The organism is Bacillus sp. FG16 (assembly GCF_057809515.1).
Map to the genome: position 1 here is coordinate 1 of NZ_JBMDKC010000003.1, position 57,671 is coordinate 57,671.

The 57,671-nt window shown below is 33.6% G+C and carries 60 protein-coding genes, 1 pseudogene and 2 other annotated features (1 of these 63 running past the window's edge); of the genes and pseudogenes, 15 read left to right on the plus strand and 46 right to left on the minus strand.

The annotated features are described in order from the left end of the window. Positions 1 to 406 precede the first annotated feature (406 nt). Together ACODS7_RS01990 and ACODS7_RS01995 are read left to right on the plus strand one after the other, a co-directional pair. Positions 407 to 1,309, plus strand: coding sequence for an ABC transporter permease subunit (locus ACODS7_RS01990; RefSeq protein WP_243168119.1), 903 nt, complete (start codon positions 407 to 409; stop codon positions 1,307 to 1,309). Further along, complete coding sequence (locus ACODS7_RS01995; protein ID WP_141542566.1) at positions 1,306 to 2,325, plus strand: ABC transporter permease; 1,020 nt, start codon at positions 1,306 to 1,308, stop codon at positions 2,323 to 2,325. The genes ACODS7_RS01990 and ACODS7_RS01995 overlap by 4 nt, the downstream gene beginning before the upstream one ends. Before the next feature lie 150 nt (positions 2,326 to 2,475). Here the strand turns inward: ACODS7_RS01995 and adhP are convergent, their stop codons facing one another. From adhP to ACODS7_RS02025, 6 genes are all read right to left on the minus strand, one after another. After that, positions 2,476 to 3,513, minus strand: coding sequence for an alcohol dehydrogenase AdhP (gene adhP / locus ACODS7_RS02000; RefSeq protein ID WP_226605757.1), 1,038 nt, complete (start codon positions 3,511 to 3,513; stop codon positions 2,476 to 2,478). 293 nt (positions 3,514 to 3,806) lie between these two features. Then, complete coding sequence (locus ACODS7_RS02005) at positions 3,807 to 4,670, minus strand: PhzF family phenazine biosynthesis protein (protein WP_029442223.1); 864 nt, start codon at positions 4,668 to 4,670, stop codon at positions 3,807 to 3,809. A gap of 153 nt (positions 4,671 to 4,823) precedes the next feature. After that, complete coding sequence (locus ACODS7_RS02010) at positions 4,824 to 5,678, minus strand: MurR/RpiR family transcriptional regulator (RefSeq protein WP_029442222.1); 855 nt, start codon at positions 5,676 to 5,678, stop codon at positions 4,824 to 4,826. A gap of 204 nt (positions 5,679 to 5,882) precedes the next feature. Further along, positions 5,883 to 6,524, minus strand: coding sequence for a two-component system response regulator CasR (gene casR / locus ACODS7_RS02015; RefSeq protein ID WP_029442221.1), 642 nt, complete (start codon positions 6,522 to 6,524; stop codon positions 5,883 to 5,885). 14 nt (positions 6,525 to 6,538) lie between these two features. After that, positions 6,539 to 7,657 (minus strand): two-component system sensor histidine kinase CasK, encoded by a 1,119-nt coding sequence (casK, locus tag ACODS7_RS02020; protein WP_029442220.1) that lies wholly within the window; start codon positions 7,655 to 7,657, stop codon positions 6,539 to 6,541. Positions 7,658 to 7,815: 158 nt separating this feature from the next. Next, the gene (locus ACODS7_RS02025) at positions 7,816 to 8,709 is read right to left on the minus strand and encodes a mechanosensitive ion channel family protein (RefSeq protein WP_016081774.1); all 894 of its coding nucleotides are present in this window, start codon (positions 8,707 to 8,709) and stop codon (positions 7,816 to 7,818) included. Between the two features lie 231 nt (positions 8,710 to 8,940). On the opposite strand from ACODS7_RS02025, the gene ACODS7_RS02030 reads away from it, so the two are divergent. Beyond that, positions 8,941 to 9,390, plus strand: a complete 450-nt coding sequence (locus tag ACODS7_RS02030; protein WP_243168120.1) for an NUDIX hydrolase — start codon at positions 8,941 to 8,943, stop codon at positions 9,388 to 9,390. Between the two features lie 34 nt (positions 9,391 to 9,424). Here ACODS7_RS02030 and ACODS7_RS02035 read toward each other — a convergent pair whose 3' ends face one another. The 10 genes from ACODS7_RS02035 to asnB all read right to left on the minus strand — a co-directional run bounded on the left by ACODS7_RS02035 (position 9,425) and on the right by asnB (position 18,076). Next, a complete protein-coding gene (locus ACODS7_RS02035) occupies positions 9,425 to 9,973 on the minus strand; it encodes a cysteine hydrolase family protein (RefSeq protein ID WP_000816771.1) in 549 nt (182 codons plus the stop codon). Between the two features lie 244 nt (positions 9,974 to 10,217). After that, complete coding sequence (locus tag ACODS7_RS02040; RefSeq protein ID WP_179863553.1) at positions 10,218 to 10,484, minus strand: hypothetical protein; 267 nt, start codon at positions 10,482 to 10,484, stop codon at positions 10,218 to 10,220. A 66-nt stretch (positions 10,485 to 10,550) separates the two neighbouring features. Beyond that, the gene (locus ACODS7_RS02045) at positions 10,551 to 11,039 is read right to left on the minus strand and encodes a putative periplasmic lipoprotein (protein ID WP_000713495.1); all 489 of its coding nucleotides are present in this window, start codon (positions 11,037 to 11,039) and stop codon (positions 10,551 to 10,553) included. 262 nt (positions 11,040 to 11,301) lie between these two features. After that, on the minus strand, positions 11,302 to 11,949 hold the full coding sequence (locus ACODS7_RS02050) for a nitroreductase family protein (RefSeq protein WP_016081776.1): 648 nt from the start codon (positions 11,947 to 11,949) through the stop codon (positions 11,302 to 11,304). Between the two features lie 98 nt (positions 11,950 to 12,047). Continuing rightward, positions 12,048 to 12,923, minus strand: a complete 876-nt coding sequence (gene dat / locus ACODS7_RS02055; RefSeq protein ID WP_243168121.1) for a D-amino-acid transaminase — start codon at positions 12,921 to 12,923, stop codon at positions 12,048 to 12,050. Between the two features lie 126 nt (positions 12,924 to 13,049). Next, positions 13,050 to 14,012 carry an ABC transporter substrate-binding protein gene (locus ACODS7_RS02060; protein WP_029442217.1) on the minus strand — a complete coding sequence of 321 codons (963 nt, stop codon included), beginning with the start codon at positions 14,010 to 14,012 and terminating at the stop codon, positions 13,050 to 13,052. 239 nt (positions 14,013 to 14,251) lie between these two features. Beyond that, positions 14,252 to 15,238, minus strand: a complete 987-nt coding sequence (locus tag ACODS7_RS02065) for an N-acetylmuramoyl-L-alanine amidase (RefSeq protein WP_029442216.1) — start codon at positions 15,236 to 15,238, stop codon at positions 14,252 to 14,254. 102 nt (positions 15,239 to 15,340) lie between these two features. Beyond that, on the minus strand, positions 15,341 to 15,670 hold the full coding sequence (locus ACODS7_RS02070; RefSeq protein ID WP_029442215.1) for a hypothetical protein: 330 nt from the start codon (positions 15,668 to 15,670) through the stop codon (positions 15,341 to 15,343). A 51-nt stretch (positions 15,671 to 15,721) separates the two neighbouring features. Next, positions 15,722 to 16,081: a GNAT family N-acetyltransferase gene (locus tag ACODS7_RS02075; RefSeq protein ID WP_016081781.1), complete on the minus strand. Its 360-nt coding sequence runs from the start codon at positions 16,079 to 16,081 to the stop codon at positions 15,722 to 15,724. A gap of 93 nt (positions 16,082 to 16,174) precedes the next feature. Beyond that, positions 16,175 to 18,076, minus strand: coding sequence for an asparagine synthase (glutamine-hydrolyzing) (gene asnB / locus ACODS7_RS02080; protein WP_000333826.1), 1,902 nt, complete (start codon positions 18,074 to 18,076; stop codon positions 16,175 to 16,177). Between the two features lie 217 nt (positions 18,077 to 18,293). On the opposite strand from asnB, the gene ACODS7_RS02085 reads away from it, so the two are divergent. Beyond that, the gene (locus tag ACODS7_RS02085; RefSeq protein ID WP_016081782.1) at positions 18,294 to 18,761 is read left to right on the plus strand and encodes an Hsp20/alpha crystallin family protein; all 468 of its coding nucleotides are present in this window, start codon (positions 18,294 to 18,296) and stop codon (positions 18,759 to 18,761) included. 36 nt (positions 18,762 to 18,797) lie between these two features. Here ACODS7_RS02085 and ACODS7_RS02090 read toward each other — a convergent pair whose 3' ends face one another. Continuing rightward, positions 18,798 to 19,385 carry an SCO family protein gene (locus tag ACODS7_RS02090; protein WP_000833332.1) on the minus strand — a complete coding sequence of 196 codons (588 nt, stop codon included), beginning with the start codon at positions 19,383 to 19,385 and terminating at the stop codon, positions 18,798 to 18,800. A 335-nt stretch (positions 19,386 to 19,720) separates the two neighbouring features. Here ACODS7_RS02090 and ACODS7_RS02095 point away from each other — a divergent pair, with 335 nt between their 5' ends. After that, positions 19,721 to 20,695 (plus strand): MBL fold metallo-hydrolase, encoded by a 975-nt coding sequence (locus ACODS7_RS02095; RefSeq protein WP_029442214.1) that lies wholly within the window; start codon positions 19,721 to 19,723, stop codon positions 20,693 to 20,695. Between the two features lie 330 nt (positions 20,696 to 21,025). On the opposite strand, the gene ACODS7_RS02100 is transcribed toward ACODS7_RS02095, so the two are convergent. From ACODS7_RS02100 to ACODS7_RS02115, 4 genes are all read right to left on the minus strand, one after another. Next, the gene (locus ACODS7_RS02100) at positions 21,026 to 21,868 is read right to left on the minus strand and encodes a DegV family protein (protein ID WP_069356630.1); all 843 of its coding nucleotides are present in this window, start codon (positions 21,866 to 21,868) and stop codon (positions 21,026 to 21,028) included. A gap of 152 nt (positions 21,869 to 22,020) precedes the next feature. Then, a complete protein-coding gene (locus ACODS7_RS02105; protein WP_000629012.1) occupies positions 22,021 to 22,272 on the minus strand; it encodes a DUF2535 family protein in 252 nt (83 codons plus the stop codon). 329 nt (positions 22,273 to 22,601) lie between these two features. After that, the gene (tatC, locus tag ACODS7_RS02110; protein ID WP_000390119.1) at positions 22,602 to 23,342 is read right to left on the minus strand and encodes a twin-arginine translocase subunit TatC; all 741 of its coding nucleotides are present in this window, start codon (positions 23,340 to 23,342) and stop codon (positions 22,602 to 22,604) included. 42 nt (positions 23,343 to 23,384) lie between these two features. Further along, positions 23,385 to 23,570, minus strand: coding sequence for a twin-arginine translocase TatA/TatE family subunit (locus ACODS7_RS02115; protein WP_000492442.1), 186 nt, complete (start codon positions 23,568 to 23,570; stop codon positions 23,385 to 23,387). A 213-nt stretch (positions 23,571 to 23,783) separates the two neighbouring features. On the opposite strand from ACODS7_RS02115, the gene trhA reads away from it, so the two are divergent. Continuing rightward, a complete protein-coding gene (gene trhA, locus ACODS7_RS02120; RefSeq protein WP_029442213.1) occupies positions 23,784 to 24,440 on the plus strand; it encodes a PAQR family membrane homeostasis protein TrhA in 657 nt (218 codons plus the stop codon). A 41-nt stretch (positions 24,441 to 24,481) separates the two neighbouring features. On the opposite strand, the gene ACODS7_RS02125 is transcribed toward trhA, so the two are convergent. From ACODS7_RS02125 to ACODS7_RS02145, 5 genes are all read right to left on the minus strand, one after another. Next, entirely contained in the window at positions 24,482 to 24,904 is a 423-nt protein-coding gene (locus tag ACODS7_RS02125; protein WP_289668369.1) for a lysophospholipid acyltransferase family protein, read from the minus strand. Between the two features lie 6 nt (positions 24,905 to 24,910). Further along, complete coding sequence (locus tag ACODS7_RS02130) at positions 24,911 to 25,546, minus strand: FMN-dependent NADH-azoreductase (protein ID WP_000170028.1); 636 nt, start codon at positions 25,544 to 25,546, stop codon at positions 24,911 to 24,913. Positions 25,547 to 25,785: 239 nt separating this feature from the next. Then, a complete protein-coding gene (gene pbpC, locus ACODS7_RS02135) occupies positions 25,786 to 27,771 on the minus strand; it encodes a penicillin-binding protein 3 (RefSeq protein WP_029442211.1) in 1,986 nt (661 codons plus the stop codon). Between the two features lie 156 nt (positions 27,772 to 27,927). Next, positions 27,928 to 28,416, minus strand: a complete 489-nt coding sequence (locus ACODS7_RS02140; protein WP_016081787.1) for a dihydrofolate reductase — start codon at positions 28,414 to 28,416, stop codon at positions 27,928 to 27,930. Between the two features lie 19 nt (positions 28,417 to 28,435). Further along, positions 28,436 to 29,392 (minus strand): thymidylate synthase, encoded by a 957-nt coding sequence (locus ACODS7_RS02145; RefSeq protein ID WP_029442210.1) that lies wholly within the window; start codon positions 29,390 to 29,392, stop codon positions 28,436 to 28,438. A gap of 198 nt (positions 29,393 to 29,590) precedes the next feature. Here ACODS7_RS02145 and ACODS7_RS02150 point away from each other — a divergent pair, with 198 nt between their 5' ends. Together ACODS7_RS02150 and ACODS7_RS02155 are read left to right on the plus strand one after the other, a co-directional pair. Further along, positions 29,591 to 31,048, plus strand: a complete 1,458-nt coding sequence (locus ACODS7_RS02150; RefSeq protein ID WP_029442209.1) for a serine hydrolase — start codon at positions 29,591 to 29,593, stop codon at positions 31,046 to 31,048. A 122-nt stretch (positions 31,049 to 31,170) separates the two neighbouring features. Continuing rightward, entirely contained in the window at positions 31,171 to 32,451 is a 1,281-nt protein-coding gene (locus ACODS7_RS02155; RefSeq protein WP_098629180.1) for a S41 family peptidase, read from the plus strand. A 35-nt stretch (positions 32,452 to 32,486) separates the two neighbouring features. Here the strand turns inward: ACODS7_RS02155 and ACODS7_RS02160 are convergent, their stop codons facing one another. The 6 genes from ACODS7_RS02160 to ACODS7_RS02185 form a co-directional block, all read right to left on the minus strand. Further along, positions 32,487 to 33,419 carry an aminoglycoside phosphotransferase family protein gene (locus ACODS7_RS02160; RefSeq protein WP_098629181.1) on the minus strand — a complete coding sequence of 311 codons (933 nt, stop codon included), beginning with the start codon at positions 33,417 to 33,419 and terminating at the stop codon, positions 32,487 to 32,489. Between the two features lie 11 nt (positions 33,420 to 33,430). After that, positions 33,431 to 33,817 carry a VOC family protein gene (locus tag ACODS7_RS02165; RefSeq protein WP_029442206.1) on the minus strand — a complete coding sequence of 129 codons (387 nt, stop codon included), beginning with the start codon at positions 33,815 to 33,817 and terminating at the stop codon, positions 33,431 to 33,433. A gap of 1 nt (position 33,818) precedes the next feature. Further along, complete coding sequence (locus ACODS7_RS02170) at positions 33,819 to 34,454, minus strand: HAD family hydrolase (protein ID WP_016081793.1); 636 nt, start codon at positions 34,452 to 34,454, stop codon at positions 33,819 to 33,821. Between the two features lie 105 nt (positions 34,455 to 34,559). After that, positions 34,560 to 35,147: a YpjP family protein gene (locus ACODS7_RS02175; protein ID WP_243168122.1), complete on the minus strand. Its 588-nt coding sequence runs from the start codon at positions 35,145 to 35,147 to the stop codon at positions 34,560 to 34,562. Between the two features lie 268 nt (positions 35,148 to 35,415). After that, positions 35,416 to 36,630, minus strand: a complete 1,215-nt coding sequence (locus tag ACODS7_RS02180) for an ABC transporter permease (protein ID WP_029442205.1) — start codon at positions 36,628 to 36,630, stop codon at positions 35,416 to 35,418. After that, positions 36,623 to 37,333, minus strand: coding sequence for an ABC transporter ATP-binding protein (locus ACODS7_RS02185; protein WP_000895232.1), 711 nt, complete (start codon positions 37,331 to 37,333; stop codon positions 36,623 to 36,625). The genes ACODS7_RS02180 and ACODS7_RS02185 overlap by 8 nt, the downstream gene beginning before the upstream one ends. Before the next feature lie 153 nt (positions 37,334 to 37,486). Between ACODS7_RS02185 and ACODS7_RS02190 the strand changes: the two genes are divergently transcribed. Together ACODS7_RS02190 and ACODS7_RS02195 are read left to right on the plus strand one after the other, a co-directional pair. After that, positions 37,487 to 37,918, plus strand: a complete 432-nt coding sequence (locus ACODS7_RS02190) for a GNAT family N-acetyltransferase (protein ID WP_000009776.1) — start codon at positions 37,487 to 37,489, stop codon at positions 37,916 to 37,918. Between the two features lie 28 nt (positions 37,919 to 37,946). Continuing rightward, entirely contained in the window at positions 37,947 to 38,474 is a 528-nt protein-coding gene (locus ACODS7_RS02195; protein ID WP_000181784.1) for an HAD-IIIA family hydrolase, read from the plus strand. A gap of 241 nt (positions 38,475 to 38,715) precedes the next feature. On the opposite strand, the gene ACODS7_RS02200 is transcribed toward ACODS7_RS02195, so the two are convergent. From ACODS7_RS02200 to ACODS7_RS02235, 8 genes are all read right to left on the minus strand, one after another. Then, positions 38,716 to 38,934: a helix-turn-helix domain-containing protein gene (locus ACODS7_RS02200; RefSeq protein WP_000152534.1), complete on the minus strand. Its 219-nt coding sequence runs from the start codon at positions 38,932 to 38,934 to the stop codon at positions 38,716 to 38,718. A 10-nt stretch (positions 38,935 to 38,944) separates the two neighbouring features. Then, positions 38,945 to 39,430 (minus strand): DUF2975 domain-containing protein, encoded by a 486-nt coding sequence (locus tag ACODS7_RS02205; protein ID WP_016081797.1) that lies wholly within the window; start codon positions 39,428 to 39,430, stop codon positions 38,945 to 38,947. A 167-nt stretch (positions 39,431 to 39,597) separates the two neighbouring features. Beyond that, positions 39,598 to 40,038, minus strand: a complete 441-nt coding sequence (locus ACODS7_RS02210) for a GNAT family N-acetyltransferase (protein ID WP_001223866.1) — start codon at positions 40,036 to 40,038, stop codon at positions 39,598 to 39,600. After that, positions 40,035 to 40,508, minus strand: a complete 474-nt coding sequence (locus ACODS7_RS02215; protein WP_000493252.1) for an SAM-dependent methyltransferase — start codon at positions 40,506 to 40,508, stop codon at positions 40,035 to 40,037. Before ACODS7_RS02215 ends, ACODS7_RS02210 begins: the two co-directional genes overlap by 4 nt. Positions 40,509 to 40,603: 95 nt before the next feature. Then, positions 40,604 to 41,296, minus strand: a complete 693-nt coding sequence (locus ACODS7_RS02220; RefSeq protein WP_243168123.1) for an aspartate/glutamate racemase family protein — start codon at positions 41,294 to 41,296, stop codon at positions 40,604 to 40,606. A 181-nt stretch (positions 41,297 to 41,477) separates the two neighbouring features. Then, a complete protein-coding gene (locus ACODS7_RS02225; RefSeq protein ID WP_029442201.1) occupies positions 41,478 to 42,680 on the minus strand; it encodes an iron-containing alcohol dehydrogenase in 1,203 nt (400 codons plus the stop codon). 78 nt (positions 42,681 to 42,758) lie between these two features. Then, complete coding sequence (locus ACODS7_RS02230) at positions 42,759 to 44,198, minus strand: GntP family permease (RefSeq protein ID WP_243168124.1); 1,440 nt, start codon at positions 44,196 to 44,198, stop codon at positions 42,759 to 42,761. Positions 44,199 to 44,406: 208 nt separating this feature from the next. After that, complete coding sequence (locus tag ACODS7_RS02235) at positions 44,407 to 45,069, minus strand: HAD family hydrolase (protein WP_069355516.1); 663 nt, start codon at positions 45,067 to 45,069, stop codon at positions 44,407 to 44,409. Between the two features lie 190 nt (positions 45,070 to 45,259). Between ACODS7_RS02235 and ACODS7_RS02240 the strand changes: the two genes are divergently transcribed. Both ACODS7_RS02240 and ACODS7_RS02245 read left to right on the plus strand, forming a co-directional pair. Further along, positions 45,260 to 46,057, plus strand: a complete 798-nt coding sequence (locus ACODS7_RS02240) for a lipid II flippase Amj family protein (protein WP_243168125.1) — start codon at positions 45,260 to 45,262, stop codon at positions 46,055 to 46,057. Between the two features lie 34 nt (positions 46,058 to 46,091). Beyond that, the gene (locus ACODS7_RS02245) at positions 46,092 to 46,667 is read left to right on the plus strand and encodes a nucleotidyltransferase family protein (RefSeq protein WP_098629185.1); all 576 of its coding nucleotides are present in this window, start codon (positions 46,092 to 46,094) and stop codon (positions 46,665 to 46,667) included. A gap of 36 nt (positions 46,668 to 46,703) precedes the next feature. Here the strand turns inward: ACODS7_RS02245 and ACODS7_RS02250 are convergent, their stop codons facing one another. The 4 genes and pseudogenes from ACODS7_RS02250 to ACODS7_RS02265 form a co-directional block, all read right to left on the minus strand. Further along, the gene (locus ACODS7_RS02250; protein ID WP_098629186.1) at positions 46,704 to 47,609 is read right to left on the minus strand and encodes an alpha/beta fold hydrolase; all 906 of its coding nucleotides are present in this window, start codon (positions 47,607 to 47,609) and stop codon (positions 46,704 to 46,706) included. Positions 47,610 to 47,655: 46 nt separating this feature from the next. Continuing rightward, a complete protein-coding gene (locus ACODS7_RS02255) occupies positions 47,656 to 48,996 on the minus strand; it encodes a sodium-dependent transporter (RefSeq protein ID WP_016081805.1) in 1,341 nt (446 codons plus the stop codon). Positions 48,997 to 49,112: 116 nt separating this feature from the next. Further along, positions 49,113 to 49,361, minus strand: a binding site (T-box leader). 209 nt (positions 49,362 to 49,570) lie between these two features. After that, positions 49,571 to 50,869, minus strand: coding sequence for an aspartate--tRNA(Asn) ligase (gene aspS, locus ACODS7_RS02260; RefSeq protein ID WP_088114880.1), 1,299 nt, complete (start codon positions 50,867 to 50,869; stop codon positions 49,571 to 49,573). Positions 50,870 to 50,974: 105 nt separating this feature from the next. Beyond that, positions 50,975 to 51,188, minus strand: a binding site (T-box leader). 67 nt (positions 51,189 to 51,255) lie between these two features. Next, positions 51,256 to 52,637 (minus strand): annotated as a pseudogene (locus tag ACODS7_RS02265) (UDP-N-acetylmuramoyl-tripeptide--D-alanyl-D-alanine ligase). A gap of 64 nt (positions 52,638 to 52,701) precedes the next feature. Here ACODS7_RS02265 and ACODS7_RS02270 point away from each other — a divergent pair. Further along, positions 52,702 to 53,181: a hypothetical protein gene (locus tag ACODS7_RS02270; RefSeq protein WP_043936560.1), complete on the plus strand. Its 480-nt coding sequence runs from the start codon at positions 52,702 to 52,704 to the stop codon at positions 53,179 to 53,181. A gap of 104 nt (positions 53,182 to 53,285) precedes the next feature. On the opposite strand, the gene ACODS7_RS02275 is transcribed toward ACODS7_RS02270, so the two are convergent. Next, positions 53,286 to 54,797 (minus strand): M36 family metallopeptidase, encoded by a 1,512-nt coding sequence (locus ACODS7_RS02275; RefSeq protein ID WP_000482274.1) that lies wholly within the window; start codon positions 54,795 to 54,797, stop codon positions 53,286 to 53,288. Between the two features lie 332 nt (positions 54,798 to 55,129). Between ACODS7_RS02275 and ACODS7_RS02280 the strand changes: the two genes are divergently transcribed. Both ACODS7_RS02280 and ACODS7_RS02285 read left to right on the plus strand, forming a co-directional pair. After that, a complete protein-coding gene (locus ACODS7_RS02280) occupies positions 55,130 to 55,714 on the plus strand; it encodes a TetR/AcrR family transcriptional regulator (RefSeq protein ID WP_000045218.1) in 585 nt (194 codons plus the stop codon). A gap of 1 nt (position 55,715) precedes the next feature. Then, positions 55,716 to 56,801, plus strand: a complete 1,086-nt coding sequence (locus tag ACODS7_RS02285) for a DUF418 domain-containing protein (RefSeq protein WP_029442195.1) — start codon at positions 55,716 to 55,718, stop codon at positions 56,799 to 56,801. Positions 56,802 to 56,853: 52 nt separating this feature from the next. Here the strand turns inward: ACODS7_RS02285 and ileS are convergent, their stop codons facing one another. After that, positions 56,854 to 57,671, minus strand: the 3' end of a protein-coding gene (ileS, locus tag ACODS7_RS02290) for an isoleucine--tRNA ligase (RefSeq protein WP_029442194.1). The gene runs 2,284 nt beyond the window's last position; only the last 818 of its 3,102 coding nucleotides appear in the window; the start codon falls outside the window, past its right edge; it ends in the stop codon at positions 56,854 to 56,856.

A 57,671-nucleotide genomic window follows, 5' to 3' on the forward strand; every position in this document is an offset into this window, starting at 1 on the left:
AAATTTGTACATGCTTAAACAAGTGAAAATGTACATGATCATCTTGACATTTACACTCTCATTAACAACACATACATAGTCCTCCATACGTTCTACTCATTTGCATGAAAAAGCGTTGAGAAGCAATATTCATTTTTAGGGATCACGTAACATCACCATCAAGCCAAGAAAAGTAACTATCCGCAGAATAAGAATTCTGTGCATTTTGCTCTTGTTTATTATTTTAGATTCACTAGTCCTTTTATCTTGATAAACATAGAGCGCGGCCCCCCCACTATCACTTTTTTATCTTGTAAATATATCTTGCATACTATAAAATTTAATAGTATTTTTATTTTTCAGAAAAATAAAACAATAATATAGAATTTATTGTATAATGTTGTAAAAAAGATGTCGGAGGGATTTAATGTTAAATAAAATATCTCAATTCACAATTAAGCTTTCATCAATTCTTTTATCACTCTTACTATTATTAAATTTACCTTATTTATTTATCACTCAACAAGGGTTTACCTTTCAACCAATTTATTTTTTTAATCAGATCGTTACCATGTTAAAACAGGTCTTCTCCCCTGAATCATTAGTGATTATAGGATCAGACCCGAAGTTTGGCCATTTCAAAAAAACACCATTATTTCCAACTGTTTTAGAACCTTACCTATATTCATTTACTATATTATTTTTAGCCTTTTTTCTTGCTCTCTTTCTATCATCTAGCATGGCATTTTTTTATTTTTTAGCAAAAGATTATATAAAAAAATGGATAAACCGAATTGTGTTCATATTAGAAGCTGTCCCTGATATGATGATGATAATTTGTTTGCAAATATTTTTCATATGGGTACTTCAGAAATTCGGGGAATCTCCTGTCACTATTATTTCTTTTAATGAAAATCGAGCTTATTTACTCCCTATTTTATCATTAGCTGTCTTACCTACATTACAAATGTTTCGGATGATGGTGTTATACATAAAAGAAGAAGAAGGAAAACATTACGTAGAGGTTGCATATGGAAAAGGCCTTTCATCAAGTTATATACTATGCATTCATTTATTCAAAAATATATCTATCCATTTCTTCCATCATTTAAAAACGATTTTCGTTTTCTTACTTTCTAACTTATTCATTTTAGAATTTGTTTTTAATATGGAAGGCATTATTCAATTTTTATTTAAAAAGGCGTTTGTTTCACCTCCAGCTGCATTTATCATACTTGTCATGATTATTTTACCATTTTATGCTACTTTCCAAATAATCTCTTTTATGATGAATAGATGGAAAAAGCAATTGAAAGGAGTATCATTATGAAATCTATTTGGAAATCAAAACGCTTTTTAATCGGCTTTACTTATCTATTCATACTTGTTTCAGCTAGTTTTATTTATAGTTGGTTCTTTAAAGATAACATCCCAAAACCTCCTCAGTTACTTTACAATGACAATAACGAATTACTTGGAAAGGCCCCCTTTCCACCATCGTTAATGCCGCCTTTTGGATCTGATCGTTTTGGAGAGTCTGTTTTCTTACAAATTGTAGAAGGAGCAAAATTCACCATTTTATTAGCCGTGGCAATTAGCTTCTTTCGAATTTTATTCGGAACATGTATAGGAATCCTCTTAAGTTTATATGCTCCAAAATTCAAGAAATTTTTCCAATCATGCTCAGAAGTTTTTTATTATATTCCAACTTTATTTATCGCATTTATACTCATCACGCCCGTTAATATTGTAATCGTATCAAATGCTGATAGATTAGACCCAAATATTTCATTTGCGTTTTATCAAGTACTCGTACTTATTTTCGTGGCTCTGCCTACACTTTCTTTATATATATCCTCAGAAGTCGATGAATTTATGAAACAAGATTACATTTTAAGTTCACAATTACTGGGTGCTAGCCGTTTTCATATTATCAAAAAACACTTACGAGTCTTATTACTTGATCGCTTATTTGTGGTATTTATGGAACATATCGTCCAAGCACTCATACTCGTTATCCATTTGGCGTTGCTTGACATTGTAATTGGCGGGATACAAATGCGTGAACTCTATGACGGAGTGCTCAAACCTGTTTCTCTATCTAATGATTGGGCAGGCCTTATTGGATTAAATCGTTATGAAATGAATCTTTCATGGTGGATTATTTTTTATACTCTCGTTTCATTCTTTATTACGATTCTATTTATTAAGCTTATGACAATCGGGATTCAAGATGCACTGAAAGCAAGAGATTCGCAAGTTGTAGCAATTCAAACCGTTCCAAATCATAAAAAATTTGTTAAACATAAAGATTCTTTTTCGTTTGCAAATAAAGTGAACCTTTAATCATTTTTCATTAATCAAATATTAATTGGCATTGATATTAGTAGAATATAAAGAAGATGATCCCTATTAAATACAGGGATCATCTTTTTATGCCGTCTAACTTTTTTACATGTCCTTCGCTAGACTCATGCTTTTTATATTTAAAGTGAATTATTTGCAATCGCAACTATGCTGTTTAAAATCAATTACCATACGCCCTTGAATTCTACCTTGTTCCATTTCTTCGAATACATTTTGTACTTTATCTAGAGAACAGGTTTGAACAACCGGCACTACTTTTCCTTCTGCCCCGAACATAAACGCCTCTTCTAAGTCCTTACGAGTACCAACTAGAGAACCAACTACTTCAATTCCATCTAGTACAAGTCGCGGAATGTTTAAATCCATAGTTTCTACTGGTAGCCCTACTGCAACTACTTTACCGCAAGCACGTACTGCATCAACTGCTGAGTTAAAGGCTACTTTAGAGACTGCTGTTACTACAGCAGCATAAGCGCCACCAAGCTCCTCTTGAACAATTTTATCAGCAGGACCTTGAGAAATTGGATTGATAATCATATCAGCACCAACTTCTTTTGCTAAGGCTAATTTGTCGTCATTAATGTCTACTGCGATTACCTTTGCACCAAATACATTTTTGGCATATTGGATAGCTAAGTTACCTAATCCACCGCAGCCATAGATTACAATAGGTTGACCAGGTTTAATATCTGATACTTTAATAGCTTTATATGTAGTTACACCAGCACATGTAATTGATGATGCTTGAGCAGGATCTAATCCTTCTGGTACTTTTACCGCATAATCAGCTGTAACGATACATTGTTCAGCCATACCACCATCTACTGAATAACCTGCGTTTTTAACTTCACGGCAAAATGTTTCTCTACCAGTTACGCAATATTCACAACGTCCACAAGATTGGAACATCCATGCGATACTTACACGGTCACCTATCTTTAGTGAAGTAACATCATCAGCTATTTTCGTAACAATACCTACACCCTCATGACCAAGAATACGGCCATCAGTGTTACCAAAATCATGATTCGCAACGTGTAAATCAGTGTGGCAAACTCCACAATACTCTACATCTACTAACGCTTCACCTGAGCGTAACGGACGTAATTCTTTTTCAATCACTTCGATGTTTGCTTTGCTGTTTTTATTAACCACTACTGCTTTCATATGTGATCTCCCCTTTAGTGTTTTAGCGTTTTAATGAGTTTATCTCACAACTACTTTCCCCACTACTTTGGCTAGTTACCGTACCAAATTTAAGTGTTCAATCATCATTACATGTTCATCATAACATGATACTTCATAAACAAATTGTGAAATTATGAACAATATTTGAATTATTACATAAATCGGTTTTTATTTTAGATTTTAAAAAATGAGAGTTTATCACTGCTTATAAGTAAGTCATACATTTCTAAAAGAAAATAAATTAACAAACTTCTCATCGATAAAAAAGCTCTTCACTCAACATTTTCTACATTTAAACACTTAGTTTCACAGTAATAGCCTTTGCCGCCAACATAAACTTTTTCTATTTTATTCTTGCTATTGGTTGCTAATTTAACTAATATTTCGGAAGGCGAGTGTAAAGAATAACCTTGTTCAAATACATAGACTTCTTTTTGCAAATAGTGCTGTTCATAAAGGTAGCAAGCTAATGCACCGTTTGAAGTTCCAGTCGCTGCTTCTTCATTAATGTCGTATAGTGGAGCAAAATTTCTGCATATAATTCGATTGTCATTAAAAGTATATAGATGCATCCCGACAACATTATAATACTTGCTGATTTCTTTAATTTTTTCAAAATTAGGTTGCAGTGCATGTAATTGTGTTTCGCTTTTTATAGGAATTAAAATATCTTTTAAGCCCGTGGAGACAATTTGAATTGGGTATTTATTGTCTATATCTTTAATGTCAAAACAGTCGATGAACTCGTTTGGAGATACAACATCATAGAATATCGGTTTATTTTGTTCCATGAATATGATGTCATCTTTTATGGTAATAGTAAGAACACCACTGTTCGTTTCAATCGTATAGCGATTCCTGAAAAGTTTATTTAAATGCATCAGTATCGCGAAAGAGCCAATTGTGGCATGACCACATAAATCAACTTCTTCTTTTGGTGTAAAATACTCAAATTTATAATCAGCAATTTCAGATTCTGATATAAATGCGGTTTCCGCATAACCCAATTGTTTGGCTATTGTCATTTTTTGAGTAGTGGTCAATGTATTTGTATTCTCAATAAATACCACTCCTGCTTTATTTCCGCCTTTATGATCCTTGCTAAATGCACTTGCAACATAAACGGATATTTTCATAAGACACCTTCCTCACTTATAGTATAGAAAGCACTACATATAAATAACATTGGATAAATTATCCATAAAATAAGAGACAAACTATTTTTAGCATTTGAACTCTCCAAAAATAATTGGTCTACAGTCTGAAAGCTCTTCATTTGAAGAGCTTTTTTATATTCGCTTCATCGAAATCGTTTCACGTATACTTTGTAAATTTTTTAGAGTTTCCTCTTGTCGCTGCAGCGACACCCCTACATACAAAGTATCTAATAAACTTAACTGTGCTAATCGTGATGAACTTGCTTCTGTGCGGAATTCAGTCTCACGTGTTGATGTATATAACGTTATATCAGCAAGTTGACTTAATGCTGATTTCTTATAGCTCGTAATCGCAATAATTTTGGCCCCTCTTGCTTTCGCTACTTCTAACGCTTCAAGTAATCCTTTATTGCTACCAGAATGAGAAATGCCAATAACAACTGAATTTCCCGAGAGTAAACCTGCTCCCATAATTTGAAAATGTGAATCAGTATGAGCGATACAAGAAACACCCGTTCTCATAAACTTATGATACGCATCCATCGCAATAATACCAGAGCCACCATTTCCATAAAACTCAATTCGACTTGCTTCTTGCAAGGCTCGTACAGCCTGCTCAAGTGCTGTTTCATTTAGCAAATGTAAAGTATCTTGCAGTCCTGTAATATGCGAATGAAAAACTTTTTTAGCAACAGTTACCATACTATCTTCTGCTGATACCTCTTCATGAATATTTTGCATCGGTGTATGTACAATTTCACGAGCTAATGTAATCTTTAAATCTTGAAAACCTTGCAAACCAAGGTGTTTACATAAGCGGAATATCGTAGCTTCGGAACTATTCGTAACTTCAGCTAATTCTGTAATAGATTTATGTACAACATCTTGTGGATGTTTCAAAATATGTTCGGCAATACTTCGCAATTTCGGTGATAAACCATTTAACGAAGCCTGAATCTTTCCAATCCCACTTCTTGTACCAGGCATAGCATATCCTCCTCTTCCATCGTAGCTTTATCCTGTAAAAACCGATTAGTTTAACTAATAATCAGTGGGGATGATCCCCCACTGATTAGAGTTTCACTTTATTGTACCTAATTATTGAAAGAAGAAAAACCTATATTAGGGATTACTATAAATTTTAATCGCTCCTATGTATTCTGTCATACGATATAACAGAATTATTCATACTTATGAATAATTCTCCCCATGTTTCACTGCGTATAATGCGGCTTGCGTACGATCATCCACTTCCAATTTAGCTAAAACATTTGAAACGTGTGTTTTCACAGTTTGTTCTGTAATATGAAGTTCTGCTGCAATCTCCTTATTGCTTCTTCCTTTCGCAATTTCGCGAAGTACCTCTTGCTCTCTTTTCGTTAACATTGAAAAAGGATTTTCCATTTCCTTCTTTACTGCAGAACGCCCCATTAATGCAGGTGTTACTTTCGGGTGAAAATTCGCATTTCCTTGATGTACTGCAATAATAGAAGCCACAAGTTGCTCAGGTTGTACTTCTTTTAATTGATAACCATCTGCTCCAGCTTCAAGTGCTGGTATAACATAATCTTGCTCTGAAAAACTACTTAATATAAGTACCTTTATCGTCTCATCGTATTGCTTTAGACGTTTTGTTGCCTCAATTCCATCCATTTTCGGCATCGATACATCCATTAGTACGACATCCGGTCTTTCTTTTTGCACGAAATGTAATGCCTCTTCGCCATTTTCCGCTTCCCCAATAATTTCAAATTCTTCTCTCGTTTTCAAAAAGAATACAAGTCCTCTTCGAACAATATGATGATCCTCAACTAGTAGCAATTTAATCTTCAATCTTATTCTCCCCTTCAAATCGGCAATTGAATTTCTATTTTTGTTCCCTTTCTCAGCTCTGTTATAATTTGAAACGATCCCTTCATTAACTGAATACGTTCCTTCATACTTTTCAGGCCAAGTGCTGACTCCCTTACTTGCTCTTGTATAAATCCTATTCCATTATCTTCTATGTAAAAATGTAACTGGTTATTTTCTATTTTCAAAAGAACATGTACCTTTTCACACGAAGCATGCTTTTTACAATTATGTAGCGCCTCTTGGCTAATACGCCATAAAACTTCTTCTATTTCATCCCCAATTGAAACCATCCCATCAATTCGAACTTCCACTTGAACTCCTAATAACTTCCCGTAATTTTGAATTGCTTCTGCTAACCCTTTCTCTAATCCTTCAGGTCTTAATTGCCAAATTAATAGAGTCATCTCTTGTAATGCTTCTTGTGATAATTCCCCAATATAACTTAACATCTCTTGCAATTCTCTATCTTGCGTCATATTCAGAGTACCTTTCGCTGTTAGCATAATAGAAAATAGCAATTGTTTTACTGAATCATGTAAATCACGTGCAAGTCGATTTCTTTCCGCTACCACTACATATTTACGTTCTTTCTCAACTAATTGAATACGTTGTATTGTCGTTCCAATTTGAAATGCAATTGATTCTAATAACGCTAACTCTTCCTCTGAAAAATGAGTCTTATGAGGTGCAGCCACATTTAGTAGACCAAATTTTTCTGATCCAGACCTAAGTGGAATTGTCGCATGATGTGTAACATCTTCTGTCTCTCCCCAATTACATTCAATTGCATCTTCTATTCGCTTACATTCAATAATATTAGTCGCTTTTTCCAATCTCCCATTCACAAAACGTTCTACACACCAACAGTCCCCTTCACACATCGGCTTCTTCTCTTGCCACGTAAGAGCTGGTGGTAAATTTTCGTCTACAAGCATACGGTGCTTTCCACTTTCATCAATAAAGAAGATCCACCCTGTTTGTAAATTCATAACTTGTAACAATGTATGCAATACTTTTTCTAACATATCCTGTAAGTTTGTTGCTTCATTTAATAATTCAGCAATTTCTTTTAATGCTTCTAAACGATGCATCTCTTTTTCTTCAAAGTTCATTCTCATCACCAACTACAATTATAACATTAAGAAATTTCTAAATTCTATAAATAAAAAAAGAACCGAATCCCTTCAGCCCTTTCTTTATATCAATCATTTTATTATTGTTATTCTATCCAATGTTGGAAGCAAAATTTTTGTTAACAAACGATCCTACTTTAGCTGTCCGATAAAGATTGTCCACCATGGATATGCTGTAAACTTTCAGTAGTAACAACCATATTCGCTGCTGGCATTTGCACTTGATTCTTATGAAACATAGACATTAATTCAAATCTTACTTGTCTAGAAGTTTCAAAATAATCTTCTGGCTTTATTAAACCTGTAATACAAAATTCATAGCCAACATATTTCAGGTTAGGATTTAAGTCTGTAACACCGACGTATTTAAATGGTTCAACAGCGTCATCCTCTACTCTATAAAGAGTTTGATCCAATTTTTCATTGCATATAACACATACTTCTTCTAACAATTCCTTCACTCTTGTTGGATCTTCCTGATAACTTACCGTGATGCGTTCAATTACACGCATCCATCCTTTATTAAAATTTTGTATCGTTCTAATCTCTCCGTGCGGGATGGTAAGTAGTTTTCCTGACCATTCACGTATTTGCATAAAACGAATACTAATCTCTTCAATAGTTCCTGAATTTGTTCCGTTAAAAGTTACAAAATCACCAACTCGAAACTCTTTGTCCGCTAATCTTGCAAAGCCTAATATAACATCTTTTAGCATCTGTTGTGCTGCAAAACCGATGACAACTCCAGCTATCCCTGCACCTGCAATAATACTTTTTATATCTACAAATTGGCTAATTAAATATATGATAAGACTGATGATAATGATATATCTAAAAATAGATCGAATTACACTTTGAATCGTCTGCTCTACCTCTTCATCAAAAAAGCTGGATTTCCTAAAAAACCAATCAATAATACGATTTATTACAAATGAAATGATGATTAAAACTAAAGCAAATAGTAAAAATCTTAAAAGTAAAAACTCCCTTACATAATTAAAAAATTCTTCAGTATACGTTAATAAGCTCATTCATCCACTTCCTTAACTAATAAAAATTCTATACAAAGCTGCTATATTTTTAAAATTCATTAGACATTCTTCTATAAATATACCCTTTTTCATAACCTAAAGGGAGCTAGCAATTGAATTTTTTTATGACTTTACTTTAAGACTACACTACCCACCCTAATAAAAGGAAAACATTTACATAATATCGAATAGTTCATTTGAAAATATTATTACTCACGGAGGTTACAAGCAATGGGATATATTGAAGAACTAAGAGAAGTTGTTGGATCAAGACCGCTTAATTTAGCAGGCGTTGCGGTAGCTGTTTTCAATGAACAAGGACAAATACTACTACAACAAAGGCGAAATGGCATGTGGGGCGTTCCAGGAGGTTTTGTGGAACTTGGTGAATCTATAGAAGAAGCTGGAAGACGAGAAGTACTTGAAGAAACAGGAATTGAAATTGGTACACTTCAGCTAGCAACTGTATTTTCAGGTAAAGAATTTTTTATGAAATTACCGAACGGAGATGAATTTTACCCTATAACAATCGCTTACCTTTGCAAAGATATTACAGGTGGCTTGCTAAAAGCTGATGGAGTCGAATCATTACATGTACAATTTTTTAATTTAAATGAGCTACCACAAAATATTAGCCCATTCATAAAAAAATTAGTTGAGCAAAATATCGTCTCAGTTTAAACGCAAAAAAGAGACCTTTTTAAAGGCCTCTTTTTCATTTCACTTCTGCATGTAAACAAGATTTAAAATGTCCAAGTGCAAATTCATGCCCTTGCGCATTAAAAGATGCAACTGCCTTTTCATAAACAACAATTTTAAATCCTTTATTATAAGCGTCTACTGCTGTGTGAAGAACACAAATATCAGTACAAACACCTACAAGATGAACTTCTTCTATTCCTCTTTCTCTTAACTTCATTTCTAAGTCGGTTCCTGCAAATGCACTATATCGTGTTTTATCCATGTAATATACATTTTCAGCATTTTTATATGTTTCGTATACATCTTGTAATTCCCCAAACAAATCTCTTCCACTTGTACCAGCTATATTATGGGGTGGGAATAATTTTGATTCTGGATGATATACATCATTTTTTTCATGTTTATCAATCGCAAAGACAACGTAATCTCCATTTTCAATATATTGCGTCGTTATATGTACAATTTCCTTCTCAATTTCTTGGCCTGGTTTTCCGCAAGTTAAAGCACCTTTTTCCGCTACAAAATCATATGTATAATCAATATTAATAAGAGCTCGTTTCATAACTACTATCTCTCCTTCTTCTGTTTCACAGTAAACAATAGAAAATTTGTTATTACGACATCGTATGTACTATTCGACATTTCAAATGAAATACCTACATTTTTCTTGTAAAACTTACCTTAATTCGAGTTTATCATAAAGTGAAACTTTAATCATTCGAGAGTTTGTTCATCTCCAATGATTATTAGTTAAACCAATCGGACAGTTGATCTCCAACCTAATCTCCTCACATATACCCCGAGTTTTAAGGCGAGGTCTTACTGCCCATTAATGCGGGATATAATAGATACACAATGGTAAAACAAATAGTTCCTATTACCAAGTCATGAATTTGATAATTAAGCGTAATTTGAATCAACTCTTGTATCGTAAACCAAATTACTGCCATCATTAAACTAATTAAAATGATCCGAATACACCGATTCACATATTCAACCTCTTTCTCTGTCATAGTTGTAACAAGTGATTTCTTCCTATTTAATCGTATTAGAAAACGAAACAAGTTAGTCACTCTTGCACACTCTATTCCAAACAAAAAAAGCACATTACTTTTTGAGTAATGTACTTTTTATTCATATTAAGACGCTGGTTTTGTTTCAAACGTCGCTTGATTAAAACTAATAACTTTTCCTTTCGGATCATTATTTTCATACTGAACTGCAGTAATTGTATGACTACCTGTTTCTAGCGTCTTTTCTTTTAATTGTACTGTTGTCTGCGTTGTACTAGTTACTTGATGTCTATCTGTATACATTTGATCTACAAATATGAATGTTTCTTTATCACTTTGAAAATTAGAAAGTTCTAATTCAACTTGCTGAATTAAAGTATCCTTTTTGATGAATACAGTCGGTATATTTCCATTTTCAGAAGTACCATCTGGAGTAATAACTTTTACTTTCCCTTCTCCAATTGACATTGCACCTTCAGGAAATACAACCATATTTTCATCACTTGCATTTACAACTTGTTCTTCCTGTTTTGATTGCGCGTCCTCTTTTTCCTGTGGAGCACCGCAACCTACTAATAACAATACAGACAATCCAGTGATTATGAATTTTTTCAAAATCCATCCCCCCTGTCATTTGATTATAATTTATTATACAAAAATAACTTTTAAATTTTAAGACAACATTTAAAACTTTTATGAACATATAGAAGCTTGCTCACGATTAATGTATCATACTTTCCTTAATAGAACATTAATTTTTTTTATGAAATAAATAGTAATTCCTTCTTATTTATCATTTTAGCCCAACAAATCGATATAATACCCGCTCAAAAATAAAAAGACATTGATATGTCCAATGTCTTTTCTATGTAGCACTTTAAAAAACAAATGTTGTGATTTCTTCTACTTCTTTTCTTGGAAGCTTTTTTGGCTTATCTTTCGGAAATCCGAGTGAAATAACCATATTTATTTGTTTTTCAGGCTCAATTTGTAAATATTGGCGCAGTTCATCTTGAGCTAACAATACTGGCCCTGTCATTGGACAAGTACCAAGTCCCTTTGCATGTGCAGCTAACATTAAGTTTTGTGCAGCTAAACAGCTACTCTTAATCCCTTCTTCTTCCCAGACTGAATCTGGAACAAAAGCAATTGGATCAAATATCTTTTCACGAAACTTTGATTCATATGGTGTTGCCAAACATACGATTAATACTGGTGCCTCAGAGAAAGCTGTCGCATATGGTCCGAAAGAACGTGTAAGTAATTTCCCTGCTTTCTCTTCTCCATTTTCTGCTGCTTTTGTCGCAAGTTTATGTAATGCACCCCATGTCATTTGTTCAATTTCTTTAATCTTCTCTCGATTCATAATAACCAAGAATTCCCACGTTTGTGAATTCGTATCACTCGGTGCGTAACGAGCACAATCAATTATTTCTTTTATATCATTAATAGATACTTCTTGATCTGTAAACTTTCTAACACTTCGTCTTCCGTGAATTACTTCTTTAAAATCTTCATAATTCATATATTAAATCCCCTTTTTACAGCGTTTTCAAAACTTGTCCTACGCTTGAATTATATCATGAAAAAAAGCCGGAAGAATACCAGCTTTTTTCTTCATGATTAATTTGTCACTTTAAACAAACGAATACTCTCTTCATATGCAACTTGTAATTTTTTCGTAATTGGTCCTCTTTCACCAGCTCCAAACTGTTCATCACCAATTTGAACGACTGGGAATATTTCAAGTGGCGTCGCTGTAAAGAAGCACTCATCAGCTTCATATACTTCTTGTAATGAAAACTCTCGTTCTTCTACTTCGATATGTAACTCTTTCGCTAATGTAATCGCGTAGTGACGTGTAATACCATGTAAAATTAAATGATCCGCTGGATGTGTAATTAACTTATTATTTTTCACGATAAAGAAATTGGAATGACACCCTTCAGTCACAATGCCATCCCGTACTAATATTGCTTCTTGATACCCTTGTTCATTTATTTTATTTTTGATCATAATATTAGGAAGCAAATTTAAAGATTTTATATGGCAAAACTTCCACCTAATGTCCTCTTCTACTGTTACCTTAATCCCTGCCTCCATTGAAGCCACTGGTCTTGGGAACGAAACAAGATTTGCAAAATATGTCGGTTGTATATCTGATTCATATACATGATTGCGTGGTTGTGCACCTCTTGATATTTGTAAATATACATTCCCATCTTCTTGAAATTGATTTTTTTCAATCATTTGATGTAACTCTTCCACTAATTCTTCCTTCGTAAATGGTGGAATTAGTTTTATTTCTGCCATAGAGTTAAAGAATCGTTCCAAATGTAAATCTAATAAATGAGGCTTTCCATCGTATAGTCTAAATACTTCATAAATACCATCACCAAATTGGAAACCACGCTCTTCTAATGCGACCATCGGCTGTTCTTCCTTCGTATTAATCATTCTTCCATTAAACAAGATCCAATCTTTGTGAGTAGCTTTCATTCTTCCCCACTCCTTTATCACATGATTGATTTTATTGTACAACTTATGTCACCCTGAAAGAAGGAATTTTCTGTATTTTCACAAACAAAAAATACATCACTTCGTAAAAGTGATGTATTTAATCATTTATTTAAGGAAATATTTTTCAATGTCATCTAACATAAGGTTCGCAGCTTTAATACCGCCTGCTGTATTCCAGATTACCTCATCTACTTGGAATACTTTATTATTTTTAGAAGCCTGAAGTTGCTTAAAGAGTGGATCTTCTGTCCATTCCTTTGCTAACGAATTTCCTTCATTATTCTTATCTGCATCTTTATCAGACGTGAAATAGAATAAGTAGTCTCCGTCCATATTTAGAATTTGCTCTTTTGTAATTCCTTTTATCGCAAAATCATCTTTATCTTGTAATGGTGGTCGTTTAAATCCAATATCATTTAAAACAACTCCCGAGAATGAGTTTTTTTGATAAATACGAACATCACCTGGCACGAAACGAATAATAGAAACTTTAGAATTCAATTTATCGCCTAACTTCTCTTTCATTCCTTCAATACGTTTTTTATAATCATCAAGAGCTTTTTGCCCTTCTTTTTCTTTATTTACAGCTTTTGTATAAAGCGTAAAGTTTTCTTTCCAATCACCGCGTAATGTTTCTGCATAAACAGTTGGTGCGATTTCTTTTAGCTGATCATATATTTTTTCGTGACGCATTTTATTTCCGATAATTAAATCTGGCTTAAGCTTCATTACTGCTTCTAAATTAATATCACGTTCAGTTCCTACAACTTCCGTATTTTTCAACTCTTTCGCTACATGAGGATACCATTCATCACCAGCACGTGGTTTCGTAGTCCCCACTGGCGTTACACCCACAGCTAGGAGAGCCTCTGCACCTTCATTTGTTAAAACAACAACTTTTTTAGGTGTACCATTTACTGTCGTTTCGCCCATTGCATGCTTTACTGTATATGAATCTTTTGCTTTCACTGATATATCATTTTCTTTTTTCTCTTCTTTACTACATCCTGCAATTACAACCATGAGTATCATAATGCAGAACATAATTAGTTTTTTAGTATGTATCATATGTCCTCCCTAGATGAAATCGATTATCATTAACAATTAAAGATTAATGTATACTACATACATTGTCAATGTATATCAGAAAACTTTTTTAATATATACCATTTCGATTCTATCCGCTTTTCTAATGTTTCTTTTCAAAACATTGTGTATAAGTATAAAAATTTATGTTGTTATTACAATGCGTATCTGAGTTATACATAACAAAGATACGCATCCATATTGTATTATCGTTTTAATTCCTAATATTGAGTATATTTAATATAAGATGGATCATTATATACCCACTGATTTCCACCAAGGTTTAACCAACTATTTTCATTTATATATACTAAATAAGATTCTGGAGGATTTAATTGACGGATAACTGCAGATGTAGTTGATGGACCACTTCTTAAATTTACATTCATCCCTTGTATATATGCAACCCCAATCGGACTTCCATCACTATTGCTTGTCTTTACAAAATTAATGTAAGAAGGATCATTATACACCCATTGTCCATTCCCCAAATCTAACCATCCGTTACTTTCCTGATATACAACGTAAGATTCTGGAGAATTTAATTGACGAATAACTGAGGAAGAAGTTGATGGACCATTTCTTAAATTTACATTTTTCCCAAGGATATAAGCGATTCCCTTCGTTTGAGGTGTCGGTTGTGGGTTAGGTGGTTGTGGATTTGGAGCTACTCCAAAAATAGCTGCTATTCCATTTGCATACGCTTGACTTAGATCTTCAATAAATTGTGGATTTTTTAATAAATTTGCATCAAACGTTGTATCAATAAAGGCAGTCTCTGTTAAAATTGCATCCATTGCGGTTTCTCTTAATACCGCATAATTTTCTTTTTTTGCTCCTCGATCACGAAGACCGTATTTTGTTAATACAGGATTTACTGCTGTATGCATCTTTTGTTGCTTTGCATATGCAGTGCTGCTGTTGGATAACGCATTATAAATATAGCTTTCAAAACCTGTACCCCCGCCGCTATTAATATGAAATGAAATAAAATAATCCGCACCAAAAGCATTAGCAATATTAGCACGTTCCGATAAAGAAATAAACACGTCACTATCACGTGTCATTTTAATTGTAATTGGGTAATTTACCGTTAAAATGTCTCGAACGCGTCTAGCAATTTGAAGTGTTAAGTTTTTTTCTACTAAGCCATTACCAACAGCACCAGAATCATATCCACCGTGCCCTGCGTCTATAACAAGTTTCATTTTACTACCCCGCCTCTTTCTTGTAATATGTTAGCATTGCTACTCGTCCTATTTTATGTGAAATGTACAAGTTCTGTTACAATCGCAAATTAAAAAACCGCCTTATGTAAGGCGGTTTCTATCATCTTGCTTTAACCAATTTAAAATAAATATATACGATTGATAGTGAATATAACGTATGCAAAATAAAATAAATAAAAGTGCTATTCCAACACCACTATAAAGTAAACCAAACTTTAAAAAAACATTCACAAGTGGTGGAAAGTTCATTATATTTTGTAATGTACTAAGCATACAAAATATAATGAAAAAGACAGGGACGTATTGTAATTCATACGGCTTTCTTTTCTTAATCATTCTTTTTCGAATGATTATATGACATAGTTCTGCTACTATAAAGCACCCTCCAATTAAGACAAGACCAGCAGTCATCGTCATACATCCACCTGCCTTATATTTATTGTATTACATAAATAATCATCGTTATATTTTCTTCACATACGCTTCATCTTCTGAAGTAAAGCCAAAACTCTCTATGAAAGACTTCGCCTTTTCTGTTAATCCCTCTTGTAGCACTTTTATTTCTTTCACATTTCTTTGTTTCATCATTTCTTCAAATGTAAAATACGTATTTGTACCATAACCGTAACCTTGGTAATCAAAATGAATAATTAGCTGTGATAAAACAGCTCGTTCCTCTTGAACACTATAATCTATTACACCAATATATGTATCATCAACTTTCACACAGTACTGTACCTTTTTCTCACCTAAACTATGCGATTTAAACATTTCTTTAACAACGCTTTCATTTTCTACAGAAACTTTCTCAAACGTAATCATATGTTGTCCATCCTTTTACTATTATTGTATCAATAATACTTCCTATTTATGAAAAAAACCTTAAGACCGTATGCGATCTTAAGGTTTTTCTAATTAAACTAAGCTATACGCACGTTTTGTTTCTTCATGGAACTTATTCGTATCGTATTTATGCTCAACATAAATTTGGTGCCATACCATAAACGCAAGTACAGTCCAAATTTTACGGCTATAATCGCCTTTATCTGCACAATGTGCTTCCAGTAAGTTTAATACATACTGTTTGTCGATTAAATGCTCTGTTTTACTCTCGTTTATAATATTGATAGCCCAATCATGCATTTCATCTTTTAACCAGTGACGAATTGGTACTGGGAATCCAAGTTTTTTACGATCTAATACGTGATCTGGAACGATTCCGCGTGCGGCTTCACGTAAAATAGCTTTCGTAGTTCCGTTAGCAATCTTAAATTCAGTTGGAATTTTAGATGCAACATCGAATACTTCTTTATCTAAGAACGGTACACGAAGTTCTAATGAGTTTGCCATTGTCATTTTATCAGCTTTTAATAAAATGTCACCGCGTAACCATGTGAACATGTCAATGTACTGCATTTTGCTTACATCATCATAATCTTTAATCTCGTTATACAATGGTTTCGTGATATCCATATAGTTAACACTTTCATTGTAATACTTCATTAATTCAACTTTCTCTTCTTCACGGAAGATTTTCGCGTTTCCATAGTAACGCTCTTCAATTGGCGTACATCCACGCTCTAGGAAGCTCTTACCTTTAAATCCTTCTTTAAGAGCACCACTTAATGCTTTTAGAACGCTCTTACCTGGGCTAGGAATGTAAGAGAACATTTTTAGTGAGTTTGGCTCACGATAAATGTTATAACCACCAAATAGCTCGTCTGCACCTTCACCTGAAAGAACAACTGTTACATGCTTACGTGCTTCTTTTGCAACGAAGTACAATGGTACAGCTGCTGGATCTGCTAAAGGATCATCCATATGCCAAATGATTTTTGGGAACTCATCCATAAACTCTTTCGCTGAAATGAATACGTTATGGTTTTTAACGCCTAATTTCTCTGCAGTTTCTTTGGCAACATCAACTTCACTGAAACCACGTTGCTCAAAACCAATAGAGAATGTTAAAAGGTTTGGATTCATTTCTCTTGCGATAGAAGCGATAATAGATGAATCGATACCACCAGATAAGAATGAACCTACTGGTACATCACTGCGCATATGCACTTTTACTGAATCGTATAACACATCACGAATTGCTTGGATATGCTCCTCTTTCGTTGCGCTTGAAGCGTTGAAATAAGGTTTCCAGTAGCGATGGATTTCCATCTCTTTACCGATTTCTTTTACGAAATAATGACCAGGCTCAATTTTATTAACATCAATTGTTAATGTTTCTGGCTCTGGACCATATTGGTACGTAAAGTAATGTTGTAGTGACGTTGGATTAACTCCTTTATCTTCCATCACATGCATAATACTTTTCTTCTCAGATGCGAAGAATGTAGTATCACCTTGTTGTGCGACGTATAAAGGTTTAATACCGAAGTGATCACGTGCACCGAAAAGTTTCTTCTCTTCACGATCCCAAATCATAAATGCAAACATACCACGAAGATAGTCTACACATTTTTCTTTCATATGTGCATACAATGCAATGATAACTTCTGTATCAGATTGTGTTGCAAACGTTGCACCTTTTTCAAGTAACATTTCACGTAATTCTACATAGTTGTAAATTTCACCATTAAAAATAATTACATATCGATCATTTTCATAAGTTAGCGGCTGATGTCCTGCCTCTAAGTCAATGATGCTTAAACGGCGGAAGCCAAATTGTACATGTTCATCACGAAAATATCCTTCGTCATCTGGACCACGGTGGAAAATCATCGTGTTCATATTTTCAAATTGATGTTTTTCTGTTTCTGAAAACTCTCTAGGGTTTTCACATAAACATCCTACAAAACCACACATACTTCTTACCCTCTTTCGGTTTTCATTCTGTTTCTATACTACTATATCAACCCTATTTATACTAGCATAATCAACTGAATATGGCGACCAAAAACTATAAAAAAATCACTCCATTTCACATTTTTAACAATTTTTTATGAAAACATGAAAACTAGACACTCACCTTTCTCCGCTTTTGTCATATGATATTGCAAATTGATTTCTAGGAGGGAATACCATGAGTGAAGAAAAAAAAGATTCTTCTCGCCCACCGGTTCGTAATTACTTAAAGCAAATTGATGATTTCTTCGAGCAAACACCTCTTCGCAATGTAATCGCTGATTTAAATCATTTTTTCCAAAAAGGAAACCGTTTATTAACATTCCCTGTAGATTTATATGAAGTTGGTGAAGAACTCGTCGTTACAGCTGAACTACCAGGTATACAAAAAGAACAAATCCAAATTGAAATACAAAGTGAATACTTAAAAGTCTCTGTAAAAGAAGAGATACTCGAAGAGGAAGAAGAAGAACAAACATCCCATAACTATTATCGCCGAGAACGTTCCATTTCAGAAGCATCAAGATTGATTAAGTTGCCGTATTCAATTAATAAAAAAGCAGCGAAAGCTTCTTATCAAAACGGCGTATTAGAAATTCGGGCGCCGAAACTTCCCCAGCAACATGACATTTTATCCATAGACTAATGCAAAAAAAAATAAGGGTGCTATGCACCCTTATTTTTAATCCACTAATCGCTTCATATCACGTATAATGTCTTCGTATGGCGTATTACTAATGCCACTATACTTTTTCATTACTTTTCCGTTTTGATCAATTAAATAAAATGATGTACCATGCATGACCTGACCGTTCTCCGGCTTATCCACAAGTGATTGGAAATTATCTTTTGAAAACTTTGTAATATCTTCTAACGAATATCCCGTTAATAAATTCCAGTTACTAGTATCCTCTGTAAACTTTTGAATAAAAGCTTTCAGATTTTCTGGTTTATCAAGGTCTGGATCTACACTAAATGAAACAAACTGAACGTCTATCTTCTCTTCTTTTGCCATCTTTTGCAGCTTGGCCATATTTGCAGTCATTGGTGGACAAACTGTTTGACAATTTGTGAACATAAAATCTGCAACCCAAACTTTCCCTTTTAAATCTTTTGTACCAAATTGCTTTCCATCTTGATTTGTAAATTGGAAAGTTTCTAAATCCCAATTTAATGGTTTACGAAGCTTTGAACCTGATTCACTACATCCAGCAAGTACAAAGAGACAAAATACAACCATAAGACCAATTATTTTTTGATAACGCTTCATTTATAAACCTCTTTTCTCTATCCTAAATTTAAATAGGTTATGTTTATAATAACAAAAGTTAACACTACGAGAAAATTGTTTACTACATTTGTTCACGAAATCGTACGAATTTACGTATGTTACTTCTTTATTTCAAGCGAATTACTAGACAAAATATATTTTTTTACTATTATTTCTATAAATCGAAGTGATAAAACTAATTTTATTGTTACTTTTGTAAATATCTCTCCCTATTTTTTAACAATTCCTTAAACATTAATCCATGTTTTACACTGTATTCCTTAACAACATTTCGGTACAATACAAATACAACGATTTTAAATGAGGTGATGTTCATGGCAAAGCGCTATGAAAATATGGATAATGTTAGTACAAAAAAATCAATTCGCTCTTTTTTACGCTGGCGTAAAGAGCGAAAGCAAAACAAAAAAGATTTTTCTTTCTTAGTAGAACAATCACCCGTTAAACAAAGTGCATTTTTGCAAAGTAATGTTGAAAAAACGACTGTCACATGGATTGGGCATTCTACTTTTCTAATCCAAACGAATGGACTTAATATATTAACAGATCCAGTATGGGCCAATAAATTAAAGCTAGTTCCAAGACTTACAGAACCTGGACTCTCTATAGAAGCACTACCTAAAATTGATATTGTCCTTATTTCACATGGTCATTATGATCATTTAGATTTTTCAACTCTTCGTCAGTTGAATGATGATGTTCTATATCTTGTACCTATTGGATTAAAACAATTATTTACTCGTAAGAAATTTAAACATGTAGAAGAGTATAAATGGTGGGAAAGTACGAAAATTAACGAAGTTTCTTTTCACTTCGTACCTGCTCAGCACTGGACGAGAAGATTCTTATTTGATATGAATACGTCTCACTGGGGCGGATGGATTATTGATAATGAAACAACTATGGAAACCATATATTTTTGTGGTGACAGTGGCTATTTCCAAGGTTTCAAAGAAATTGGTGAACGCTTTTTAATTGATATTGCTCTTATGCCCATTGGCGCTTATGAACCAGAATGGTTTATGAAAGTATCTCATGTTTCACCTGAAGAGGCTGTGCAAGCTTATTTAGATTTAAACGCTACGCATTTTATACCGATGCATTACGGAGCTTTTGCACTCGCCGATGAAACACCTCGTGAAGCAATAACTAGACTTCGAAATAATTGGAATTTGCGCATGTTACCATGGGAACAACTGCATGTACTCTTTTTAGGCCAAACTTTTATTTATAGTAACGCAACAAAAGATAAGCAAGTAAATGAAAAAATTGAAATTTTACATGTGTAACGTAACGACTGATTTCCTATATCCAACATATAATATAGAAAATCCTATAAAGAAACTTTAATCAGTGGGAGTTTCTTTATCCCCACTGATTATTAACCTTCACCAATCGGGCTTTTACGGACAGCCCGCCACCTAACCTCTTTGCTCCAGCTAAATTTTGAGGTGGGAGTTTTACTGTCCGCAAATAGCGGGATAAAGGGTGTTTTCTATGAATGAATATTTACAGACTCGCTATATCATTAGCGGTAGTGCCTGTATAGCTCTGCTTATTTCTTACTTTCTATTTACATAAAAAAGCTACTTGAAATATATTTTCAAGTAGCTTTTTTATTACTCTGCTAAATACATAAATCCGATTGCACCTGGACCTGTATGAGTACTAATTATAGGCGTTGTATAGAAAATTTCTGATTGAGCAAACCCACTCACTTTTTCAACCGCCACTTTCATACTTTCAGCTAAAGGAATTGCTTTCGCATGCGGAATTGCAACAGCCTTTACAACTTTTCCAGCTGTATCTTGCTCAAATAACTTAGCTAATGTTTTTACAATTTGGCCTTGGCTACGAACTTTCGTTACAGGATTATAAACACCATCTTCAAGACTAGCAATTGGCTTTATATTAAGTAGCGAACCGATAAACGCCTTTCCTTTACCGATACGTCCACCCTTCACTAAGTTTTCTAATGTATCTACTACTACATATAAACGAGTATTCTTTCTTACTTCATCTACACGTTTTAAAATTTCTTCTAGTGAACGTCCTTCATTTGCCATTTTTGCAGCTTCAATCACTTGATATGCTAAAGCATGTGTAATAAATTGAGAATCAACAACTGTTACTTTTGTATCGGTCATTGATGCAGCACTATTTGCAGTTGCTACAGTACCACTCATTCCACTTGTCATATGAATGGAAAGTACTTCACTTCCATCTTCACCTAACTTGTCGTACATTTCTACAAATGTACCCATTGCAGGTTGTGATGTTTTTGGTAGTTCCTCTGATTTAATCATTTCTTCAATAAATTCATCTGGTTGTAGATCAACGCGATCTAAATATGTTTGTCCATTTACAGAGATTGATAATGGTAGAACATGAATGTCATACTTCTCGATTACCTCTTGTGATAAATCTGCCGTTGAATCTGTTACAATTTTAATTTTTTGCATATTATATTCTTCCCTTTCCAATACGCTCTCCTTGTTATTATACTAGTATTCCCACTGCTTTCAACAATTTGGAACGAAATTTCATCAAATTAATTATATTTTTATATCTAAAATGAAAAAGACAGAGCTCCTAACCCTGTCTCTACTCTATATCATGCATTTTTTTCAAGAGTATTTGTTTTATATACATTTAAATAATCATTCCACTTCAAACAATTTTGTAAATATTCACGGAAAGAATATGAAAATCTTGGATGTTTTTGTTTTTGAATTTTTGCAATAAATAATTGAAGACGAGACTGAATTAGAAACGATAATGGATGCTGTGCCTGTAGGACAGGGATTTCGAATATTTTAATACAATCCCCTGTTGAATGAGTGAAATAAAAACTTTTCGTAATCACAATATCAATCCTCTTTTTCATTGGATTTTTGAACTTCCTCTACTTTGCGCTGTAAGACGTTGTTTAAAGTGGAGTAAAATCAGACTTATATGATTTCTGTAGTCCTTATGGCTAGAAGATTTATACTCTATTCATCTCCACCTAATCCATCTTCCCGTCCTAAATATCTCTGAGACGGGAATCTCATTATCCATCAATTGTTTAATACATTTAGTATAAGCTTATAAAAGCGCAAAGTTTGTCTAAATTTTGGAGATTCTATAATTTTTTTCTTCTATATATTGTATACGTTTATAGCTATAGTATAACAAATAAATAAAAAAGTGCCTTTATAACGAGGCACTTTTCGACTGCATTTCTTCTCTTTTCTTTTTCCTCTTACTTACAACCTTTGATAAAGCAATACTTACTTCATAAATACAAATAAGCGGCACCGCAACTAAACTATGAGATAAAAAGTCAGGCGGTGATATACAAGATGCAATGATAATTAATGCTACGTAAGCATACCTTCTTATTTTTATTAAAAATTCCGCCGTAAGTATTCCAATACTAGTTAAAAACATTACAACGACTGGCAATTCAAAAATCACAGCAAATGGAACTGTTAAATTAAGTACAAAATGAAAATACTTTTCTGTCGTAAACATCGTATTAAACATTTCATTACCTATCGTAGTTAAAAAGTGAAATAGAAACGGCATTACAATAAAGTATCCAAAACATAAACCTGCGATAAATAATATAGACAATACCGGTATATACATTATTGTCATCTTTTGTTCATTTGGATGTAAACCCGGTTTTACAAATAACCAAATTTGTATAGCAGCAAAAGGAATTGTACAAACGATAGCAAATACTGTAGCAATCGAGAAAAAAATCCACAATACATCACTTGGACCGAGAACAGTTAATTTCATTGGTAAATCTTTTACAAGCCAAAAATAAATATCCTTTGTAAAAGTAAATCCAATAATTAAAAATAGTACAAAGGATAACACCGTATATATTACTCTTTTTCGAAGCTCAACAATATGTTCTACTACGCTCATTTCCCGATCTTCCATCTCGTTCACCACACTTTATTTATCCATTACAAGGAAAATACATTACAGTTTTTCTTTCTTTTCCTTTTCTTGAAATGCGTCATCTGTCAATTCTTTCGTTGATTTTTTAAACTCTTTTAACGTTTCCCCTAAAGCCTTCCCGATTTCCGGCAATTTTTTAGGTCCAAATAAAATGAGTACTGCTACTAAAATTAAAATTAACCCTGGAAAGCCAATATTTGAAAACATTTCCCCATCCCCTTTATTAGTAGTTTCCTTGTCCTACTATTACATAATTTTATTTTGTCAAAAAAGTTTGAAAACGTCAACAAATCCATTGCCTTTTGTCAAAAAAATTCAAAAATATAATCAATTATACAAATTTCATTTTCTATTGCTCTTGTGTATGATATGGTAAGGGAAATGACATATTATTTTATGATAGTAGAAAGGATTTGCATTATGACTGAAAAAATGACACGAATGACCCAATTTGTAAAAGAAGAAATTGCAAATGCAATTACACATGGTATCGGTGCCATTTTAAGCATCCCTGCCTTAATCATATTGATTATTCATGCTTCTAAGCACGGTACCTCATCAGCTGTAGTCGCATTTACTGTTTATGGTGTAAGCATGTTCTTACTGTACTTGTTTTCAACATTGCTACATAGCATTCATCATCCTAAAGTAGAAAAAATATTTACTATTTTAGATCATTCAGCCATTTACTTATTGATTGCTGGCACGTATACTCCTTTTCTACTTATTACACTTCGTGGCCCATTAGGATGGACGTTGCTTGCTATAATTTGGACACTTGCAATCGGAGGTATCGTCTTCAAAATCTTCTTTGTACGTCGCTTTATAAAGGCATCAACTTTATGTTACATCATTATGGGCTGGCTCATAATCGTTGCCATTAAACCACTTTATGAAAATCTAACTGGACATGGTTTTTCACTGCTTTTAGCTGGTGGAATTTTATATTCTGTCGGAGCTATATTCTTCCTTTGGGAAAAGCTACCTTTCAACCATGCCATATGGCACCTGTTCGTTTTAGGTGGTAGTGCGATGATGTTCTTCTGTGTACTCTTTTACGTCTTACCTACAGCATAATAAAAAAGGTTTCAGCTTACTATAAGCTGAAACCTTTTTTATTACTTATGTAATTGTGATGCGATAACTTCCTGTGTATGCTTCGTTAATTCTTTAATATCCATATTCGCATACTCTTCAGGTGTAATCGGCTTAGAAATTGTTACTGTTGCATGAGCTGACTTCATACGATTTCCATTCGCTTCAAACATCTTATATGTACCATCTAACGTTACAGGTAAAATTGCTACACCTGACTTTACTGCAAGATGGAAACTACCAGCCTTAAACTCTCCAACTTCGCCACCTTTACTTCTCGTTCCTTCTGGGAAAATTACGATAGAATGTCCATTCTTTAATAGTTCGATTCCATCTTTAATTGCTTTAAGAGATTGACGACGATCGCTACGATCCATAAATACACAATTCATAAGTTCCATCCAGAAAAAAAGTCCAAACATCAAGTGTTCGGACTTTTTAAGCATTCTATATTAGAAACGTTTTGCTAATTCACGAGCATTAGCAATTGCCGCTTCTTTAATTTCTTGTGCTTTTTCAGGGTTTGCATTCATACCTTCAACTGCAATATAATCAGTATCATTTACACCGACAAATCCTAATACAGTTTTTAAGTGATTGCGTCCGAAGTCTACAGCTGCGTATGCTCCTTCAGAATATACGCCACCTGTTGCTTGAATGTGAAGTGCTTTTTTACCTTCTAATAAGCCAACTGGACCATTTTCAGTATATTTGAATGTTTTACCTGCGATTGCTACGTTATCTAAGTATGCTTTTACTACTGGTGGATAGCTAAAGTTCCACATTGGAGTTACGAATACATAACGATCTGCATGCATAAATGTTTCTAAGTTTGTGTTCATTGCTGCTACTTTTTGTTGTTGAGCTTCCGTTAAAGTTTCAAAGCCTTCACCTGCTGCAAATTTACCCCAAGCAGCAAATACATCTGCATCGATTGCTGGTACAGTAGTATTGAATAGATCAATTGTTACAACTTCGTCTTGTGGATGCTCGTTTTTATAAGCCTCGATGAAAGCTTCCCCTACTGCCATTCCGAAAGAACCTTCTGCTGAATTTGGATTTGCTGTGATAAATAGTACTTTTGTCATTGTATTCTCTCCCTTTTTTCTCTTTATCTTTAATTCAAGATTTGTTTTTTAAAAGTTAATAACTTACCTTATATAAGTATAATACAAAAAGTTTTAATCAATGTCAATAAAAAATAGCTACTTTTTTTTCGTAAGTTAATGATTTATTTTGTTTCTCTAAAATTTAGTATACAGATATTAAGAATTTTCATACAAAAAGGCTACCTCTATAAATTATAGAGGTAGCCTTTTATTACATATTATTTTTGAAAAACATGTTTTACTTTTTCAGCTGGAATGTTACTTCCGCCTCTACCTTTTACATCTTCAATCATCATTGTAATGACCATATCTGGCGAATTCAAATCAAATGCAGCGAACCAGCCTAGTTCTTTTCCTTCGGCTTCTTTAGATACTTTTAATTCCGCTGTACCTGTTTTTCCAGCAAGAGTCATTCCATCAATCTTAGCAATTTTCCCTGTACCATCCGGATCATTAATTACTTTCGTCATAGCAGTTTTTAATATATCCTGATTTCCTTTAGAAATTACATTTTCTTTCCAAGCTTTTGGTTGTTTATCTGTTTTAATAATATACGGTGATGGAATCGTTCCATCATTTACAATTGGCGCATACGTTAAAGCTAAATGAAGAGGAGTCATTAATACTTGTCCTTGTCCATATCCTGTATCTGCCATTTGAATATCATTTTTAATACCGTCATTTGCAATTTTAGAAGCAGGGAATCCATATTCAATTGGTAGTTTCTCATCGAATCCGAATTTTTTCGCTTCACTCATAAACTTGTCTTTTCCGATTTTCAACGCTTCTTGTGCGAAGTAAATATTATCCGAGTATTTCATCGCCTTATCAAAATCAATCGGATTTGCATCTTTCACACGCGTTACATAATAATTACCCCAAGAAGAATCTTTTGTCCATTTTAACCCTTCAATTTTTAACTCTTCTTTTGGATCGATCGTTTTCGTTTCAAGACCAATTGCAGCTGTAATTGGTTTAAATACAGAACCTGGTACCGATAATTGTGTAAAGCGATTCGTCATCGGTTTTTTCGGATCATTATTCCAAGCTTCGCGTTGCGCTTTCGATGTTCCTCGTGCAATTAAATTAGGATCATATGCTGGACTACTTACTAGTGCAATTGTTTCTCCACTTTTCGGATTAATTGCTGCACTTGAACCAGCTTCGCCCTTCATTTCATTGTAAGTTTTTTCTTGAACAGCACTATCAATAGTTAAAGTTACGTTTTCTCCATCAACAGCATCTGTTTTTGCCAAGTTTTTAATTTCTTTTCCTTGTGCATCTTCTACAAAGACACGGCCACCTTTTTTACCGCGTAGCTTTTCCTCTAATACTTGCTCTAAACCAGCTTTACCAACTGGATCATCAGCTTGATAGCCTTTCTTTTGAAGCGTTTTTAAATCTTCAGCATTTACCTTTCCGATATAACCAGTTAGATGAGCTGCCGCTTCCCCTAATGGATATGTACGAACATTTACAGGTTTTGTTGAAACACCTGCTAAATCAATATACGTATTTTGCGTTGCCCCTTCAGGCAAAATTCCAATTGGTACGAGATACCCTGGTTTTACCCATTTAGCAGCTAATTTTTGATCAATTTCTTCTACAGTCATATTTAACAACTTCGCTACTGTCTCTTTCGTTTGCGGAGCAGTATCGTCTAATTTTTCTGGAACTATTCCAATTTCAGAAGCTTTCCCATTCGTTGCAAGACCTTTTCCATTACGATCGTATATTTCACCACGTTTTGGCTGTGTCGTCTGCATACGCACTTTACTATCTTTCGTCATGCCAGGGAAAATAAAATCAGGAGTCCAATCTATTTTCCAAGATTCTTTATCTCCATCTTTTTCTTTCACCATTTTTGCTTCATGGCCAAAAGTAATTTTACCACCAACTGTATCCATGCTTACTTTAAAAGGAACAGGGCCTTCATCTTTTTTATCTTCTTTTACTTCCCCTGTTTCTACCTTTAAGTCGTTCACTTCGATACCAGAATAAATTTTTTCATATTTCTCAGTAAACTCTTTCTTTGAAATATCTTTTTTTGCATTTTTTGATAGTTGATCATACATATCTGCAAATTTTTGTTTATTCCATGCTTTTACATATGTATCAAACGCTTCTTGTGGTTTTTCTTCTTTACCGCATCCAACTAACATGAATGTTAAGCAAAGAAAAAGAATCCCCCATATCTTTCTCAATCCATTCTCCTCCTCTTTCTATATTAGTACTTTTGCAAATTTTAGCATTTTTTACATGCTACCTATCATTATAGCACTATCGAATCTCATCTATAAACTTATATTGGTGAATATAAATAAAAAGATTGATGCGAATTCTCACATCAATCTTTTTTATTATTGTTGTTTCTCATATACGTGGTAATAATACGTATACGGGTTTTTTTCATCCGTTAAACCTTTTTCTACAAAAATCTCTTCCCAATTTGTCATATCTATTTCTGGGAAGAATGTATCTCCTTCAAATGCATGATGGATTTTTGTTATATATAACTTGTCTACATAAGGTAAAAAGAGATCGTAAATTTGCGCTCCGCCAAAAATAAAAATCTCTTCTTCATTTTTACATAGTTCGAATACTTCTTCTACAGAATGAACAACTTCACATCCTTCAACGTGATATCCTTCATTACGAGTTACAATAATATTACGTCTTCCAGGCAGCGGTCTACCAATCGCTTCATAGTTCTTCCTTCCCATAATAAGCGGGTGACCCATCGTTGTTTTCTTCACGTATTGTAATTCACTCGGTAAACGCCAAGGTAAATTATTATCTTTACCGATTACTCTATTTTCGTCCATTGCGACCATAAATGAAACAATCATTTTTTCATCTCCTCTACAATTATACTGCAACCGGTGCTTTAATTGCTGGATGTGGATCATATCCTTCAATCGTTAAATCTTCCATTTCAAAATCGAAAACAGATTTCACATCTGGATTTAATGTAAGTTTCGGGAATGGACGTGGTTCACGTGCCAATTGCTTTTCTACTTGTTCAAAATGATTTGTATAAATATGTGCATCACCAATTGTATGAACAAATTCCCCTACTTCAAGACCACATTCATGTGCAATTAGATGTGTTAGTAGTGAATAACTTGCGATGTTAAATGGTATTCCAAGGAATATGTCACCACTTCTTTGATATAGCTGACAAGAAAGCTTTCCGTCCGCTACATAAAACTGGAATAATGTATGACAAGGGGGTAATGCCATACTTGGTACGTCTTCAGGATTCCAAGCAGAAACGATTAAACGACGTGAGTCTGGTGTTTTTTTAATCATTTCAATTACATCTTTTAATTGATCAAGTGTCTCACCAGCTGTCGTTTTCCAAGCTCGCCACTGTTTACCGTAAACGTCTCCTAAATAACCATATTTATTTGAGAAATCATCATCTTCTAAAACTTTCTTTTTAAACAATTCCATCTGCTCATCGTACTGTACTTTAAATTCTTCATCTTGTTGTGAGCGAAGACCAAAATCCGTCATGTCAGGACCAGTATACTCATCACTTTCTACCCAGCTCTTAAACGCCCATTCATTCCAAATGTTATTATTATGCTGCAATAAATAGCGAATATTTGTATCACCTTTCATAAACCAAAGTAGTTCACTTGCTACAAGGCGAAATGGTACTCTTTTTGTCGTTAATAAAGGAAATCCTTTACTCAAATCAAAACGCATTTGATATCCAAATACAGATACAGTTCCTGTCCCTGTACGATCTTCTTTCTTCGTACCATGTTCCATTACATGGCGGCATAAATTTAAGTATTCATTTTCAGCATGTTTCATATGTAGGAAAACCTTCTTTCAATCGTATATGCAATTTATCATAACATGAAAAATGGTAAATTTAATAATCCTAATTAATAAAATTTCTTCCGCTAATTCTTACAAAATTATTAACTTTCCAAATTTAAAAAGGTTTTCATTTTCTATTACCGAAAGTATAGTGCGGTAGAACAAAATTTATATTTGGAGGTTAGAAGTATGTCTAAAATTGAAACGCCTGTTATGACTTCTTTACAAACAACGGTTGAAAAAATGATGAAGAATTTAAATGTTCCTGGTGCTGCTGTAGCTGTTATAAAAGACGGTGAAGTTATTATTTCAGAAGGTTTCGGCTATCGTAATATAGAAACAAAAGAGGCTGTTACAGCGAATACCCGGTTCGCAATCGGTTCCTCAACGAAAGCGTTTGGCACACTTTCATTAAGCTTGTTAGCACAGCAAAAAAAGTTTAATTGGGATACTCCTATCCATTCTTATATACCTAACTTTACTTTATCTGAACTACTTGCTAGCTCACAAGTTACAGGACGGGATTTAGCTTCTCATCGAACTGGAGTGAGTCGTCATGATGCTCTTTGGTACAACTCTTCCTTATCTCGACAAGATCTCGTTGAAAAAATAAAACATTTACCACTTGATACACCGTTCCGGACTGCATTTCTATATAACAACTTAATGTATGCAACAATTAGCTGCATTGTTGAAAACATTACAAATCAAACGTGGGAGCAATATACTACAGAACATATTTTAGAACCTTTAAATATGAGACATACAAACTTCTCTGTTAACGATTCACAAACTACAGATGATTACGCTTTACCTTACATTGAAAATGACGGTGAAATAAAAGTAGTTCCATTCCGTAACATCGATACAGTTGGCGCTGCTGGGTGTATTAATTCTACAATTGAAGATATGGCAAATTGGGTACTTCTCCACTTAAACGAAGGAAAATTTGGAGATCATGAATTAATCTCCTCTGAATTATTACAACAAATGTATACACCACACAATTCAATTCCAGACCAACCCGTTTTATCACTCCCTGAATCTCCATTAAATAGTTACGGTCTTGGTTGGTTTATTAGCGCTTATCGTGGTAAAAAAGTAATTCATCATGGCGGTAATATCGATGGATTTTCAGCACTTGTTTCATTCATACCAACAGAAAACATAGGCCTTGTCATTTTAACGAATGCTGGAGGAACATTACTTCCTACTTATCTCGCTAATCAAATTTATGACGAACTACTTGAATTAGAATCCATTGATTGGCATAAACGTGCTGTAGAAGATACTAAAAAAATGAAGGAAATGATGAAAGAAGCAACTGAATCGCTCCCTGAACAAATTAAAGGGACTACACCTTCGCACAAGTTAGAGGATTATACTGGTACTTTTGAACATCCTGCATACGGAACATTACAAGTATACAAACGAGATGATTCGTTATATGTACAATTTATGGAAATGGATATTCAATTAGGGCATCATCATTACGACATCTTCTCTGCAAAAGTTGACTTATTCCAAATGAAAATGAGCTTATTATTCGCTTATGAAATGAATGTAAGTGGTGAATTCCCATCCCTTCAGTTACATGTACCAGCTACATTAAGTACTCAGCCGCTTACATTTAAGAAAATTAAATAATTATTTTAATAGAGGGAAGATACACTTCCCTCTATTTTTATATTCTCATCCAAATAAAGGATTTTACGTATAGAACAAGGAATCCTTTTATTTAGTTATTTAAACTATAAGGAGGAAAAGCATTGTACACAGAAATCTTCAAAGAAGTTGTTTCGATTACTCATCACGATTATTCCGGTTGTATTGATAAAAAAGGATGGGATGATCCTACTACATATTTACAAACAATTGAGCAACTAGAGAAGCAAAGAGATTTAACACCAGTACAATTCACTGAAATTGTAAATGATTACTTATTAGACTTCAAAGACAATCATATGTTTTTCAAAATGAGCTCTAACGATCAACCTCTTAACAGTGTTGGCTTCCAAGTGAAAAGATACGAAGATCACCTATATATTACATCTACTTCACAAGAAAAAAGAGTAAAAAAAGGACAAACTATCGTTGCATTAGATAATATGAAAATTCCTAAGCTATTAATAAAGTATAAAAAGTATGTAAATGAGAATACATATGAGCGTGAAAAATGGGACTATGTTTTATTAAAATCATCAAATTGTACACTTATAGATAAAGATGGAGTAACCGAAACCATTTCTTTACAAAAATATAAACAAAGCGAATACACACCTATCTATTCATTAAAAAAGTACAATAAAGATACACTCTTAATTACTTTAACTGACTTTGCAAATGCTGCAGCTATTAATCAATTAATCGACTCATACAAAAACGAGCTGGATTCTTTTCAAAACTTAATTATAGATGTGCGATTGAATCGTGGTGGAAGTGATGATGCATTTTTCAACATACTTCCTTACTTATTTGAAGACAAAGAAATTTCTCTTTTCGACTCTTCAAATACAATGCAATTAAATCATACAGAACGAAATTATTATTTACGAATGCAAGACTTCGAAGAAGATTATGATTCTTCAGACGACCTTTCAAAGTTAGTCACCGATATGTTTATTCACGATTTAAAAGAGAATTATAAAAAGGGCCTTGTTACATTTGATACATCTGGACTACCAAAAGAACTTCAAACTTTGAAAATACACGGACGAACAACACCAAGTAGAGTAGCCGTATTAACAGATGTTACATGTGGAAGCTCTGGTGATTCTTTTGTAGAAGCAACAAAAAAATCACCGAAAGTAAAAGTAATAGGTCGTCCTACTGCTGGTTTAAATGATTATTCTAATTTAGCAGTAATGGAATGGGCTGGTACGTTCGCTCTTTACTATCCTACTTCACGGCTTTCTATTATAGATAAAGGCAAAGGAATGTCCGGAATTGGAATACAACCTCATATACATATCCCATGGACTCCGGAACATATACAAGAAGATGTGGATTTAAAGTTAGCATTACAACTACTTCAAAATGAAGAATGGTAAAAAATAAAGGTAGGTGCGAATCACACCTACCTTTTCTATTTCATATCAATCTTATCTGGTTGAAACCAACTTGGTTTTAATAACTCAAAGTTTTTATGATCTTCCAATACAATATGAAGACGCTCTAACGTATCATCCAACATATATGGTGCTGCTCTTAATGTCCAGACAACTGATGAGAAAACTGTCATGCCAACGTACACCGCATATAATTTCCAGAACTCTTCTGGTATTCTCCTATTAAAGTATCCTTCTATTTGTCCGATTGAATACGGAATACTAATGTCCCTTGCAAATAGTGCAATTTTCACGAAATCATGCAGTGGATCGCCCCAGTCATAACCATTAAAATCAACTACACCTACATAATTCCCATCCCGTACAATTATATTTTCTAAATGAAAATCATCGTGTTGAAATCGATTTGGGCGATCCTTTACATACATTTCATTTTCATCTATAAACTTAATAATTTTATTATCATTTTTTATTTTTATTCCGCATGTTTTGTATGCTTCTAAATATTTACTATGTTTTTTCATTGCTCTTTCATACCATGGAAGTATATCATTAGGCGCTTCATATGTATGCATTTTCGCTAAATCTTTTCCTGCCTCTATGCCAATATCATATTGTTCTTTTGGTGAATACGTAGGCAATAGCTTCTTCGCATCTTCCCCTTCTAAATATGAAAAAATACTATAGCATACACCTTCTTCTTCCAATATACCTATTTCAATTGGCCTTTGTGCCTGTACGTTACGTTTTACCATTTCATTTAAAATTTGAAACTCTATTTTCTTTCTTTCATACTCTTTTATATCTCCTGTCCGAAATAAATATTTTTCATTATTTGCATTCGTAATTACATATTTCTTATCTGGAGAGAAACCTTTAGAAATTTCTTCAATATTCGCTGCATCTTTTACAATTTGTATATTGTTTTGCCGTGCTGTAATTATCTTCATATCTATTCCCCTTACATTTCTGCATTTGGTGTATAGGCTACTTCTACAATAAATCCATTCGGATCGTAAAAATCAATCGTATAGTACCCTTCTGAATAATGATTCATTTCAATTGGACCACGTATTACCTTCACTTTCATACTAGAAAGAAAATCTGCTACTTCATCAACTACTTCTCTATGAATAGCTTGATAACAAATATGTCTAGGCCCTAACGTCCTTACGATTTCCTCATCTACTTCTTTAAAGTATATTTCACTTTCTCCCGTGCTATATGCTACTTCATTTAATTTTCTCCATCCAATTATTGAAAACAGCTTATTATAAAAAGAAATGGATTCCTCTAAATTTGCTACCCAAAATTCAATATGATGAATACCTGCTCGAAGTGTATTCATATTAAGAATACGCTCCTTGTACTACTTGCACAATTTCCATCGGCTTATGAACCATATAATCGGGTGCGTCTTTTTTCACTGTTTCAATAACATCATATCCCCAAGATACCCAAATTACGTTTACCCCAGCCTTTTTACATGCTACTACGTCTCTCTGTTCATCACCGACATATAACATATCTTTCTCAGTTATTTTTTTCGATTTTAAAAATCTTTTTATCATCTTGTCTTTACCGAACAAATTTTTAGAACAATACACTTCTTGTATATTTTCTATATCATTCTTTTGTAAAAATGCTCGAATATGCTCTTCTGAGTTAGATGATATAACCGCAATACCGTATTCTTTTTTATGTAGTTCATCTAATACATCCTTCATTCCATGGAACAAAACGAGATCTTTTATAGCAGGCTGGTATAATTTATAAAACTCCAACGCTAATATCGGTAATTTATACAGTGGTACATCGAGTTGTTTACATCTCTCTGGCATCGTTAATTTACGTAAATGTTCAATTTCTTCTTCCTTTACTGCTTTATACCCATGTTTTTCAGCAAGTTGATTATAAATCGGTACAAATATATTTTGTGAATCTACTAATGTGCCATCAAAGTCAAAAACAATATATTTTTGCATCTCCATACTCCTTTTGCTTCTTTTTCTAAACCTATGTTATTCAACAACATAGTTGTCTGTCCCTTCTATAAAAATAAAAAAGAACAAGATTTTCTCTTGTTCTTTTTAAGAAAGCCATTTTGGCGGTACATTCGTATTCCAATAAATATTCCCTAACTCATAATGTCCAGAGTATCCATCATCAAAACGATGATAGTGGAAATTAAAATAATAACCATCTTGCGGTGGATGATCTCTTCTTACATGGAAACGCAATAAGTCATTTCCTGTTTTCGTATCGTAGACGTGAAAAATCTTTTCATTATTTCCACCAGCTGGTCTTTGAGAAATCGCTAATGATTGCAATGACTTCTCTGGTACATCATTGGCAAGTTCAGCAATTGCCTCTTCAATCTTTGGTAATATTACATCTTTAAATTCATCTTCAATTACTGGGCCAATTTTAGTACCAAACTTTTGCATCGACTGTTTTTCTGCTTCTTGCATCGCATAAGTAATAAAAGTATCGGTGGTTAACCTGTCATTCGTTTCTTCATATGTATAGGACGTACTCTCCAAATTTTGTTGCCCAGCTGTGCTCGTAGGCTTGTCCGCAGCTTTGGCATTATCAAGCAATATGGAAGGAGGCGTCACTAAACCAAATGTAAATACGGTAATTAATGCGACTAAGGTTTTTCTAAACCAATTTGGCATTTATGTTCCCTCCCCTTTCACTCATTATTTTTTTATATAACGGTGGTTTCTTCTATTATACAAAATGATTATAATTTTTGCACTTTACAATTTTGTTAACGTTCACATATTTTTCACTTGAATATGAAATTGTAAGATTTCATACAATATTAATACCACAATATTGAGGAGGCACTTGAATGACTTTAGATGTCATGTATTCCGCCGCAAGCATACTCGTTTTAGTATATTTTATTTATCAATGTATTACAGACTAGAAAAAGAGCCGTCAATGGCTCTTTTTTAATGGTAAAAATACAATCCATACAATTAATAAAATAAAAATAATGCCACCGATCACAGCTGGCAATAAATAAAACTGGAAAAGTATAACTATTACATATAAAAGTATTGCTGGTAGTAGTAAATAACGATCTGCCTTCCATCTTAACAAAAGTAATTTCCCTTCATCACAATATAAATGAAGAAACATCTTATTCGTAAATTCATTCCAATAATCACGTGCATAGCGAGAAATTGCAACTACAGCAAATACGAGAACAATAGCTGTAATCCACCTTGGAGTCATAATTATACTTGCAGTACTGATACATACAATTTGAATATAAAATATTCGTGCAGTACTTGTACGGAAAAATTCTTTCAAAAAAGATTCGACAATACGAGAATCAGCTTTTTTTCCTAATAGTCTTTTAGAGCGCGGAAACATCCACGGTTTTTTATTCGAACTACTCGGTTTAGCCGCATGACCACCAACTTGCATAATTCCGCTCGTCCAGCGCATGCTTTCCTCCTTTTCTTTCTCGATTTCTTTAAAAAAGAACTTTTTATAATTCATTTTCTCTTTTACTAATACACTACTTAAGAAAATTACTAAACCGATAAATAGAATTGAATAAAATGGATTTTTATAAATAAAAAATAAACTAATTCCCAAAAAGGACACGCTCATAGAAAATACTACATTTTTTATAATCCATAAAACCCATCGTTTCCCCACATGTACATGAATAAATCTCGTTAACAACGACAACATAAATCGAAATATAGTAAAGAATACCCAAAATAATAGGACTTGTATCTCTGTTACCTCGATACTTTTCATCAACACCGGTAACATAATAACGACCACTATTATATTCGTTATCGCTATTCGAATAAATGTGTACATCATGCCATACTGGACTAATTTTCGCATATGTGTTGCATACGAAATTAAAAATAAACTATCCGCTTGCTCAAAAAATGAACGAACTCCTCTCGGATATGTTACTAGATAAAATGCTAGTAATCCTAATCCGAAATAAATCGTCTCTTCCATTGATAATTCATTTATCCATAGTGACCTATAATAGATTCCCATAAATATAAGTATTGGAATAATAATATATAACGCGACTGTCCAATCTGTTACCGAACGTATAGACTTCCACTTCCGCCGGAGCTCATGGCGTAATCTTTTATAAAATTGTTGTTTAATCATGTTGTTCACGCCTTACAATTATATCAAAGCAGTCTAGTAATGAGCTACCAGGCATTTCCGCTAACATTTGAATAGATTCTAAATGTCCATCTGCGACTAATGTACCTTGTGAAATGAGTAAAAATCTTTCACAAATTTTTTCAGCCGTATCCAATACGTGCGTACAAAGTAAAATTCCTGCCCCACGCTCTTTTTCTTTATATAAATAAGTTAAAAACTCTTTCGTAGCTACTGGATCTAAACCGATAAAGGGTTCATCAATAATATAAAAATCTGGCTCAGTTAAAAACGCCAATATTAGCATCGATTTTTGTTTCATACCTTTTGAAAACTTTGATAAATACTCATGTTTATGCTTATCCATTCGAAAAGTATGTAATAATTGTTCCGCTCTTTCTTCCCAGTTTCCCATTTCACTTCCACGAGCAGCCATTAATAATTCAATATGTTCCCAGAGCGTCAAGTAATCATAGTATGTTGGATGTTCTGGCACATATGCATACGGATTTTTCTTTTCACCGAATGATATTTCACCGTCCATATTTACAAGTAATCCGAGCATCGTTTTTATCGTCGTACTCTTCCCAGCACCATTTGCTCCAATAAGAGCAACTAGTTCACCTTTTTCGATAGAAAAAGCTATATCATGAATTGTTTCTTCGCCTATTTCATATCCAGCTGAGCGGATATTTACTTCTAACATGTCTTTCCCCTCTTTCCATTTCCAATACAATCAAGGAAAAGAATAACATATAACTATCTATATATCATTATAAAATATTTATTTTCATAGCAGGAAAAAACATTTTTTAACAGAATATTAAATGTTTGATTACATTTTATTGGAGTGGATAATATGTCTTTTCAAATTCGTGAAGCAACGATAGATGATATAGACGCACTTTGTTCTTTAACGAAAGAATTAAAAGGTTCCTCTATTTCCTATGAAGATATGAACAATCGATTACAATTCGTACAAATGAGTCCGTTTGATTTTTTATATGTTTACGAAGAAGAAGAAGCTATATTTGGATTACTTGGATTTCGTATACGTGAAAATTTAGAAGATGTAACACGTTATGGAGAGATTTCAATTATTAGCGTCGATTCTAACATACGACGGAAAGGCATTGGACAAGTGTTGATGGATTATGCAGAGCAATTAGCAAAGAAACATAATTGCATTGGCACATGGCTAGTTAGTGGAACAAAAAGAGTAGAAGCTCATCCTTTTTACAAAAAATTAGGTTATGAAGTAAATGGCTACCGATTTGTAAAACATTTCTAAACTACTTATAATTGAAGGGACTATAACTATGACAAACATTAAAGCAATTTTCATTGATCGTGACGGTACAATTGGTGGTGACACTACAATACATTATCCGGGATCTTTTACATTATTTCCATTCACAAAAACATCCTTGCAAAAACTAAAAGCTAAAAATATAAAAATTTTCTCTTTCACAAATCAACCTGGTATCGCAGATGGAATAGCAACTGTAGCCGATTTTGTACAAGAATTAGAAGGCTTCGGTTTTGATGATATTTATGTATGTCCTCATAAACACGGTGATGGTTGTGAATGTCGTAAACCAAGTACAGGCATGCTGCTTAAAGCAGCAAAAAAACATGGGCTTGATTTAACACAATGTGCTGTAGTTGGTGATCGCTGGACTGATATTGTTGCAGGAGAAAAAGTAAATGCGACTACGATTCTAGTCCGAACAGGAGCTGGGTATGATGCTTTGCATACGTACCGAGACAAATGGGCACATATTGAACCAAACTACATTGCAGATAACTTTGAAGATGCAACAAACTGGGTTTTAAATCAACTATAATACAAATGAAGATTTTGATGCACTCAAAATAATTTAAATCATAGTTAAAATATCCTTTTTGGCAAATAATTTTCTTCCACAAAACGGATTACCTCAAAAGGTAGCAAGTTCCCTTTTGATACGCAAACATTGCAATTCAAATTATATTTTTTATTACTAACAGCAATTAACATAAAGAAGGAATAGCTTAGTGGCTATCCCTTCTTTATTGACTTCTATTATTTACATTTGTTATCTTTTTTTATTGAGTATTCTCATCGTTTTTATACTCCAAAATATCCCCTGGCTGACACTCCAAAGCTTTACATATCGCTTCCAATGTTGAAAAACGAACCGCTTTTGCTTTCCCATTTTTCAAAATAGAAAGATTCGCCATCGTAATTCCAACCTTCTCCGAAAGTTCCGTTACACTCATCTTTCGTTTTGCTAACATGACGTCAATATTAATAATAATTGTCATATCCGCCACCTCAGACCGTCAAATCATTTTCTGATTTTATGTTAATTGCTTCTTGTAGAAGGCGTTGAAGAATAGCAGCAAAAACAGCGATAACGAGCGAAGCAAAAACGATAATAAGTCCCACTAACCCAATAGGAGGGTCCATTTTTTTCGCTATAAAATGAAAAAGTGGCATACCCAATACATACAAACCACTGATTGTAACTGCACAGCGCTTTATATTCTTTAACGCCTTTACAGATAATTCCGAGAACGCTGTGTTCTCGTCAATATACTGTAAAAGATTGAAAGCCTGATAAAGAGCAACGTAAAAAGGCACAGCTGCTCCATACATCACAATGAAAACAAGATATTTTATCAGAGTAATATTAGGATACAAATTCGCTGCGAAATTCGCCATTTCCGGCACTAAAAATATGCATAAAGCAAGTACTGCAATTCCAACAAGAAAAATAATTACTTTTAAGAACGTTGTTGAACTTCGTTTAAGATTCATTTACAATACCTCATTTATTTAATGATAACATAATTTTATCACATTATTTATTGTTTAACAATAAATAAATATCGTTTTCGTTGCGTTTAATTTAGGAAAAAATAAAAAAGAATTTCTCATTACAAAGAAATTCTTTTTCTTGAAAATGTCTCTTTCAACTTAATTTTTTAAAACGTTAATTCGTAATGGAAATAACGATTATCTCTCAAATAACCATTTTCAGCATATAATCGTTGTGCTGATAAATTATCAATCTCTGTTTGCAATTTTACACCTTTTGCTCCATTCTCTAATGCGTATTCTTTAGCAGCTTCTAATAATTTTTTACCTGTTCCGGCTCCACGCTTCGCCGCTTGTACAAATAAATCATTTAAAATCCATAATTCTTTCATTGAAATGGAAGAAAATGATGGATATAGTTGTGTGAACCCAATATATTCGCCGTCTTCAACTGCTACGAAAATAACGGACTCTTTTTTCTCAATTCGATTTCGTAAAAATACTTTTGCACCTTCTAAATCAGAATCCTGCCTATAAAACATGCGATAGTTATTAAAAACTGATGCTAGTCCATCTAAATCTGCAATTGTTGCCTCATATATTCTCATTTTACTCCATTCCCCTTCCAATACTGTCTCATTATATCCGTTGCCCATTTAGGCTGGTGTATTTCTTCTTTCGGCATAAACTCTTTCATTATTGGTTTTATATCCAATATAGGAGTACCATTAATAGCATCTAATCCCTCAACAATAATTGATTTACCTTCTCTTTTGATCACCTTTACAATTGTTACACCTATGCGATTCGGGCGATTTTTTCCGCGCTGTGCAAAAATACCTACTTCAGGATAATCTTTATTATTTCTAGGATGTCTAGCAAAATACTGAATTTGCTCGTCAGTTACTTTATGAAAATAAAAAACAACTTCAATATGGGAAAAATCTTCAATCCCTTGTATACTTTCTTCTGCATACATTTCAGTTAAAGTTATACGGGATCTTACTTCTCCCCACTCATCATCTTTTATTTCCTTTCTTTCATTATGTACAAATGCGATTGGTTGAACTGAAAACATACGCATTCCCCCTTAAATGTAACCACTTACATTATAAAATATTTTCTGAATGTTTTCCAGATATATGAATTAAGTTTACATAATATAATTATAATCTATTTATCTAAAGCTACCTTGACTGCTTCAATTGCATGTATATGGGTCGTATCAAATATCGGGACTGATACGTTTTCTTGTTTTATTAATAAACCTATTTCCGTACAACCTAATATAATTCCTTGTGCTCCTTCTTGTACTAATTCTTCTATAACCCTTTTATAATACTCTCTAGATTGAAATACTATTTTTCCTAAACATAATTCTGTATATATTACTTCGTTTACTTTTTCTCTATTTGTTCCTGATGGTACTATTACTTTTATATCATGCTCTTCAATACGTGACTTATAGAAATCTTGCTCCATTGTATATTTAGTTCCAAGCAGACCAACCTTTTGAATGTCTTTTCTTTTAATTACTTTTGCAGTTGCATCGGCAATATGTAAGACTGGAATATCAATTTTCTCCTTTATTTTTCCAACTACCTTATGCATTGTATTTGTAAAAATGATTATAAAGTCTGCTCCTCCCTTCTGTAATGAATACGCCGCATTCGCTAAAACTTCACCTGCTCCATTCCAATCTCCTCTAGACTGGAATCTTTCAATCTCTTCAAAGTCCACACTATTAATCAAACATTTTGCTGAATGTAGCCCTCCTAATCTCTCTTTTATTTCTTCATTAATAATTCGATAATATTCAGAAGTTGATTCCCAACTCATACCACCTATAAGACCTATCGTTTTCATACAAAACACCTACCTAAACTATTTTTATGAAACTAATAACAATATTTTATTATGTATATTATATATAATAAAACAAGACTTTAAGTTTGGAATATAAAGTCTTGTTTTAACGGAAATATGGAAATAATAAAGAATAATTCTACTTTCATTTCCAAGGAAATTTTTATAGAATATTCTGAAATTAATAATCTGATGTTTTTATAAATTCTTTATACTTATAATTAAAACACTCTCGATACAGCTCTTTGATTTCATCATATGATGGAACACGTGGGTTATTAGCTGGGCTACCACTTTCAATTGCATCTGATGCCATTTTAGAAATAGCATTTTCAAATTCAATTTCATCGATTCCGTATTCTTTTAAATTTGGAATACGAAGATCAAAGCAAAGTTTTTTTATTTCACCAAGCGTGTAGTCTGCTACTTCCTCATCAGAATTCGAATACAAATCCTTATTTAAACTACGTCCAATTTTTGCTAACCTTTTCATTGCACTTGTTTTTGTAAACTCTAACACTGTAGGTAATAGTATGGCATTTGATATACCATGCGGTACATGAAATAATGCTCCCACTGGCCTTGACATTCCATGAACTAATGTAACTGATGCATTAGAAAATGCAATTCCAGCTTGTAAGGAAGCAATCATCATCGCTTCTCTTGCCTCCATATTACGTCCATCTTCATATGCTATACGTAAATATTTCATAATACTTTCAATAGCTGAAAGAGCAAGTACATCTGTAAGTGGTTGTGAAACTTTAGAAATATACGCTTCAATCGCATGACATAATGCATCTATTCCTGTTGCTGCCGTAATTTGTGGTGGTAATGAACTTGTCAAAACTGGATCTATAATTGCTACTTTCGGTATAAAACTAGGATGCTTCATCATCATTTTTACATCTGTTTTTTTATTCGTAATTACTGCTACACTTGTAACTTCCGATCCAGTACCAGAAGTTGTTGGAATTGCAATAAGTGGTAGTGGATTGTTTTCTATATCAATATCCTTTTGGACATAATCCTCAACTTCTCCACCATTTGTATATAAAACCGCTACTGCTTTCGCAGCATCAATACAACTTCCACCACCAATACCGATAATAAAATCACACTTTTCTTCTTTACAAAGAGATAACGCTTCTAACACGTGTATATTTGTAGGCTCAGCATCTACTTTATTATATGTACTAACAGTAATACTTTTCTTATTTAGTTGTTGTATACACTTTTCAACATATCCTAATTTCTCCATAATTGTATCAGTAACTATAAAAGCTCTTTTCCCTAACTTTTTTGATTGTTCCCCCAGTTTTTCAAGCGAATTCCTTCCATATAATACCGACTTTGGCATACGAAACTCAGAAACTTCTTGCAAGTACTCCACCCCTTCTTATCCTAATTAATATTTTATGATATAAATTATCGATTTGATGAATCTTTACGATTCGAATGTTTAATAGAGTCCTGTTAAAGTATAGAACGCGATAACTAAAAATACAGCAACCGTTTTCAAAATTGTGATAGCAAATATATCTTTATAGGACTGTTTATGTGTTAATCCTGTTACTGTAAGAATAGTAATAATAGCCCCGTTATGCGGTAGTGTATCCATTCCTCCTGATGCCGTTGATACGATACGGTGCATAACTTCTAATGGAATATCAAATTGATTGGCCGCTGCAATAAATTTATCTCCCATTGCGCTTAATACTATTCCCATACCTCCTGATGCAGAGCCTGTAATTCCAGCTAAAATATTCGTCGTTACTGCACCATTCACTAACGGATTTGTGAAAGTAGCAGAGATACCATCTCTCATAATTGCGAAGCCTGGAAGTGCTGCAATGACACCACCGAATCCAAACTCAGCTCCTGTATTCATCGTTGCAAGTAGCGCTCCACCAATACTTGTATTCAATCCAGCTTGGAAACCTGTTACTACTCGCTTCCAATATAGTAATAACGTTGTTAAGATCCCTATAATAAGTGCCAATTCTACAGACCAAATTCCTAGTACTGCACTTAATTCTACTTTTCCAAATGCTTTCATACCAATTGCAGAAAAATCAAAACCGCTTGGATACCACTTCGGTATCATAATAGTAAACACTTTATTCATTACACCTACTAAAATAAGTGGTATAAATGCAATAAGTTGTTGTGCTCTTGTGATTTCAATGTTATTAATTAATGGCATATTTTTTTGTTCTAATTGCAAAGATGCTGCCATTTCAGTATTTCCGTCATTAAAACCAAAATATCCTTCACCTGCCGCTTTTGCCTTCTTACGTCTACTCTCTAAATATAGTAAACCTAATGTAAGAACAAAAATTGCTCCTACAATCCCAAGTATCGGTGCAGCATAAATATCCGTTTTAAAAAATGTTGTAGGTATTACATTTTGAATTTGTGGTGATCCAGGTAGTGCATCCATTGTAAACGTTACTGCTCCAAGAACAATCGTTCCAGGGATTAAACGTTTTGGAATATTAGCTTGTCGAAACAACTTAGCTGCGAACGGATAAACAGCAAACACTACTACATACACACTAACACCACTATACGTTAAAATAGCCCCCATTAATACAATCGCTAATATAGTACGTTTTTCACCAACTAACTCAATAATCGTTTTTGCAATAGAATCCGCAATTCCTGACATTTCCACTACTTTTCCAAATATTGCTCCTAATAAAAACACAGGAAAATATAACTTTATAAATCCAACCATTTTCTCCATAAAGATATTAGAAAAGAAAGGTAATACATAACTAGGTTCTGTCAAAAATACTGCAAATAATGCAAATATCGGTGCGAATAGAATAACAGAAAAGCCTCTGTATGCTACGAACATAAGTAAACTTAGTGCTAATAATATAATAACTAACTCCAATTTTACCCCTCCATTAAACAGAATATTCTAAATTTTATTGATAAACTTCTACTAATCTTTTAATTCTGACATCCCTCCTCTTATTCATACAATTTTTTCATGCTAAAAATGTCTAATTATAAATATTCGATTACATATGAAAAATCCCTTTAAACAGAAACGAATTCCTCATCATACGTTATAAAGGGATTGCTAGCATCTATATTTACTAATTTATTAAACTTTTTTCTGCACAAAAATGATACAGTTCTTCAACATCTTTCACTATGTAAGTCGCACTAACTTCAGTCAGTTCTTTCTCACAGCCATAGCCATATAAAACACCAATTGAAGCAATTCCATTCTGATTCGCACCTATTATATCGTGCTTTCTATCACCAATCATTATCATTTCTTCTTTATTTAGTTCTTCATTTGTTTGTAAAATATGAGCAATTATTTCTTCTTTTTTTATTCTCGTACCATCTAAATTACTTCCAATGATATCTTCGAAATAATTCGTTAATTGAAAATGCTCTATAACTTGTTTCGCAAATACAGTGGGCTTTGAAGTAGCTACGAATATGCGATTTCCTGAACTTTTTAATTGTTGCAAGAGCTTCAGAATCCCCTCGTATACATTATTTTCAAACAATCCACGCTGCTTTAAATACTCACGGAAGTAAAAAACTGCACGTTCAACCTCTCCTTCACTCATATTATATCTCTCTACGAATGATTGCTGAATAGGAGGACCTATAAATGAATCTAACTCACTTATATGTACTTCTTCAATTCCTACTTTTTTTAACGCATACAAAACCGAATTTACAATCCCTTCTTTCGGATCCGTTAAAGTTCCATCTAAATCAAATAGAAATGTTTTATACATGTTTCATTCCTCCACTTAATTTGCTGTATAAATAACTGCTAACATCTCTTCCACTTCTCCCTATTATACTATCATTATCTATTTTTTCGAAAAATCAATTTCCATATGTCACATACTTTCAGTTACAAAATACGATAGATATGATAAAGTAAAAAAGTTACAATTATTTTAATAGAAACTGGTGAAACAAATGTCAATTACGTTAATTTTTATAATGGCTTTCACAATTGTAATCCACGCAGTTGAAACAAACTCTTATAGTATTCGATTAGCCGGGGTTCGTTTAAAGAAGATTGCTGTCGCATTATCCGTCGTAGGAATCGTATTACTCATTTCAAGAACATCAAACTTACTACAAGCCTTTTTACTTGGCGGGATTGTTGACGAAGCAAAACAAGATCCTTCTATTGATTTAGAGCATATTATACGTCTTGTACTATTATCTGCTTCTATCGGTACATTGCTTGCGATTATACTGTATCCAACTTTGACAAAACTATTTGGATATGTCATTCAAAACTTTGAAACAGACGGTTCTTTCATTCGAATGATGAAAACGAATAACATTCAAAAATTAAAGTACACAAAAAAATATGTCCGCTTTCCAAAGTTAGAAATGATTCATAGATTGCGTATCGGCGGTATTCCAAAGCGTATAATGCTTATTAACATGTTCGCTACTGCAATTTATACAGCGGGGGTTCTTTCCGCACTATATGCTTCTTTTTTAATTCCAGCTTTCGCAACAAAAGCCACTACAGCTTCTGGTCTTATTAATGGTTTTGCTACTATTTTATTAACAGTGCTACTAGATCCACGTATTGCTCTTTTAACAGAGCGAGCTCTTCAATCAGAAGAAGGTGCTGAAGCAATGAGTAAAATGTATGCTTGGCTAATGATTTCTAGACTTTTTGGTACATTACTAGCTCAACTGTTATTCATACCAGGTGCTTACTGGATCACATGGATTATAAAGCTTATGAATTAAATCCACACTCTAAAAAAAGCAGGTGAGATAACAAATGACTATACAAACAGAACAAGATATCATTCGCTTAATAGAAAACGACGAATGGATGATGACTGTATTACAAATGGCAAAATCACTAGAGCTACCTGATTGGTGGGTTTGTGCCGGCTTTGTTCGTTCTAAAATTTGGGATACTTTACACAACTACGAAATAAGAACAGATACGCCTGATGTAGATGTTATTTATTACGATTGTCTACATAAAGACGAAACATATGAAAAGTTATTAGAAACGAAACTAATGAATATGGATGCCACTATCCCTTGGTCAATAAAAAATCAAGCTCGTATGCATGTAATGAATAACATGCCGCCATATTCTTCTTCTGTTGATGCTATTTCTAAATTTCCTGAAACAGCAACGGCATTAGGAGTTACATTAGATGACCAAAACAATATTATATTAGCATCTCCATGCGGAATCGAAGATGTACTTTCACTACAAGTGAAACCAACAGCTCATTTTCTTGAAACAAAAGAACGTATACATATGTACAAAAATAGAGTTATAAAAAAGAATTGGCAAATTAAATGGCCTAACATCACAATCACATATCCAGAAATATAGAAAGGGTGCCTCTCATTTATAGAAGCACCCTTTTCTTCATTTCAAAAAATGTATGACTGTTTCTGCAAACCTATCTGCTTCCTCATAATGAGGTGAATGACCGCTCTCTTCAAATACGATATACTTGCCGTTTCGGGCATCTTTATTAAATGTTTTAATTTGTTCTTCACACGTTACTACATCATGTTTTCCTACAATTAATAACATTTGATTCTGTACTTCTTTTATTTTATATAATAATGACGTATGACATGAGCCCTCTAATTTTAATCTATCAAAATGAATTTGAGAGCGATTTGAAAATACTTCCCACTCTTCATCACTGTATAAACTCTCATATGTCCTATCTTCCTTATTATTGTAAATCTCCATTCTTTTTTCTTCTAATTCATTGCTTAGTCTTATATAAGCTTCTAACAACTCTTTTGAACTAGCATTGCTAGATGAATAAGCAAGAGACTCTTCTGCTACTTCTTCTTTTCCATGCTTTTTTAATAAATGCCCTGTCTTTTGCAACAAAGCTCTACTTGTTAATGCAAAGTCGAAAGTTGGCCCTTCAAATATTATTTTCTCTATTGAACTTGGATATATCGACGCATATAACAATGCTAAATAGCCACCGAAAGAATGTCCAATTGCAGACCACTTCTCAATTTGTAATACTTTTTTTAATTCCTCACAGTCTTCAATCAAATCATTTAATCCAAAAGCTTCGTCTTCAGTAATTTTTTCTGAACGACAAACACCTCTTTGATCTATCATAATTACATATAAAGAATCTTTTAAACGTTCCGCTTGGTGAAATGAAAAATCATAGCAACTCTCTCCTGGACCACCATGCAAGTATAAGACTGGCTTATTTTTAGGATTTCCATGTGTTTCAACGTATAGCTTTTTCCCTCTAATATTCATATACTCTCCTGTTTCTATCAAATTCGCCATAAACATCACCATCTTCTTTTTTTACTGAATATTATAACATTTAATGTTAAATAATCCCTATTACATTTAAGAAGACGATAATTATTGCAAGTGGTGCTACAAATCGAAGTAAAAATGCCCAACAAGTAAATACTTTCTTTCCATAATTTCCACCTACAAAAAACTCTGCTTCTAGCACCTTCTTCTCCATTTTGAATGAAACGAAAATACTAATAAATAGTGCTCCAAGTGGCATTAATATATTACTAGATAAGAAGTCTACTGCATCAAAAATATTCTTTCCGAAAATCGTAATATCACTCCATACTCCAAATGATAACGCTGATGGGATACCCACTAAGAAAATGCCGAAACCGATCATCCATGATAATTTCGTTCTTTTTTCTTGTTCACCATTTGCTAATGCTGACACTACTGTCTCTAGTAGAGAAAATGCCGATGTTAATGTCGCAAATGTAAATAGGGCAAGAAATACTGTTAAGAACAACCCACCGAATGGAATTTGACTAAATACAGATGGTAATACGATAAATAGTAATCCAGGCCCTTCTGTCGGCTCCATTCCTAATGAAAATACGGCCGGAAAAATAGCAAGACCTGCAAATAATGAAACAAATAAATTCAATCCAACAATTGTTATTGCTGATTTTGGTAAACTTTCTTTTTTATTTAAATAGGAACTATACGTAACCATAATTGAAATCCCGATGCTAATCGCAAAGAATGATTGCCCCATTGCAAACAAAATACTTTCCGAAGTAATCTTTGAGAAATCTGGTTGTAAAAAAAACTTCACACCTTTCATTGCATCATCAAGTGTTAACGAACGAATAATAAGAGCGACAAATAAAACGAACAATGCTGGCAGCATATATTTACTTGCTTTTTCAATTCCGTTTTGTACACCTTTTGATACAACCCAAATCGTAATAAACATAAAAGCGAAATGCCCTATAATCGCCCAAGTGGGATTTCCAATTGTTTCAGTAAATAATGCTCCGTAATTTTGTCCCGGAGTAATCAGTTGTCCAGTTATTCCTCTGAATAAATAAATTAATACCCATCCACCTACAACACTATAAAACGAAAGTAGTATAAAACACGTTCCAACGCCAAGGCGTCCGATCCAGTGCCATCCTGTATTTGGTGCGATGCTTTTAAATGCTCCAACTGCTTGTTTCTGCGTACTGCGTCCAATCATAAATTCAGCTATAAGTAGCGGTAGTCCAATTAAAACAGTAAATAATATAAAGATTAAAAAGAACGCTCCTCCCCCACTCTTCCCAGCGATATAAGGAAACTTCCATATCGCACCAAGTCCAATTGCTGATCCGGCTGCTGCCATTATAAAACCTAATTTCGAAGTCCATTGCTCCGTCTGTTTCATCTCATTTTCCTCCTAATTAAATCTTTTTATATAAATAAATAAATTTTATAGACCTATCCAAATAAACCCTCCATTTCTTCTTCCATATAATAAAAAAATGGCCTAGCATCTCTATATAAAGAGACGCTAAGCCATTTACTTAACGCGGTACCACCCTTATTGATTCCATTATGAATCCACCTTAGTAGTAATCGTTTGATTACAAACCTAATATCGAAGGTTAACCGTTAAGATTTACTAAGAATGTGATTCCGTTCCACCTTACTGCTCCTAGGCGAGTTCAGGATGTCATTTGACTATGTCGCACCAACCCATAGCTCTCTGTACAAATATACGACCTTACTACTCCTATTCAACACATTTTAATATTTAGAATATATTTTCTTTTGAAATTAATATGAAGTATATCTGTTATATTTGTAACTGTCAAGGGGTATATTAATTTTTTTGTCGAAATGGTTCATATTGATAACTCACTTTCACTAAGCTTATTAGCAAAAGAAAGAGTCTATATTTTCACCTTTTCAAACGAACTATAAAAAAAGAATCTTCGCGATAGTCGCGAAGATTCTTTTTACGGTATAAGACGAGTACAATCTCTCGGAAAAGCACTCGCCTCTCGTACATTTGTTAATTCTAATAGTTTATATACAATCCTTTCTAACCCAATTCCGAAACCTCCATGCGGGGGACAACCGTATCGGAATGTATTTAAATAAGATTGAAATTTCTCTGGGTATAATCCTTTTTCTTTAAACGAAGCGAGTAACATTTCATAATTATGAATTCGCTGTGCCCCTGACGTTATTTCTAACCCTTTATATAATAAGTCGAATGAATCAGTAATAGCTGGATTCTCTTTATTTTGCATCGTATACATCGGTCTCGCTTCTTTCGGATAATGTGTAATGAAAACAAATTCACTATTATATGTTTCCTTTACATATTTCCCTAGTAACTTTTCACCTTCTGTATCTAAATCCCCTACAGGAGATTCTTTACGATACTTACTTTTCAAAATTTCTTGTGCTTCTAACAATGTAATTTTAGGTATTTCAGTAATAACAGGTACTTCTATTTGTAATAGCTGTAGTTCTATTTCACATTTTTTCGCTACTTGTTGAAACATATATCGTAAAACATCAGTTTCTAGTTGCATCACTTCATAAAAATCATGAATAAAACCAAGTTCTACGTCTAACGATATATATTCATTCAAATGACGGGAAGAGTTATGATGTTCCGCTCTATATACAGGTGCAATTTCAAAAACTCGTTCTAACCCACCCGCTACCATCATTTGTTTGTAGAACTGTGGTGATTGTGCTAAATAAGCTTCTTTTTGGAAGTATGGAAGCTTAAAAACATTTGCTCCTCCTTCTGCCCCTTGCGAAACAATTTTCGGCGTAAATATACGTGTGAAATCGTTCTCTATAAGAAATTCACTAAAGCTCTGAACGAGTGTAGATTTCACTTTAAAAATCGCTGCGGTTCGCTCATGTCTTAGTGAGAGTACCCGCTCATTCAATAGTTGATCTAATCCAACTTGTAACTTCTTTTTGTTTATTTCAAATGGAAGTGGTTCTGCACCGTTTATTACTTTCACTTCATGAGCAAGTACTTCAACACCCAATTCTGTTTTCGATGTCTCGACTATCTCACCGATTACATGGACAACACTTTCTACATCAACTTTATATCCGGCCAATTCATTTTCTAATACACATTGAATTACTCCTGTTCTGTCCCGTAATAATAAAAAACTAACATTTCCAAGGTGCCGAATTTTTTTTACCCATCCTTGAAGTAATACAACCTTTCCACTTTGCTTTGTACATTCTTTTGTGAGTGAACGCTTCATTATTGAATCCATTATTTTTCCCTCCAGTAATTTTATATTTATTTACGTTATTGTTGTCATCGTCATCATCCACGGTCACTCACCCCCTTTCAAAGAATACAAAAATCCGCCCCTATAAATAGGGACGGATTTTTTTCCGCGGTACCACCCAAATTGTCATACTGACCATCTTAGCCCTGATAACGGTAGGTACCGTTTGCTTTTACTAATAATCACGTTCAAAGCAACACTCACAGGTGTCTTTCCATCATGCGGTATCGCAACCTTCCCAGCAACCGGCTGCTCTCTGTAGACCTTTGCATCATGTACTTTTCCTGATCATCACTTTTTATATTTACAGAGTATTCTAACTCTTCTTTTTATAGAATGCAAGCCTTTTTAAAATATATTCTGATTTTTCACATCCACTTTTGTACAATCTCCTCTAAAGCCATGCCACGTGAACCTTTCAGTAAAACAATATCTTTTTTCGTTATAACTTTCAATACTTCCTCTGCTATTTTGGCTTTATTATCAAATGACTTTATTTTTCCCGTATGATAGTTCTTTCTTGCTTCTTCCGCTACAATTTCAGCTAACTCTCCATACGTAAATACATATTGAATGCTCTCCTCATTTAACATTTTACCAATTTCTCTATGATATGTTTCAGCTTTCTTGCCTAACTCCAACATATCCCCAATCACTATAATTTTTTTCTTATAGGCATTTAATTTCTGCAACGTTTCAATTGCAACCTTCATGGAGGAAGGACTGGCATTCCATGCATCGTTAATAATTGTAAAACCTGTTTTAGCGGTTAAAAACTGAAAGCGCATTTGTGTAATGTTTATTTGCTGCAATGCTTCTTGTATTTTTTCTATAGGGACTTTGTAAAATTGACCTACAGCGATTCCGACAATCGTATTAAAAATATTATGTTTTCCATGTAAGGGAACATCGTACTGTATTTTTGAATGATTTAATTTAAAATGAACACCATATTCATCTAATTGTACGTTCGTTGGAAACAAATCATTTGTATACTTTCCACCAAACGACTTACTTTCTATACCTAGCATATTAATATTTTGAGAAAGTAATGGCTCATCACCATTATATAAGAACAGTCCACCGTCATTTAATCCGTCTACAATTTCAAATTTAGCCTTCGCAATCTCTTCTCTTGATCCAAGCGTTTCTAAGTGTGACTGTCCAATCATTGTAATGATCGCTACATCTGGCTGTGCTATTTGTGCTAAGTTTCGAATTTGTCCCGTTTCGCTCATTCCCATTTCAAGTATTAAAAACTCTGTATCCTGTTTCATTTCTAAAATCGTTAGTGGTAAACCAATTTGACTATTTAAATTTCCCTTCGTTTTATGCACACGATAAGTTGTACTTAATATCGTGCTTATTATATCTTTTACCATTGTCTTTCCATTACTACCAGTAATTCCGATAACTTTCACATTACTTGTCTTTCGGTAATATCGCGCTATTTTTGCAGTGCAAGTAATGTGTCATCTACAAAAATAATCGGTATTCCTTTTGGAGGATCACCGTAAGACTTTTTCCATAAAGAAGCAGCCGCACCTTTTTCCATCGCTTCTTTTACATAATCGTGTCCATCTTTCACCCTAATAATCGGAACAAACAAATTCCCTTTCGTAATTTTTTTAGAGTCAATACAGACGCCTTGCATCTCTATATAATGAAATGATTCTTGTAATCCTTCACCATTTACTATCTCTTCCAATTTATTTAATTGTATTTGAATCAAATCGTCATCCCTTTCCATTTTATTACATAAAAGTTGTATTTTACACGCATATTAATAAAAAATTTTATAGCGAGGTGTGTATATGCAAAAAGCAATTAGTTTCTTTCTCCTATTGTTTTGCCTAATTGTAGTAAACGAAACATACGCCTATTCACCAAACTCTTTACCAATCTCTCAAAACTCTGATCAATGGCAAGTGAATATTGATAAACCGAAAAAAACAAACAAGAATATGCTTCAAGCTAAAAAAGATGAATTTCAAACATATCATTTTTCAGTAAAGAATGTCGGGAATAGTGAGGTATATAACGTAAACGTCGAAGTATTCCGCAACGAACCAAATAAGAAAACGAAATATGAACTCTTTTCCCTAAAGGAAAGTCGTTTAGCAAGTGGAAAAACTGGATTTGAACACGCTAATTTACCTGTTGCTACAAAAGCGGATGAGGTTGATGTTATTATTACATGGCAAGAACACCCTTTCCGTTCGATGCGGAATGGTCAAAAAGTTGAATCTAGAAAATTTAAAGAGCATTTTGTTTTTAAAGAAGCTAAAAAGTAAAGGGAATACGGATATATTGACACTATCATTGATATAGCTTTATTTACTAGTACCAGTTCGTAAGCAAATTAAAAAGTCGTGGCTTAATGCCACGACTTTTTATATTAATTCGTACTAATGCCTCTCGCTGCCCAAATGCGATCGATATCAGCAGCATGTTGTCCACCATATAAAAGAGCATCCGCTTGCTTAATCGCTTTTGCTCCATCACTGAATTTAGAGTTTGGTGTTAATGACCAGTGTGATTGTAAAATGATTTTTGTTGCTACATCACGGCCAAAAGCTTGTGCCATTTCGTATTGACCTTGAGCCCAAATTTCACCATCATCATGCACTTCATTCGTTATATCTTTCGGATATACTTTATTCGTATCTAATCGGCGTAAGCATGTTGGATCTGAACTAGAATAAGCTGTCGCATCCCATTCTCCAACACATGCTTTACCATATCCAGTAGTCGATACTGCATCTTCATATGTAGCACCTAAGAAGTCGCCAAATCCTTCTCCCATCGCTCCACCTTCTGCTGAACTACCAAAGCCAGGAACTTGGTTATCTTGAATCGAATGCCCATACTCATGTGCGATAATACCAGCATCTTCTGCATCATCAACACCGCCAGTACCGAAAGTTAAAGCTTTTGTTGATGGAGAATAGAATGAGTTATCATCAGTTGTACCATTAACATTCACTTTTATCGAACGGTTATTAATATTTTTAAAACCTAGACTTTGAATGTAACGTTGCAATGTATCGATATGATAGTACGACATAACATCTTCAAAGCTATCATTTGCGCGTGTATAGTTAAATTGTAAATTCGTAGATTTTGTTTTCGCTTTTGAAGAAATCGTTACATATTCTCCAATTAAAAATCCTGTTCCATCTAAACCTTTTAACGTAACAGTTTTCAGTTGGTTCGTTAGAGCTGTTGAATCTGCATCGTTATTATCTTTTAAGCCTACTTTACTACCGCTAGATACGACTGGGTTAGGTAAAAATACTTTTCCTGACCCTTCAGCTTTTCGGTTTATATCAACCTTTTTAATTAACTTTCCATTTTCTGCATCAATAAATGTTTCCCATGCACCAAATGGATTATTAGAATGGACTACAACTTTATATACTGGACGAGCAATTCCTTCTTCAACAATATATCCGAACTCTTTATCTGTAGGAGCCCATAAATTTTGCTCACTTGCTTCTCCAACATACGCCATTGATTTTTGTATTGCATCTTTTTCACTAATTTTTGTCGTTACTTCCTTCACACCTGTAACAGGCTGATAATCAGAAACAGCGAGTACTCCCTTTCCCTCTCCATTAAGAGTAACTGTAATTTGTTTTGAAAATACAGGCGCACCGTTAACAACTTGTTGGAACCTAACATATGAAGCTACTGACGTTTCTGTTGTAGAAATATATTGCAAGTCTGAAAGGTCTGTTTTCAATCCATACTGCGCAGCATTTTCTTTTAAATATTCAGTTGCTTTTTTCTGTGGCGAATAAGCTTCTAACTTTACTTGCTGTTGTTTTTCCAATGCCGAAACCGTAGAAATCGTCCCCATTACTAACGGTACAGTCATTGCCATTGCCACCATTTTTTTATTAAACATAGAACCACTCCCCCTAATAAAGTAGCTCAACCTTATCCCATTACCACTAGGCAATCATTCCCCACAAAATGGGGGGATAAAAATTGAATCTACGAGTAATTCTCTATAAACACTTCTATTACCTTTTCATTTAGGGTAAGTGAAATTTTCTCAATATTTATGTGTAAAGTGAACACAATACTTTAGAAATATATTTCTAAAGCAATTCCTTAACTCTTAAACTTTTTAAATGACTTTGTAAAAAATAGGCTACTTTTTTTACCTAACGGTAGGTTGAAAAAAATATTAATGAATGATACAATTTATATAACCTTTTTTTAGGAGGCTTTATTATGAGCAAAAGTGAAGAAACACTCTCTTCAATTATGGAAGCAAGCTATCGACTGTTTGCCGGACATGGTATTACCAAAACGACTTATTCAATGATTGCTGAAGAAGTCGGAATTGCTAAACCGTCCATTTATTATTACTTTAAATCTAAAGATGCATTAATCGAATGTATTTTCACAGAATTATGTGCTGCGATGCAGTTTTCTTCCTTCTTCCATACAGAAGAGTTTACGAAAGAAAATTTTATTGAGAAATGCATTGAAATTGGATTCAAAATAATTGATGAACAGCAGAACGATCCTTATTTTAATCGTGTGTTGCAAGAATATGTATTACTATCTTCAAGAAATGATATGTACAAAGATCGATTACTAACTGTGCAAACAGAATATTTACAAGGATTTGAATCCCTCCTTACAAAAGCAAATGAGCTTCAATTGATTGAAAATAAAAATCTAGTTTCAAAAGCTCATATGTTAGCATTAGTGCTTGATAATGTCGGGAATTTTATGATGTTACATGTGGATATAGATTATAGACAAATATGGATGGAAGCTGTAAACAGTATTTTTGAAAGAAGGGATTGAATTGAATACTAAAAAACGAATTATCGGCTTAGACTTTGCTAGAGCTTTGGCGATGTTTGGTATGCTGCTTGTTAATTTTATGGTTATAACAGGTGCAGAAGGAAATGGTCCCCCATTTTTAATAACTTTCATGTCACTTTTTGAAGGTAGAGCTTCTGCCTTGTTTGTTATACTTGCTGGAATTGGCATATCTTTAATGACTAGATCATCTGTTGCTAGCAATGAAAAAATAAAAATTTCTAATAGCCGAAAAATCATCTGGAAACGGGCACTATTCTTATTTATTTTAGGATTATTTTTATACGTAATGGAGTGGACTGGGGATATATTACACTACTACGGTGTTTACCTTTTCGTTGCTGCATTACTCATTACAGTCCGAAAAAAAGCATTACTCTTGTTATCTATTATTATCCTACTCTTGGCACAATCTCTTCAGCTTACTTTCAATACTTTCGAAGGTTGGGGAGGCCCTACTCCATTTATAAACTATGTAGACTTCTGGACAATAAACGGTTTTCTTCGCAATTTATTCTTTAATGGTTATCACCCTTTTTTCCCTTGGTTTTCGTTCTTCTTAATCGGTATGATAATTGGAAGATTAGATCTTCATAATAAAAAGATTAGAGATAGGTTGCTCTTGCTCGGTATTACATTCACCATACTGATAGAACTTTTATCAAAAGGGCTCACATACTACTTCATTCCACACATTGGCAAAGAAGCTGCTACATTTTTGTTTAATACAGGACCCATTTTACCAAATATATTATATATTTTATCTGCTACAGGATCCGCTATTGCTATATTAATACTTTGCCTCTATATCACTGAAAAATATGAAAATAATTGGTTTGTTACTTCCATTATACAAACAGGTCAATTAACATTAACTCATTATGTAAGTCATGTATTTATCGGGATTGGGACATTAATTCTATTCAATAGAATGGAACATCAAGCACTACTTTTCGTTTTATTATTTGCTACTGTATTTTTCATTTTCAGTATTTTGTTTAGCGTATTATGGAGAAAGAAATTTTCTAGAGGACCTATTGAATGGATTATGAGGAAATTAGCTAGTTAATTTACCTCCATACGAAAAAGGAAGTTGGAATCATTCCAACTTCCTTTTTTCTTTAATTAGCTGCACTTAATTTAATTCTAAGTTTTGTTTCACCTAAAGAAAGTTCATCGTCTTCGTTCTTTAAGTGACCAAATGTAAATTGTTTAACGAGTAAGTTTTCTTCCAATAAATCTTTATGGTTCGTTAACGTTCGTTGTAGTTCTTCTTCTGTATCGAGAATAACATCGACTCGTAAATTAACTGGTAAATTCAACTGTTTACGATATTCTTGAACCGCACGAATGAATTCACGCGCTACTCCTTCTTGTAACAATTCTTCCGTTACATTCGTATCTAACATAACTGTATATTGTCCGTTAGTCGTATTAGAGAATCCTGATTTTGCAACTTTTTCAACTAACACATCTTCAGCAGTTACAACTACTTCTTCTCCTGGTGTTGCTTCGTAAACTGCTCTTTCTGTTGATACAAAGTTTTGTACTTCTTCTTGTGATAATTGTTTTAGCCAACCATTCACTGCATTCACATTTTTACCGAATTTCGGCCCTGCTGTTTTAAAATTGAGCTTCAATTGATATGATGTGTATTTTGTTTCATCGAGTTCAACATGGAACGCTTTTACATTTAACTCATCCATAACGATATCACGATAAGATTCCCAATCCATATCATTCTCGTTATGCTCAAGTAATACAAGTTCTGCTAGCGGCTGTTTTACTTTTAAAGAATGCTGATTACGGTTACTTCTTCCAAGTTCAACAACTTGTAAAACAGCATCCATTTCCGCTTCTAATTTCGGCTGAAGTAGTGATTCATTTACAACTGGATAATCAGCTAAATGAACGCTACTTCCTTCTAAATTAAGATGAA

Excerpts from the sequence above, each read along its gene's own strand:
- ACODS7_RS02175 (WP_243168122.1), bottom strand. The coding sequence starts at position 35,147 with ATGCCAAATTGGTTTAGAAAAACCTTAGTCGCATTAATTACCGTATTT.
- tatC (WP_000390119.1), bottom strand. The coding sequence starts at position 23,342 with ATGGAAGATCGGGAAATGAGCGTAGTAGAACATATTGTTGAGCTTCGA.
- ACODS7_RS02085 (WP_016081782.1), top strand. The coding sequence starts at position 18,294 with ATGAGTGAAGAAAAAAAAGATTCTTCTCGCCCACCGGTTCGTAATTAC.
- ACODS7_RS02250 (WP_098629186.1), bottom strand. The coding sequence starts at position 47,609 with ATGGCGAATTTGATAGAAACAGGAGAGTATATGAATATTAGAGGGAAA.
- ACODS7_RS01990 (WP_243168119.1), top strand. The coding sequence starts at position 407 with ATGTTAAATAAAATATCTCAATTCACAATTAAGCTTTCATCAATTCTT.
- ACODS7_RS02095 (WP_029442214.1), top strand. The coding sequence starts at position 19,721 with ATGGCAAAGCGCTATGAAAATATGGATAATGTTAGTACAAAAAAATCA.
- ACODS7_RS02070 (WP_029442215.1), bottom strand. The coding sequence starts at position 15,670 with ATGACTGCTGGTCTTGTCTTAATTGGAGGGTGCTTTATAGTAGCAGAA.
- ACODS7_RS02145 (WP_029442210.1), bottom strand. The coding sequence starts at position 29,392 with ATGAAACATGCTGAAAATGAATACTTAAATTTATGCCGCCATGTAATG.
- ACODS7_RS02060 (WP_029442217.1), bottom strand. The coding sequence starts at position 14,012 with ATGATACATACTAAAAAACTAATTATGTTCTGCATTATGATACTCATG.
- ACODS7_RS02050 (WP_016081776.1), bottom strand. The coding sequence starts at position 11,949 with ATGAATTATGAAGATTTTAAAGAAGTAATTCACGGAAGACGAAGTGTT.
- ACODS7_RS02240 (WP_243168125.1), top strand. The coding sequence starts at position 45,260 with ATGTCAATTACGTTAATTTTTATAATGGCTTTCACAATTGTAATCCAC.
- ACODS7_RS02255 (WP_016081805.1), bottom strand. The coding sequence starts at position 48,996 with ATGAAACAGACGGAGCAATGGACTTCGAAATTAGGTTTTATAATGGCA.
- ACODS7_RS02130 (WP_000170028.1), bottom strand. The coding sequence starts at position 25,546 with ATGACAAAAGTACTATTTATCACAGCAAATCCAAATTCAGCAGAAGGT.
- ACODS7_RS02030 (WP_243168120.1), top strand. The coding sequence starts at position 8,941 with ATGGGATATATTGAAGAACTAAGAGAAGTTGTTGGATCAAGACCGCTT.
- ACODS7_RS02170 (WP_016081793.1), bottom strand. The coding sequence starts at position 34,454 with ATGCAAAAATATATTGTTTTTGACTTTGATGGCACATTAGTAGATTCA.
- ACODS7_RS02035 (WP_000816771.1), bottom strand. The coding sequence starts at position 9,973 with ATGAAACGAGCTCTTATTAATATTGATTATACATATGATTTTGTAGCG.
- ACODS7_RS02005 (WP_029442223.1), bottom strand. The coding sequence starts at position 4,670 with ATGAAAATATCCGTTTATGTTGCAAGTGCATTTAGCAAGGATCATAAA.
- ACODS7_RS02280 (WP_000045218.1), top strand. The coding sequence starts at position 55,130 with ATGAGCAAAAGTGAAGAAACACTCTCTTCAATTATGGAAGCAAGCTAT.
- ACODS7_RS02140 (WP_016081787.1), bottom strand. The coding sequence starts at position 28,416 with ATGATTGTTTCATTTATGGTCGCAATGGACGAAAATAGAGTAATCGGT.
- ACODS7_RS02235 (WP_069355516.1), bottom strand. The coding sequence starts at position 45,069 with ATGTATAAAACATTTCTATTTGATTTAGATGGAACTTTAACGGATCCG.
- aspS (WP_088114880.1), bottom strand. The coding sequence starts at position 50,869 with ATGGATTCAATAATGAAGCGTTCACTCACAAAAGAATGTACAAAGCAA.
- ACODS7_RS02270 (WP_043936560.1), top strand. The coding sequence starts at position 52,702 with ATGCAAAAAGCAATTAGTTTCTTTCTCCTATTGTTTTGCCTAATTGTA.
- ACODS7_RS02075 (WP_016081781.1), bottom strand. The coding sequence starts at position 16,081 with ATGATTACGTTTGAGAAAGTTTCTGTAGAAAATGAAAGCGTTGTTAAA.
- ACODS7_RS02100 (WP_069356630.1), bottom strand. The coding sequence starts at position 21,868 with ATGCAAAAAATTAAAATTGTAACAGATTCAACGGCAGATTTATCACAA.
- ACODS7_RS01995 (WP_141542566.1), top strand. The coding sequence starts at position 1,306 with ATGAAATCTATTTGGAAATCAAAACGCTTTTTAATCGGCTTTACTTAT.
- ACODS7_RS02065 (WP_029442216.1), bottom strand. The coding sequence starts at position 15,238 with ATGAAACTTGTTATAGACGCAGGGCACGGTGGATATGATTCTGGTGCT.
- ACODS7_RS02220 (WP_243168123.1), bottom strand. The coding sequence starts at position 41,296 with ATGAAAACGATAGGTCTTATAGGTGGTATGAGTTGGGAATCAACTTCT.
- trhA (WP_029442213.1), top strand. The coding sequence starts at position 23,784 with ATGACTGAAAAAATGACACGAATGACCCAATTTGTAAAAGAAGAAATT.
- dat (WP_243168121.1), bottom strand. The coding sequence starts at position 12,923 with ATGAAAGCTACTCACAAAGATTGGATCTTGTTTAATGGAAGAATGATT.
- ACODS7_RS02215 (WP_000493252.1), bottom strand. The coding sequence starts at position 40,508 with ATGTTTTCAGTTCAACCAATCGCATTTGTACATAATGAAAGAAAGGAA.
- ACODS7_RS02185 (WP_000895232.1), bottom strand. The coding sequence starts at position 37,333 with ATGTTAGAAGTAAATATCCGCTCAGCTGGATATGAAATAGGCGAAGAA.
- ACODS7_RS02195 (WP_000181784.1), top strand. The coding sequence starts at position 37,947 with ATGACAAACATTAAAGCAATTTTCATTGATCGTGACGGTACAATTGGT.
- ACODS7_RS02115 (WP_000492442.1), bottom strand. The coding sequence starts at position 23,570 with ATGTTTTCAAATATTGGCTTTCCAGGGTTAATTTTAATTTTAGTAGCA.
- ACODS7_RS02160 (WP_098629181.1), bottom strand. The coding sequence starts at position 33,419 with ATGAAGATAATTACAGCACGGCAAAACAATATACAAATTGTAAAAGAT.
- adhP (WP_226605757.1), bottom strand. The coding sequence starts at position 3,513 with ATGAAAGCAGTAGTGGTTAATAAAAACAGCAAAGCAAACATCGAAGTG.
- ACODS7_RS02125 (WP_289668369.1), bottom strand. The coding sequence starts at position 24,904 with ATGCTTAAAAAGTCCGAACACTTGATGTTTGGACTTTTTTTCTGGATG.
- ACODS7_RS02165 (WP_029442206.1), bottom strand. The coding sequence starts at position 33,817 with ATGAATACACTTCGAGCAGGTATTCATCATATTGAATTTTGGGTAGCA.
- ACODS7_RS02010 (WP_029442222.1), bottom strand. The coding sequence starts at position 5,678 with ATGCCTGGTACAAGAAGTGGGATTGGAAAGATTCAGGCTTCGTTAAAT.
- asnB (WP_000333826.1), bottom strand. The coding sequence starts at position 18,076 with ATGTGTGGTTTTGTAGGATGTTTATGTGAAAACCCTAGAGAGTTTTCA.
- ACODS7_RS02245 (WP_098629185.1), top strand. The coding sequence starts at position 46,092 with ATGACTATACAAACAGAACAAGATATCATTCGCTTAATAGAAAACGAC.
- casK (WP_029442220.1), bottom strand. The coding sequence starts at position 7,657 with ATGAACTTTGAAGAAAAAGAGATGCATCGTTTAGAAGCATTAAAAGAA.
- ACODS7_RS02210 (WP_001223866.1), bottom strand. The coding sequence starts at position 40,038 with ATGAGAATATATGAGGCAACAATTGCAGATTTAGATGGACTAGCATCA.
- ACODS7_RS02150 (WP_029442209.1), top strand. The coding sequence starts at position 29,591 with ATGTCTAAAATTGAAACGCCTGTTATGACTTCTTTACAAACAACGGTT.
- ACODS7_RS02275 (WP_000482274.1), bottom strand. The coding sequence starts at position 54,797 with ATGTTTAATAAAAAAATGGTGGCAATGGCAATGACTGTACCGTTAGTA.
- ACODS7_RS02180 (WP_029442205.1), bottom strand. The coding sequence starts at position 36,630 with ATGATTAAACAACAATTTTATAAAAGATTACGCCATGAGCTCCGGCGG.
- ACODS7_RS02090 (WP_000833332.1), bottom strand. The coding sequence starts at position 19,385 with ATGAAGCGTTATCAAAAAATAATTGGTCTTATGGTTGTATTTTGTCTC.
- ACODS7_RS02190 (WP_000009776.1), top strand. The coding sequence starts at position 37,487 with ATGTCTTTTCAAATTCGTGAAGCAACGATAGATGATATAGACGCACTT.
- ACODS7_RS02025 (WP_016081774.1), bottom strand. The coding sequence starts at position 8,709 with ATGAGCTTATTAACGTATACTGAAGAATTTTTTAATTATGTAAGGGAG.
- ACODS7_RS02205 (WP_016081797.1), bottom strand. The coding sequence starts at position 39,430 with ATGAATCTTAAACGAAGTTCAACAACGTTCTTAAAAGTAATTATTTTT.
- ACODS7_RS02200 (WP_000152534.1), bottom strand. The coding sequence starts at position 38,934 with ATGACAATTATTATTAATATTGACGTCATGTTAGCAAAACGAAAGATG.